General features: G+C 47.2%; 50 protein-coding genes, 1 tRNA gene, 1 other RNA gene and 1 pseudogene (2 of these 53 only partly in view). 44 read left to right on the top strand and 9 right to left on the bottom strand.

Going from position 1 to position 57,671, the window contains the following annotated elements:
• From KDC22_RS00870 to KDC22_RS00880, 3 genes are all read left to right on the top strand, one after another.
• Positions 1–742, top strand: partial view of an SIMPL domain-containing protein gene (locus tag KDC22_RS00870; RefSeq protein ID WP_211721760.1) — the 3' portion only. Its footprint begins 11 nt before the window's first position; 742 of the gene's 753 nt are visible here — the last part of the coding sequence; its start codon lies off the left edge, out of view; its stop codon occupies positions 740–742.
• A gap of 239 nt (positions 743–981) precedes the next feature.
• A complete protein-coding gene (locus KDC22_RS00875) occupies positions 982–2,088 on the top strand; it encodes a PdaC/SigV domain-containing protein (RefSeq protein WP_211721761.1) in 1,107 nt (368 codons plus the stop codon).
• 169 nt (positions 2,089–2,257) lie between these two features.
• Positions 2,258–2,896 (top strand): GDSL-type esterase/lipase family protein, encoded by a 639-nt coding sequence (locus KDC22_RS00880; RefSeq protein WP_211721762.1) that lies wholly within the window; start codon positions 2,258–2,260, stop codon positions 2,894–2,896.
• A gap of 89 nt (positions 2,897–2,985) precedes the next feature.
• Here KDC22_RS00880 and clpP read toward each other — a convergent pair whose 3' ends face one another.
• Both clpP and KDC22_RS00890 read right to left on the bottom strand, forming a co-directional pair.
• Positions 2,986–3,582, bottom strand: a complete 597-nt coding sequence (gene clpP / locus KDC22_RS00885; protein ID WP_042132753.1) for an ATP-dependent Clp endopeptidase proteolytic subunit ClpP — start codon at positions 3,580–3,582, stop codon at positions 2,986–2,988.
• Positions 3,583–3,776: 194 nt separating this feature from the next.
• Positions 3,777–3,851: transfer RNA gene (locus KDC22_RS00890), tRNA-Arg, on the bottom strand.
• 291 nt (positions 3,852–4,142) lie between these two features.
• On the opposite strand from KDC22_RS00890, the gene KDC22_RS00895 reads away from it, so the two are divergent.
• From KDC22_RS00895 to KDC22_RS01010, 24 genes and pseudogenes are all read left to right on the top strand, one after another.
• The gene (locus tag KDC22_RS00895; RefSeq protein ID WP_211721763.1) at positions 4,143–5,195 is read left to right on the top strand and encodes a sugar-binding transcriptional regulator; all 1,053 of its coding nucleotides are present in this window, start codon (positions 4,143–4,145) and stop codon (positions 5,193–5,195) included.
• Between the two features lie 116 nt (positions 5,196–5,311).
• A complete protein-coding gene (gene gap, locus KDC22_RS00900; protein WP_036690087.1) occupies positions 5,312–6,322 on the top strand; it encodes a type I glyceraldehyde-3-phosphate dehydrogenase in 1,011 nt (336 codons plus the stop codon).
• A 217-nt stretch (positions 6,323–6,539) separates the two neighbouring features.
• Complete coding sequence (locus KDC22_RS00905; RefSeq protein WP_211721764.1) at positions 6,540–7,721, top strand: phosphoglycerate kinase; 1,182 nt, start codon at positions 6,540–6,542, stop codon at positions 7,719–7,721.
• Positions 7,722–7,748: 27 nt separating this feature from the next.
• On the top strand, positions 7,749–8,504 hold the full coding sequence (gene tpiA, locus KDC22_RS00910; RefSeq protein ID WP_173135643.1) for a triose-phosphate isomerase: 756 nt from the start codon (positions 7,749–7,751) through the stop codon (positions 8,502–8,504).
• A gap of 2 nt (positions 8,505–8,506) precedes the next feature.
• On the top strand, positions 8,507–10,051 hold the full coding sequence (gene gpmI / locus KDC22_RS00915; protein ID WP_211721765.1) for a 2,3-bisphosphoglycerate-independent phosphoglycerate mutase: 1,545 nt from the start codon (positions 8,507–8,509) through the stop codon (positions 10,049–10,051).
• A 62-nt stretch (positions 10,052–10,113) separates the two neighbouring features.
• Positions 10,114–11,400 carry a phosphopyruvate hydratase gene (gene eno, locus KDC22_RS00920; protein ID WP_173135636.1) on the top strand — a complete coding sequence of 429 codons (1,287 nt, stop codon included), beginning with the start codon at positions 10,114–10,116 and terminating at the stop codon, positions 11,398–11,400.
• 147 nt (positions 11,401–11,547) lie between these two features.
• On the top strand, positions 11,548–11,811 hold the full coding sequence (locus tag KDC22_RS33930) for a YesK family protein (RefSeq protein ID WP_211721766.1): 264 nt from the start codon (positions 11,548–11,550) through the stop codon (positions 11,809–11,811).
• A gap of 154 nt (positions 11,812–11,965) precedes the next feature.
• On the top strand, positions 11,966–12,199 hold the full coding sequence (secG, locus tag KDC22_RS00930; RefSeq protein WP_211721767.1) for a preprotein translocase subunit SecG: 234 nt from the start codon (positions 11,966–11,968) through the stop codon (positions 12,197–12,199).
• 232 nt (positions 12,200–12,431) lie between these two features.
• Positions 12,432–15,479 carry a ribonuclease R gene (rnr, locus tag KDC22_RS00935; RefSeq protein ID WP_211723846.1) on the top strand — a complete coding sequence of 1,016 codons (3,048 nt, stop codon included), beginning with the start codon at positions 12,432–12,434 and terminating at the stop codon, positions 15,477–15,479.
• Positions 15,480–15,745: 266 nt separating this feature from the next.
• Positions 15,746–16,225: an SsrA-binding protein SmpB gene (smpB, locus tag KDC22_RS00940; RefSeq protein ID WP_039296783.1), complete on the top strand. Its 480-nt coding sequence runs from the start codon at positions 15,746–15,748 to the stop codon at positions 16,223–16,225.
• A 200-nt stretch (positions 16,226–16,425) separates the two neighbouring features.
• Positions 16,426–16,790, top strand: a transfer-messenger RNA (tmRNA) gene (gene ssrA / locus KDC22_RS00945).
• Between the two features lie 315 nt (positions 16,791–17,105).
• Positions 17,106–17,681 (top strand): hypothetical protein, encoded by a 576-nt coding sequence (locus tag KDC22_RS00950; protein WP_211721768.1) that lies wholly within the window; start codon positions 17,106–17,108, stop codon positions 17,679–17,681.
• Positions 17,682–18,162: 481 nt separating this feature from the next.
• Positions 18,163–18,279 carry a recombinase family protein gene (locus KDC22_RS33685; protein ID WP_281425104.1) on the top strand — a complete coding sequence of 39 codons (117 nt, stop codon included), beginning with the start codon at positions 18,163–18,165 and terminating at the stop codon, positions 18,277–18,279.
• Between the two features lie 28 nt (positions 18,280–18,307).
• Positions 18,308–18,418 (top strand): recombinase family protein, encoded by a 111-nt coding sequence (locus KDC22_RS33690; protein ID WP_281425105.1) that lies wholly within the window; start codon positions 18,308–18,310, stop codon positions 18,416–18,418.
• A 180-nt stretch (positions 18,419–18,598) separates the two neighbouring features.
• Positions 18,599–19,117 carry a hypothetical protein gene (locus tag KDC22_RS00965; protein WP_211721771.1) on the top strand — a complete coding sequence of 173 codons (519 nt, stop codon included), beginning with the start codon at positions 18,599–18,601 and terminating at the stop codon, positions 19,115–19,117.
• A gap of 804 nt (positions 19,118–19,921) precedes the next feature.
• Complete coding sequence (locus KDC22_RS00970) at positions 19,922–21,790, top strand: DEAD/DEAH box helicase family protein (RefSeq protein WP_211721772.1); 1,869 nt, start codon at positions 19,922–19,924, stop codon at positions 21,788–21,790.
• 4 nt (positions 21,791–21,794) lie between these two features.
• On the top strand, positions 21,795–22,106 hold the full coding sequence (locus KDC22_RS00975) for a hypothetical protein (protein WP_211721773.1): 312 nt from the start codon (positions 21,795–21,797) through the stop codon (positions 22,104–22,106).
• Between the two features lie 62 nt (positions 22,107–22,168).
• Positions 22,169–23,422 (top strand): HEPN/Toprim-associated domain-containing protein, encoded by a 1,254-nt coding sequence (locus KDC22_RS00980; RefSeq protein ID WP_211721774.1) that lies wholly within the window; start codon positions 22,169–22,171, stop codon positions 23,420–23,422.
• A 128-nt stretch (positions 23,423–23,550) separates the two neighbouring features.
• A complete protein-coding gene (locus KDC22_RS00985) occupies positions 23,551–25,692 on the top strand; it encodes a hypothetical protein (RefSeq protein WP_211721775.1) in 2,142 nt (713 codons plus the stop codon).
• A gap of 338 nt (positions 25,693–26,030) precedes the next feature.
• Positions 26,031–26,842: pseudogene (locus tag KDC22_RS00990) on the top strand (Rpn family recombination-promoting nuclease/putative transposase).
• Between the two features lie 119 nt (positions 26,843–26,961).
• Positions 26,962–27,363, top strand: a complete 402-nt coding sequence (locus KDC22_RS00995) for a hypothetical protein (RefSeq protein ID WP_211721776.1) — start codon at positions 26,962–26,964, stop codon at positions 27,361–27,363.
• A gap of 539 nt (positions 27,364–27,902) precedes the next feature.
• On the top strand, positions 27,903–28,550 hold the full coding sequence (locus tag KDC22_RS01000) for a 2OG-Fe(II) oxygenase (protein ID WP_211721777.1): 648 nt from the start codon (positions 27,903–27,905) through the stop codon (positions 28,548–28,550).
• A 223-nt stretch (positions 28,551–28,773) separates the two neighbouring features.
• A complete protein-coding gene (locus KDC22_RS01005) occupies positions 28,774–29,067 on the top strand; it encodes an AbrB/MazE/SpoVT family DNA-binding domain-containing protein (RefSeq protein WP_173135566.1) in 294 nt (97 codons plus the stop codon).
• A gap of 1 nt (position 29,068) precedes the next feature.
• A complete protein-coding gene (locus tag KDC22_RS01010) occupies positions 29,069–29,461 on the top strand; it encodes a type II toxin-antitoxin system death-on-curing family toxin (protein ID WP_173135562.1) in 393 nt (130 codons plus the stop codon).
• Between the two features lie 36 nt (positions 29,462–29,497).
• Here KDC22_RS01010 and KDC22_RS01015 read toward each other — a convergent pair whose 3' ends face one another.
• Complete coding sequence (locus tag KDC22_RS01015; RefSeq protein ID WP_211721778.1) at positions 29,498–31,909, bottom strand: TOTE conflict system archaeo-eukaryotic primase domain-containing protein; 2,412 nt, start codon at positions 31,907–31,909, stop codon at positions 29,498–29,500.
• Positions 31,910–32,243: 334 nt separating this feature from the next.
• Here KDC22_RS01015 and KDC22_RS01020 point away from each other — a divergent pair, with 334 nt between their 5' ends.
• The 3 genes from KDC22_RS01020 (at position 32,244) to KDC22_RS01030 (ending at position 34,191) form a co-directional block, all read left to right on the top strand.
• Complete coding sequence (locus tag KDC22_RS01020; RefSeq protein ID WP_211721779.1) at positions 32,244–32,744, top strand: GyrI-like domain-containing protein; 501 nt, start codon at positions 32,244–32,246, stop codon at positions 32,742–32,744.
• Positions 32,745–32,758: 14 nt separating this feature from the next.
• Entirely contained in the window at positions 32,759–33,616 is an 858-nt protein-coding gene (locus KDC22_RS01025) for an AraC family transcriptional regulator (RefSeq protein WP_211721780.1), read from the top strand.
• Between the two features lie 131 nt (positions 33,617–33,747).
• Positions 33,748–34,191, top strand: coding sequence for a hypothetical protein (locus tag KDC22_RS01030; protein WP_246553208.1), 444 nt, complete (start codon positions 33,748–33,750; stop codon positions 34,189–34,191).
• Between the two features lie 77 nt (positions 34,192–34,268).
• On the opposite strand, the gene KDC22_RS01035 is transcribed toward KDC22_RS01030, so the two are convergent.
• The 4 genes from KDC22_RS01035 to KDC22_RS01050 all read right to left on the bottom strand — a co-directional run bounded on the left by KDC22_RS01035 (position 34,269) and on the right by KDC22_RS01050 (position 37,193).
• Positions 34,269–34,502, bottom strand: a complete 234-nt coding sequence (locus KDC22_RS01035; RefSeq protein WP_173135550.1) for a KGG domain-containing protein — start codon at positions 34,500–34,502, stop codon at positions 34,269–34,271.
• Positions 34,503–34,621: 119 nt separating this feature from the next.
• Positions 34,622–35,155 carry a GNAT family N-acetyltransferase gene (locus KDC22_RS01040; RefSeq protein WP_173135547.1) on the bottom strand — a complete coding sequence of 178 codons (534 nt, stop codon included), beginning with the start codon at positions 35,153–35,155 and terminating at the stop codon, positions 34,622–34,624.
• Between the two features lie 12 nt (positions 35,156–35,167).
• Entirely contained in the window at positions 35,168–36,448 is a 1,281-nt protein-coding gene (locus KDC22_RS01045; protein WP_211721781.1) for a sensor histidine kinase, read from the bottom strand.
• Positions 36,449–36,494: 46 nt separating this feature from the next.
• Positions 36,495–37,193 (bottom strand): response regulator transcription factor, encoded by a 699-nt coding sequence (locus KDC22_RS01050; protein ID WP_173135541.1) that lies wholly within the window; start codon positions 37,191–37,193, stop codon positions 36,495–36,497.
• A 167-nt stretch (positions 37,194–37,360) separates the two neighbouring features.
• Here KDC22_RS01050 and KDC22_RS01055 point away from each other — a divergent pair, with 167 nt between their 5' ends.
• Positions 37,361–38,038 (top strand): TVP38/TMEM64 family protein, encoded by a 678-nt coding sequence (locus KDC22_RS01055; RefSeq protein ID WP_211721782.1) that lies wholly within the window; start codon positions 37,361–37,363, stop codon positions 38,036–38,038.
• Here the strand turns inward: KDC22_RS01055 and KDC22_RS01060 are convergent.
• Positions 38,030–40,357, bottom strand: a complete 2,328-nt coding sequence (locus tag KDC22_RS01060) for a helix-turn-helix transcriptional regulator (protein ID WP_211721783.1) — start codon at positions 40,355–40,357, stop codon at positions 38,030–38,032. The two genes, KDC22_RS01055 and KDC22_RS01060, sit on opposite strands and share 9 nt — an antisense overlap.
• Before the next feature lie 251 nt (positions 40,358–40,608).
• Here KDC22_RS01060 and KDC22_RS01065 point away from each other — a divergent pair, with 251 nt between their 5' ends.
• From KDC22_RS01065 to KDC22_RS33935, 10 genes are all read left to right on the top strand, one after another.
• Positions 40,609–41,547 (top strand): ABC transporter permease, encoded by a 939-nt coding sequence (locus tag KDC22_RS01065; protein ID WP_173135532.1) that lies wholly within the window; start codon positions 40,609–40,611, stop codon positions 41,545–41,547.
• A 10-nt stretch (positions 41,548–41,557) separates the two neighbouring features.
• Positions 41,558–42,442 (top strand): carbohydrate ABC transporter permease, encoded by an 885-nt coding sequence (locus KDC22_RS01070; protein ID WP_173135529.1) that lies wholly within the window; start codon positions 41,558–41,560, stop codon positions 42,440–42,442.
• A gap of 40 nt (positions 42,443–42,482) precedes the next feature.
• A complete protein-coding gene (locus tag KDC22_RS01075; protein WP_211721784.1) occupies positions 42,483–44,015 on the top strand; it encodes a DUF3502 domain-containing protein in 1,533 nt (510 codons plus the stop codon).
• A 32-nt stretch (positions 44,016–44,047) separates the two neighbouring features.
• On the top strand, positions 44,048–45,094 hold the full coding sequence (locus KDC22_RS01080; RefSeq protein WP_173135510.1) for a glycoside hydrolase family 130 protein: 1,047 nt from the start codon (positions 44,048–44,050) through the stop codon (positions 45,092–45,094).
• Positions 45,095–45,245: 151 nt separating this feature from the next.
• Positions 45,246–49,718 (top strand): polysaccharide lyase family 8 super-sandwich domain-containing protein, encoded by a 4,473-nt coding sequence (locus KDC22_RS01085; RefSeq protein WP_246553626.1) that lies wholly within the window; start codon positions 45,246–45,248, stop codon positions 49,716–49,718.
• 270 nt (positions 49,719–49,988) lie between these two features.
• A complete protein-coding gene (locus tag KDC22_RS01090) occupies positions 49,989–50,483 on the top strand; it encodes an RNA polymerase sigma factor (RefSeq protein ID WP_211721786.1) in 495 nt (164 codons plus the stop codon).
• Positions 50,480–51,145 carry a zf-HC2 domain-containing protein gene (locus tag KDC22_RS01095; RefSeq protein WP_173135501.1) on the top strand — a complete coding sequence of 222 codons (666 nt, stop codon included), beginning with the start codon at positions 50,480–50,482 and terminating at the stop codon, positions 51,143–51,145. The genes KDC22_RS01090 and KDC22_RS01095 overlap by 4 nt, the downstream gene beginning before the upstream one ends.
• A gap of 96 nt (positions 51,146–51,241) precedes the next feature.
• Positions 51,242–52,159 (top strand): VOC family protein, encoded by a 918-nt coding sequence (locus tag KDC22_RS01100; protein ID WP_246553210.1) that lies wholly within the window; start codon positions 51,242–51,244, stop codon positions 52,157–52,159.
• 313 nt (positions 52,160–52,472) lie between these two features.
• Complete coding sequence (locus KDC22_RS01105; protein ID WP_173141375.1) at positions 52,473–52,805, top strand: transposase; 333 nt, start codon at positions 52,473–52,475, stop codon at positions 52,803–52,805.
• Positions 52,802–53,665 (top strand): IS3 family transposase, encoded by an 864-nt coding sequence (locus tag KDC22_RS33935; RefSeq protein ID WP_211722503.1) that lies wholly within the window; start codon positions 52,802–52,804, stop codon positions 53,663–53,665. The genes KDC22_RS01105 and KDC22_RS33935 overlap by 4 nt, the downstream gene beginning before the upstream one ends.
• Positions 53,666–53,974: 309 nt before the next feature.
• Here the strand turns inward: KDC22_RS33935 and KDC22_RS01115 are convergent, their stop codons facing one another.
• Positions 53,975–54,592, bottom strand: a complete 618-nt coding sequence (locus tag KDC22_RS01115; RefSeq protein ID WP_246553212.1) for an Ltp family lipoprotein — start codon at positions 54,590–54,592, stop codon at positions 53,975–53,977.
• A gap of 625 nt (positions 54,593–55,217) precedes the next feature.
• On the opposite strand from KDC22_RS01115, the gene KDC22_RS01120 reads away from it, so the two are divergent.
• The 3 genes from KDC22_RS01120 to ltrA all read left to right on the top strand — a co-directional run.
• A complete protein-coding gene (locus tag KDC22_RS01120; RefSeq protein WP_211721788.1) occupies positions 55,218–55,571 on the top strand; it encodes a nitrous oxide-stimulated promoter family protein in 354 nt (117 codons plus the stop codon).
• Positions 55,572–55,674: 103 nt separating this feature from the next.
• Positions 55,675–56,070: a DUF948 domain-containing protein gene (locus KDC22_RS01125; RefSeq protein WP_211721789.1), complete on the top strand. Its 396-nt coding sequence runs from the start codon at positions 55,675–55,677 to the stop codon at positions 56,068–56,070.
• 586 nt (positions 56,071–56,656) lie between these two features.
• A protein-coding gene (gene ltrA / locus KDC22_RS01130; protein WP_211720874.1) for a group II intron reverse transcriptase/maturase crosses the window boundary here: on the top strand, positions 56,657–57,671 show its 5' portion. The gene runs 278 nt beyond the window's last position; only the first 1,015 of its 1,293 coding nucleotides appear in the window; its start codon is at positions 56,657–56,659; the stop codon falls past the right edge of the window.

The following is a 57,671-nucleotide window of genomic DNA, read 5'->3' on the forward strand; positions in this document are numbered from 1 at the left end:
GGGTAAATCTATTGGAGCGGTATTGCTGGCAGGAAGCCTGATGATTGGGGGAATGGGATTGAGCGAAGGGTTCAAGGGGCCTCAGACGGCTTACGCCGACGAAGTGCAGAAGAATATTGTGAATGTGGTAGGCAAAGGCGAGCTTTCGATCAAACCGGACATCGCTTATCTCTCCATCGGGGTGAGTACGACAGCTGATACTGCGCAAGAGGCGCAAAAAGGCACAGCGGGCAAGATTGCGAAGCTGACGGCACTGTTCAAGACCACTTGGGGCGTTGCGGACAAAGACATTCAGAGTACCCAGTTCAACGTACAGCCTAACTACACTTATACGGAGAAGGACGGCCAGAAGGTGAAGGGATATAATGCCCAGCACACCCTTCAGGTATCCTACCGTGATCTGACGAAGGTCGGACAATTGCTGGATGCCGCTTCTACGGCAGGAGCGAACAACATCGGCAATGTGCGTTTTGCCATTGAAGATCCATCGGCGTTTGAAGCACAGGTCATTGACAAAGCAATGCAGAATGCAGATGTAAAAGCAGCAGCGATTGCCAAAGCAGCCAAACGCGGACTCGGCCAGGTCGTCACGGTCATTCAGAACGATGACGGGAACCACCCGGTGGTCTACGCTGAAGCGGCCATGCAAAAAGCATCAATGGATAGCGCGGCCGGCAGCTCCGTTGAACCCGGAGAAGTGAAGGTTACCACTCTACTGAACGTAACTTATGAATTGAAATAAAAGGTTCCGCAAGAGGCGCTTGCTCTGCTGATTATGGCAGGGGAGGCGCCTTTTTTACAGGATGCAAAGCCGTTTCAACTGGATAGAAGTAACAGTATCTTAAGAAAGACTCTTCAAAATTAAAGAAACTGTAAGGTGCATTGTAACATCCGGTGCTCTTACCTTTACTATAATAGGTAGAGTGAAGCTGAGGTAATACATCAGGTTAAATCATCACACAGCGGAAGGGGAACCAAACAATGAATAATAAGATGCTTAAGACACAGGCCCGTAGATGGGGCGCAGGGATTCTCGCAACAGGAATGCTGCTAGGCGGCACAGGGATATTCCCTGCAGGTATTACTCAGGCTGCTCCGGCGGCCGCACAGGTCAAGGCCAACTCCTCTTCAGTAGTATTGAAGGTGAACGGTAAGGCTGCAACGCAGACCGGAATTGTTCAGGATGGAAAAGTATGGATTCCGGTAACCTTTATGCGCGATGCGCTGGGAATGCCGCTATCCTATGATAAAGCGGAGAAGACTTACTCCATAGGAACAGGTACTGGGCAATTGAAGCTGGCGAACATGGATTACGGCATTATGATCAGTGTGAACAACTATTATATCGGCGAATATCAGGGCAAACAACTGAATAACCGGCTCTATGTGCCCTTCGAACTGTTAAGTGATTACATGGGCTATAAAGGGGACTGGAGCGCAGCTACAGGACGGCTGAATGTAGTGAAAAAAACACAGAATGCCATAACGATCAAGACAGCGAGCTATACGAAGGACTATAAGGATGCGCCAATCAAGCTGGATTATCCGCAGGTTAGCGGTCTGGCGAACGCCGGGGCTGAGAAGGCGATCAATGATCTGATCAAGCAGACTGTTCTGAACTATGCGAAGGATGCTGAAGATCAAATCTCCAAGCGGTCGAAGGATGACCGGCCGTATGAATTCGAAGGCGGTTATGTGATCACGTATAACCAGGATGGCGTGCTCAGCCTGATCACTAATCAATATGGGTATACCGGCGGTGCTCATGGGATGACTTACCGCAATGCATTCACCTTCTCGCTCAAAGACGGGAAACGTCTGCTGCTGGGTGACCTGTTCGGTGCTAACCCCAATTACAAAAAACAGCTTAACGCTAAGCTATCCAAAGAGATCAAAGCTAACGGAGGATATCTGGGCGGGTTCAACGGCCTGAATACCGAGAAGTACTTCTATCTAAAAGACGGCAAAGCGGTTCTCTTCTTCCAGTTATACGAATACACTGCATATGCCGCAGGCTTCCCGGAATTCACCTTCGGCTTCAAGGAATTGCTGCCGGATGGAAGCAGTCCGTTCGCAGCGCTGAAATAATAAATTCGATGGTCCAGGATGCCCTTGCCTCTCCTCCGGGAGACGCAAGGGCATCCTTCTATTTACGGTCCTTCACCCACGGCCTAATAAGACTGCCCCGCCGTTACCACCTCACCCGGATAGTCATATGCTAAATAAGGCAAGCAGCTAATATCGGGGAGGGAAGGTTATGGTCTATCAATATACAGCGATTGGAGATTCATTGACAACCGGATTCGGGGCGCTCCCCGGAAGCGGCTTCGTACCGGTCTATCGCCGGATGGCGGAGGGGAGGCTGCGTTCTCCGGTGGTATCGACGAATCTTGGCATCAACGGTCTGACCACGGAAGGATTGAAGCAGCGGCTGAAGAACTCTGCCGTCTTTCGTTCTGCGGTTAAGGATGCGGAGATTATTACCGTGTCGATCGGCGGTAATGATCTGATTAAGGCTGCCCGGGCAGCCGGGCCCAGACCGTGGGAATTCCAAGCAATACTGCAAAAGGCTCTCCGGGATTGTAAACGTAACTTCAGCGAAATTATGGGCATACTGTCACAGCTAAAGGCAGGCACACGCAGTCCCTATATTATTCGGATTGTAGGTCTCTATAATCCATATCCGCAGGTGGATGTAGCTACAGAGTGGGTGCAGCAGTTCAACCGCTATGCAGCGGGCTATAGCAGCAATGTCACCCGGTTTGCTTCGATTTATTATGAATTTGCCGGCAATGAGCGGGGCCTGCTGTTCCTGGATCATATTCATCCGAACGGCAGAGGCTACCGGGTAATCGCCGTCAAGCTGGATGCCTTGGGATATGGGAACCTGAGGTAAGCTTAAGCTGTACAGGCATAATAAAGAGGCTGCCACGGACCGGATGGTCTGTAGCAGCCTCTTTGTTTATTGATGGAGTACGAGTAGAATTATACGCCTGTAGGTAATGTCTTCTCGATTACTTTATCAACAATGCCATATTCAGCAGCATCTGCAGCGCTCATGAAGTAATCGCGGTCGGTATCCTTCTCGATCTTCTCAATCGGCTGGCCCGTACGTTCGGACAGAATACGATTCAGCTTCTCACGCAGCTTGATGATGCGGCGGGCACGGATTTCGATATCCGAAGCCTGGCCCTGGGCACCGCCGAGCGGCTGGTGAATCATGATTTCGCTGTTCGGCAAAGCGAAGCGTTTGCCTTTGGCGCCGGCGTTCAGCAGGAAGGCTCCCATGGAAGCGGCCATGCCTACACAGATGGTGGAGACATCCGGCTTGATGTACTGCATTGTATCAAATATAGCCATACCCGCTGTGATGGAACCGCCGGGGCTGTTCACATACAGGTGAATATCCTTATCCGGGTCCTCGGCAGCCAGGAAGAGCATTTGTGCGATGATGGAATTGGCTACCACGTCATTAACCTCCGTTCCAAGGAAAATGATGCGGTCCTTCAGCAGGCGGGAATAGATGTCATAAGCGCGCTCACCGCGGTTGCTCTGTTCTACTACCATAGGAATATAACTCACGTGGAAAACCTCCTTGAAATTGGTGCTTCAAATGTGTTCATTTTTTACTGTTACCGTATTAACCACATGATAAACAAATTCAAACAAAAAGTCAAAGAAAGTCAAACTTACTTTCAAAAAAAAGAGCCCGAAAAGGGCTCTTTGGTTAAATATATTGTATCGGTTGCTAAATTATGTACAAAAAAAGAAAATAATGGCGCGCCCGCCAAGAATCGAACTTGGATCTCAGGCTTCGGAGGCCTACGTCATATCCATTGGACCACGGGCGCAACAGAAATTATTATAATATACTTATCGGATAAAAGCAATGTGTAAAAGACATCTGCCCAAAATAGTTTTTCACTTCCTCCATAAACAGACCGGGAAGAACGCCTCCATCCTGCTAAGAGATGGACAAGCAGATGCATAAGATGAAACGCGCAAGAGAATTATAGTCTCGGAACACTTGCACTTGGCGTCAGTTTTGGGTAGAATATGGGTGGGACTTAAAAAGTTAACCCGGGACATTTTGAGACCACGAACAAGGGAAAAGAGAAAGACGAAGTTGCAGGAGTGAAAGCATGCGTAATCTATTGGAAATCCAAAAGCAGCTTCTGCCTGATCTCATGGAAACCCTTAAGAGACGGTATACGATTCTACATCAGATCATGCTGTCCGATATTATTGGGCGCAGGACGTTAGCCGCATCGCTTGATATGACCGAGCGGGTACTGCGCGCCGAGACGGATCTTCTGAAATCGCAAGGGCTCATTGAGATCGAGAGCGTCGGTATGCGCATTAGCGATGCCGGTCGCAGACTGCTTGACCTGCTGGAGCCGGTCGCCAAGAGCCTTTTCGGCCTGGATGATCTGGAAGAGAAAATTCGTACAACGTACGGTCTCGCCAAAGTTGTGGTAGTACCAGGTGACTGTGAGACATCACCCTTCACCAAACGTGAATTGGGGCGCGCAGGCTCCAAGGCATTGCTCAGCGTCCTGCGCAGTGACGATACGATTGCCGTCACCGGCGGATCAACACTGGCCGAGATGGCCGATCAGCTGAACCCGCCGTTATCCCATTCCTATAAGAACGCCTGGGTAGTTCCGGCGCGCGGAGGACTGGGAGAAAGCATGGAAATACAGGCGAACACTATTGCCTCAACTATGGCTAAGCGGATTGGCGCCAATTACCGTCTGCTGCATGTGCCCGACCTGCTTAGCGGCGATGCCTATCAGTCGCTTGCACTGGACTCCAATATTGGAGAGATTGTACAAATCATCCGCAGATCGCGTATCATTGTACATGGAATCGGCGATGCCATTGAGATGACCCACAGGCGCAAGCTGGACTCAAGCACCATTTCAGAGATTCAGAGCGAAGGGGCCGTAGCCGAGTCCTTCGGGTACTATTTCAATGAGAATGGCGAAGTGGTTCATACGATGCTGACCATGGGGCTGCGCCTGGAAGACATTATCCGTACGGAGGTCGTTATCGGTATTGCCGGAGGCAAACGCAAGGCTAAGGCCATTCATGCGATGCTGCGGTTCGGGCAAGAGGATATTCTCGTAATTGACGAGGCGGCTGCTGTCGAAATCGGCAAAGAAATCGACAAACAGTTGCATGAAGTCCTATAGATTCCATTAAATGGGACGCGCACAGACTTATTATGCATTATACTTAACCTTGTTGTCTTGACGAGCCTCACGGCCTGTCTTGAATAAATAAAACGAAATCTAGGAGGAACTATTCAATGAGTGTAAAAGTTGGTATTAACGGTTTTGGACGTATTGGACGCCTTGCATTCCGCCGTATTCAAAATGTAGAAGGTATCGAAGTGGTAGCGATCAATGACTTGACTGACGCTAAGATGCTTGCTCATTTGCTTAAATATGATACAACTCAAGGTAAATTCCAAGGCGATGTTGAAGTGCATGACGGCTTCTTCAAAGTTAACGGCAAAGATGTTAAGGTACTGGCTAACCGCAACCCTGAAGAACTTCCTTGGGGAGAGCTTGGCGTAGATATCGTTCTGGAATGTACTGGTTTCTTCACAACTAAAGAAGCTGCTGAGAAACACCTTAAAGGCGGAGCCAAGAAGGTTGTTATCTCCGCTCCAGCTACAGGCGACATGAAGACTGTTGTTTACAACGTTAACGATGACATCCTTGACGGTTCCGAAACAGTAATCTCCGGCGCATCTTGCACAACGAACTGCCTGGCTCCAATGGCTAAGGTTCTGAACGACAAATTCGGTATCATCGAAGGCCTGATGACTACGATCCACGCTTACACAGGTGACCAGAATACTCTTGATGCTCCACACGCAAAAGGCGACTTCAGACGCGCCCGCGCTGCTGCTGAGAACATCATCCCTAACACTACCGGTGCTGCAAAAGCAATCGGCCTGGTTATTCCAGAACTGAAGGGCAAACTTGACGGTGCAGCACAACGTGTGCCTGTAGCTACTGGTTCCCTGACTGAGCTGGTTACTGTTCTGGATAAGAGCGTAACTGTTGAAGAAATCAATGCAGCCATGAAGGAAGCTTCCGATCCTGAAACTTACGGCTACACTGAAGATGAAATCGTATCTTCCGACATCAAGGGTATGACTTTCGGTTCCCTGTTCGATGCTACGCAGACTAAAGTTCTGACTGTTGGCGACAAACAACTGGTTAAAACCGTTGCTTGGTATGACAATGAAATGTCCTACACTGCACAGCTCGTTCGTACTTTGGAGAAATTCGCTAAGCTGGCTAAGTAAGACCGACTTCATATAAGCAGGACAATCGAGCGGAAACAAGGAAAGTCTGTTTCCGCTCTTTCTAAAAATATAAGACTTTATAGCCTTGTCGCTATAAAGTATCCTTCTATTTCTCGCTGAAACGGTACCGTCCTTAATGGGACGGCACAATCGCTTCTGCTTGATGAAATGCGGATTCGTGAATGAACCAATTTTGGGTGTGGAGGAAATGTAAATCATGAACAAAAAAAGTGTCCGTGATGTAGAAGTAAAAGGCAAACGCGTATTCGTGCGTGTAGATTTCAACGTGCCAGTGGAAGACGGCAAGATCACTGATGATACCCGTATCCGCGAAACCCTTCCAACAATTAAATACCTGATCGAGAACGGTGCAAAGGTCATTCTGGCCAGCCATATGGGCCGTCCCAAAGGTGAATTCGTCGATTCCATGCGGTTGACTTCCGCAGCAGCCCGTCTGTCCGAATTGCTCGGCAAACCGGTAGCCAAAGCTGATGAAGCGATTGGCGAAGCGGTAAAAGCACAAATTGCTGAACTGAATGAGGGCGATGTGCTTGTGCTTGAGAATGTCCGTTTCTATAAAGGTGAAGAAAAAAATGATCCTGAACTGGCTAAGCAGTTTGCTGAACTGGCTGACCTGTTCGTCAATGATGCCTTTGGCGCAGCTCACCGTGCCCATGCATCGACCGAAGGGATCGCTCACTTGCTGCCTGCAGTATCCGGTCTTCTGATGGAGAAGGAATTGTCGGTTCTCGGCAAAGCCCTGACTAACCCGGAACGTCCGTTCACTGCCATCATCGGCGGTTCCAAGGTTAAAGACAAAATTGACGTCATCGACAACCTGCTGACCCTGGCTGACAATGTACTGATTGGCGGCGGCCTTTCTTACACGTTCACCAAGGCTCTGGGTTACGAAATCGGCAAATCCCTGGTAGACAACGACAAGATCGATGCAGCACTTGGTTTCATCGAGAAAGCCAAAGCACTGGGCAAAAACTTTGTGCTTCCGGTTGACGTAGTGGTTGCTGACAAATTCGGTGCGGATGCCAACACCAAAATTGTAGATGTAACAGATATTCCTGCAGATTGGGAAGGCCTGGACATCGGTCCTAAGACTCGTGAAATCTATGCCGATATCATCAAAAACTCCAAGCTGGTTGTATGGAATGGACCGATGGGCGTATTTGAAATCGACAAATTTGCTGAAGGTACCATTGCCGTAGCTCAGGCTTGCGCAACTACCGAAGGTTATACAGTCATTGGCGGCGGTGATTCCGCAGCGGCTGCTGAGAAATTCCACCTCGCAGACCAGATGGATCATATCTCCACTGGCGGCGGCGCATCGCTCGAGTTCATGGAAGGCAAGGCGCTTCCGGGTGTAGAGGCACTGAACGACAAGTAATACCGAAGAGGGAGGCAATTCATTACTATGAGTAGAACACCTATTATTGCAGGCAACTGGAAAATGTTCAAAACCGTTCCGGAAGCCGAAGGCTTCATCGCTGAAATCAAAGGCCAGGCGGAAGTGGCAGGCGTAGAGACTGTAATCTGCGCGCCGTTCACTAACCTGCCTGCACTGGTTGCAGCGGTACAAGGCACCAGCATCAAAATTGGTGCACAGAACCTGCACTTTGAAGATAACGGCGCTTATACAGGCGAGATCAGCGGTGTAATGCTGAAGGACCTCGGCGTTGAGTATGTTATCATCGGTCACTCCGAACGCCGCGCTTATTTCGGCGAAACGGACGAAATCGTCAACAAAAAGATGCATGCGGCATTCCGCCACGGCATCACTCCAATTGTCTGTGTCGGCGAAAAGCTCGAAGAGCGTGAAGCAGACCAGACTAAAGATGTATGTAAAGTTCAGACTGAAGCGGCATTTGCCGGTCTTAGCGCAGAACAGGCAGCAAGCGTAGTTATCGCTTATGAGCCGATCTGGGCGATTGGCACAGGTAAATCCTCCACTTCCCAGGATGCCAACGAAGTCATTGCTTACATCCGTACCCTTGTCAAAGGCCTGTACGATGAAGCAACGGCTGAAGCGGTCCGTATCCAATACGGCGGCAGCGTGAAGCCTGAGAATGTAACGGAGTACATGAGTCAAAGCGACATCGACGGCGCTCTAGTCGGCGGTGCCAGCCTGCAGCCTGCTTCCTTCGTTTCACTCGTTGAGGGGGCGAAGTAAGAATGTCAGCTCCAAGACCTGTAGCTCTAATCATCATGGACGGCTTCGGACTGCGTAACACGGATGAAGGCAATGCCGTGGCCCAAGCCAACAAACCGAACTACGACCGTTACCTGAAGCAATATCCGAATACTACGCTAACCGCTTGCGGCGAGGCTGTAGGTCTGCCGGAAGGCCAAATGGGTAACTCTGAAGTAGGGCATCTTAACATCGGTGCCGGCCGGATTGTATACCAGGACCTGACCCGTATCGACAAGTCGATCCGTGATGGAGAATTCTTCGACAACGAAACGCTGGTAGCTGCGGTAAGAAACGCTAAATCTACCGGCAAAAAGCTTCACCTCTATGCGCTGGTATCCGACGGCGGCGTACACAGTCACATCAATCACTTGTTCGCCATGCTCGATCTGGCCAAAAAAGAAGATCTGCATGAAGTATACATTCATGCCTTCATGGATGGCCGCGATGTGCCGCCTGACAGTGGACAGAAGTTCATTCAGGATCTGGTAGCCAAGATCGAAGAAGTTGGCGTAGGTACGATTGCTACGGTATCCGGACGTTATTTCGCCATGGACCGTGACAAACGCTGGGAACGTGTGGAGAAAGCTTACCGTGCAATGGTGTATGGCGAAGGCCCTAAATATACCGATGCTCTTCAGGCGATCACTGCATCCTACCAGAATTCTGTATATGATGAATTCGTGGAGCCAAGCGTAATTGTGGACAGTCTGAACAACCCGGTTGCGACAGTGGAGAACGGCGATTCCGTCATTTTCCTTAATTTCCGTCCTGACCGTGCGATTCAGCTGTCTCAAGTGTTCACGAACTCGGACTTCCGCGGCTTCGACCGTGGTCCTAAGTTCCCGCAGGGTCTGCACTTCGTATGTCTGACTACCTTCAGCGAGACGGTTCAAGGCTTCGTGGCTTACTCCCCGAAGAATCTGGATAACACGCTTGGTGAAGTACTGGTTCAGCAGAACAAGAAGCAGCTGCGTATCGCGGAGACTGAGAAGTATCCGCACGTGACCTTCTTCTTCAGCGGCGGACGCGATGAAGAGCTTCCCGGCGAGACCCGTATCCTGATTAATTCGCCTAAAGTGGCAACCTATGATCTGCAGCCTGAGATGAGCGCATACGAAGTGGCGGCGGCCTGCGTAGCGGAGATCGAAGCAGACAGACAGGATGCCATTATCCTGAACTTTGCTAACCCTGATATGGTTGGACACTCCGGTATGCTGGAGCCTACCATCAAGGCAGTTGAAGTAACGGACGAATGCGTAGGCAAAGTCGTGGATGCTGTGGTTGCCAAAGGCGGAGTTGCCATTATCATTGCCGATCACGGTAATGCTGATATGGTATTCGATGAGAACGGCCGACCGTTCACAGCCCATACCACCAACCCGGTTCCGTTCATCGTGACCACTGAAGATGTAGTTCTGCGCGAATCCGGTATTCTCGCAGATGTGGCACCGACCATCCTGGATCTCATGGGACTTCCGCAGCCTGCGGAGATGACCGGACAATCCATGATTGCCAGCCGTAAATAAGCAAGATCCGAAGAGTTCCACTGCAACACCCAAAACCAAAGTTAAAAGGAGATTAAACTTACATGACTATTATTTCTGATGTGTATGCTCGCGAAGTCCTTGACTCCCGCGGTAACCCTACTGTAGAGGTTGACGTATATCTGGAATCCGGCGCTAAGGGCCGCGCTATCGTTCCTTCCGGTGCTTCCACTGGCGCTCATGAAGCTGTAGAGCTTCGTGATGGCGACAAATCCCGTTACATGGGCAAAGGCGTTCTGAAAGCTGTTGAGAACGTAAACGACATTATCGCTCCAGAAGTTATCGGTATGGACGCTCTTGACCAAGTGGGCATCGACAAATTGATGATCACTTTGGACGGAACTCCTAACAAAGGCAAGCTGGGCGCTAACGCAATCCTGGCAGTATCCATGGCCGTAGCCCGCGCTGCTGCAACAGCACTGGATATTCCTTTGTACGTATACCTGGGCGGATTCAACGCCAAAACTCTTCCAGTACCAATGATGAACATCATCAACGGTGGTGAGCATGCCGACAACAACATCGACGTTCAAGAGTTCATGGTTCTTCCTGTAGGCGCTCCAAGCTTCAAAGAAGCTCTTCGTACAGGTGCTGAAATCTTCCACAACCTGAAGTCCGTACTGCAATCCAAAGGCCTGAACACAGCTGTTGGTGACGAAGGCGGTTTCGCACCGAACCTTGGTTCCAATGAAGAAGCAATCACTACCATTATCGAAGCGATCGAAAAAGCCGGTTACAAACCAGGCGTTGACGTATTCCTCGGTATGGACGTTGCCTCCACTGAGTTCTACAAAGACGGTAAATACACACTTGCAGGCGAAGGTAAATCTTACACTTCTGCTGAATATGTTGACCTTCTTGCTTCATGGGTTGAGAAGTACCCAATCATTACCATCGAAGACGGTATGTCCGAAGACGACTGGGATGGCTGGAAATTGCTTACTGAAAAATTGGGCGACAAAGTCCAATTGGTTGGTGACGACCTGTTCGTTACGAACACTGAGCGTCTGGCAACAGGTATTGAAAAAGGTATCGGTAACTCCATCCTGGTTAAGGTTAACCAGATTGGTACACTGACTGAAACCTTCGATGCTATCGAAATGGCTAAACGCGCTGGTTACACAGCCGTTATCTCCCACCGTTCCGGTGAATCCGAAGACAGCACAATCGCTGACATCGCTGTAGCGACTAACGCTGGCCAGATCAAAACGGGTGCTCCTTCCCGTACAGACCGTGTGGCTAAATACAACCAGTTGCTTCGCATCGAAGATGAACTGGGTGAATTGGCTCAATACAACGGCCTGAAATCCTTCTACAACCTCAAAAGATAATTTCTTTTGACCTATATTGAAGACCTGCCGAACTTCGGCAGGTCTTTTTTGGATGTAAATCCGAAAGGGCAATGCCCTATGCGAGATTGCCTCTGATACTTCTAGTGGGTTATTCTTTAATTGTAGGTAACTGGAAGGAGTGAAGGCATGGACGCTATTGTTGCCGGTATTGGTGTGGGGATATTGCTAATTCTCCTCAGTTGGGTGCTATCACGGACCGGGCGTGTGCGGAGCAGAGCTGTTTTTTATCCGGGGATCACTGGTTTACTGGGGAGTATATTATTGGTAGTTCTAAGTTTCACGGTAATTGGAGGCTGGGAGGGGATTGCGTATGCCTACTTCGCTGTACCTGTATTCGTTATCTCTGGCCTGCTGTTGCTCGCTCTTGTCTCCTATAGAAGACAAACCTGAGGAAATTAATAGAGATATATAGAGATATCAGGTAGAATACGGTTTGTTAGGTTGTATTCAATCTATGGCTATGATAAAATAAGAATGCTGTTTATGAAACGGAAATTCCAATTTAGCATAGATAGTGATGCTTGGACGTAGGAGGTGGAAGTGAATGGATATCTTTTTGAAAGTGGTGCTTCTGATTTTTGCCGTAGGTCTGATTGCGGTCGTTCTTCTGCAAAAAGGGAAAAGTGCAGGTCTTTCCGGTGCCATCTCCGGCGGTGCTGAGCATCTCTTCGGTAAAACAAAAGCACGCGGTATGGAGCTTGTGCTGCAGCGTGTAACGGTTGCTCTGGCAGCTGGATTCTTCATCATGTCAATCGTAGTAGCCGTTGTTGTTGACTAATTGGTCTACAGTAAGCCTTCGCTCTGTTCTGAATGGAATAGGCGGGGGCTTTTTTGTATGCAAATTTGACCGTCTGAACATCATAACAGGGATGCCCGGGATTGATTTCGTGTATACTAGGGTATGAAGTATGTAAAGGTAAATTTTACTTGAATTCTAAGCTGTGCAATAGGACAAGACATACATATATGCCAGCGGCATGTGTATGCTGCGGGAGGCCGAGGTGACGAACATGATAACACAGGAAATCTTACTTGATTTCATGCGGGAGACCGCTTATAAACCACTGACTTATGAAGAACTGGTGAGCCATTTCGCAATTGAGGATAGTGCACAGTTCAAAGCCTTCGAGGGCTTGCTGATAGAACTGGAAAAGGACGGCCGGATCATTCTGACCCGGAACAGCCGCTATGGCGTACCTGAGCGGATGGATTTGTTGCGCGGACGGCTACAGGCTCATGCGAAGGGTTTTGCTTTTCTGATTCCCGATGACAAAGAGCACCCGGATGTATATATCCACGCCAATGATCTAAAAGGCGCAATGAATGGCGATATCGTATTGATCCGCATTACCTCGAAAAGCCCGTCCGGCGGGCGTATGGAAGGTGAAGTGGAACGGATACTGATCAGAGGCGTGTCGCAGACGGTGGGCGTCTTCCAGAGTATGGAGACCTATGGCTTCGTGCTGCCTGATGATAAGCGGATTAACCGGGATATTTTCATTCCCAAGGAATCTTTCAAGGGTGCAGTGGACGGGGAAAAGGTTGTTGTCCGCATTGTGAACTATCCGGAAGGCCGCTCTGCGGCTGAGGGTGAGATCATTGAGATCCTTGGTCATAAGGATGACCCGGGTGTGGATATTCTGTCGGTCATCCGCAAGCATCAGCTGCCGGAGGCTTTTCCGGCTGAGGTGATGACGGAAGCGGAGCAGGCACCGGATTCCATCACAGATGAAGAGATTATCCAGCAGGGCCGCCGTGATCTGCGCGGACTTAATATCGTAACGATTGACGGGGCGGATGCGAAGGATCTGGATGATGCGGTGAACGTTGAGCGCCTGGAGAATGGTCATTATAAGCTGGGTGTTCATATCGCCGATGTTGGCTATTATGTGCGCGAGGGCTCAGAGCTGGACAAGGAAGCCTATGACCGGGGATGCAGCGTATATCTGGTTGACCGGGTCATTCCGATGCTTCCGCACCGGCTGTCGAACGGCATTTGCAGCTTGAATCCGCAGGTAGACCGTCTGACGATGTCCTGTGAGATGGAATTCGACGAGCAGATGAAGGTCGTGAAGCATGATGTGTTCACCAGTGTAATCCGTACCAAGGAGAGAATGACCTATTCGGATGTACGCAAGATTGTCGAGGATGAAGATCCTGAGCTGCTGGAGCGTTATGCTCCGCTGATCGGTGATTTCCGGCTGATGAAGGAGATCGCGATGAAGCTGCGCGATGCCCGGATGCGGCGCGGGGCGGTTGACTTCGACTTTGAAGAAAGCAAGATCATCGTAGATGAGACCGGTAAGGCTATCGACATTGTGAAACGTGAGCGTTCTGTGGCAGAGCAGATTATCGAGGAGTTCATGCTTGCGGCGAATGAGACGGTGGCTGAACACTTCCACTGGCTAAAGGTACCGTTCCTGTACCGGATTCATGAAGATCCAGACCCGGAGAAGCTGCAGAATTTCATGGCTTTTGCCGCTAATTTCGGCCATCACGTGAAGGGACGGGGGAATTCTGTCCATCCGCGCGCCTTGCAGGATCTGCTGGAGCAGATTCAGGGTACCAAGGAGCAGACGGTGATCAGCACGATGATGCTTCGCTCCATGAAGCAGGCGAAATATGATGCCGAGAGCACTGGACATTTCGGGCTGGCGGCAGAATTCTATTCCCACTTCACCTCCCCTATCCGCCGTTATCCTGACTTGGTCATTCACCGCGTCATGCGTGAGGTACTGGAGAACGGCGGGGCGCTGACGGAGAAACGCCATGAATACCTGGCATCCCGGATGCCGGATATCGCCCAGCAGTCATCGGAGCGTGAGCGTGTGGCCGTAGAGGCTGAGCGCGATACCGAGCAGCTGAAAAAAGCAGAATTCATGCAAGACAAGGTTGGCGAGGAATTCGACGCCATGATCAGCAGTGTGACCAGCTTCGGGATGTTCATTGAGCTGGACAACACCGTCGAAGGTCTGATCCGACTCAGTGCGCTGAGCGATGATTACTACCATTTCGACGAAGCCCATATGGCACTCATTGGTGAGCGTACCTCTAAGGTGTTCCGCATCGGCGACGAGGTGAAGATCCGTGTAGCCAAGGTGAATATGGATGACCACACCATCGACTTCGAGCTGGTCGATATGAAGCCGCGTGCGGCGGGAGACCACCGCAATTACGGTGGGCGGGGCGGCAAAGGCGGCCGTCCGGGCGCCGGAGGCCTCAGCAAGCCGTTCTCAGGCAAAGCCGGAGGCGGCAAGGGCCGCGGTAAAGGCAAGCCCGGCAGCGCTGCTGCCGGTGCTAAGAGCGGCGCTGCCAAGGGCAAGAATGGCAGCGCGGGCAAAGGTGGCATCTTCGGCGGTGCCGGGAAGGGCAAGAACGGCACCGGGGCCGGTAAAGGCGGCATTTTTGGCGGTGCCGCTAAGGGCAAGAACGATGCCGGAGCCGATACAGGCGGCATCTTCGGTAGTGCAGGCAAGAGCAGCGGCGCTGACGCTGGCGCCGGAGAAGGGCCGCGCGCAGATGCAGCGCCGGCTGGGGACAGCGGCGGCGCAGCAGGCAGCGGCCGCAAGCGCGGACGCGGGCCGGAAGCTGCGGCGCGGCGTGCACTTGCCGCCGCGTCAGCAGCGGGCGGCGCGGCGAAGGCAGACCGCCGGGGCGAAGCCGGCGGGGGTCATGCTCCGCGCGAGCGCGGCAGAGGCCGCGGCGCAGAGGCCGGTGGCGGTGCCGGGGGACGCGGTATAGCCTTCGGCTTCGGCTCCGGCAAGGGCGGCTACGGCGCGCCGGGCGGTGGCGGGTCCGAGCAGGCGGGCGGTGAGCTGCGCGGCGTAGACGCGAGCACACGGTTCCGCAGCCGCGAGGATCTCGGGGCCGACGGCCGCGGCGCAGCGCCGGAGGATAAGGGACGCCGCAAGAAGAAGAAAGGCGGCGTCTTCATCGGTACTTCGGTAACTCCAGGTAACGTGGAGACTACCAATCCGGCAGCGGCAGGCGCTGGCGATCAGAGCGGCAACCCGGAGGGCGGCGGCCGCAAGAAGCGGAAGAAGAAGCCACAAGAGTAGGCTTGTATATATGGCACTGTTCCTTACGGGGACAGTGCTTTTTTAAACAGATAAGAGAATAGACGGCGCTGCCGTTTCTACTTGTTAAAATTATAATTCATATGGTTCCACACGAGCGCTTCCTGACACCCGTATGTCAAAATGTTACTATGGATTACTATGCTATAGGGTGATCCTTCCTTGCACTGCCTGCTTGACTTTTGATACAATATAGACCTGATGTCCGTTCATGACGGGCCGGGAATTCGATTCAAGGAGTGACTTTCATGGGTAAAAAAGCAGACGGGAAAGTGCTTGCCCAGAACAAAAAAGCTTCCCATGATTATTTCATTGAGGATACTTATGAGGCAGGTTTGGTTCTGACAGGTACAGAAATCAAATCGCTGCGTAACGGCCGCGCTAACATTGGCGATGCTTTTGCTACCATTCGGAACGGCGAGATTCATATTCACAATATGCATATCAGCCCTTTTGAACAAGGGAACCGCGCTAATCCTACCGATCCGACGCGTACACGGAAGCTGCTCATGCATAAGGAGCAGATCCACAAGCTGCTCGGCTCATCCAAACGCGATGGCTTCACCATTGTGCCGCTGAAGATTTATGTACGCAATGGCTATGCCAAGCTCCTGATAGGTCTTGGTAAAGGAAAGAAGGAATACGATAAACGGGATTCCGCCGCGAAGCGTGATGCTCAGCGTGATATCCAGCGTGTCCTGCGTGACAAGCAGAAGATCGCCCGCTAGGCTATTAACCACCCAACACCCAATTGTTCCAGATTCGACCTTCAATTCCTTTAACCCACGTGTTAAAGTGTTGATAAATGTGCTATACTGTGTAAGTAACTTATTGCTTCTGAACAGCCATCTTGATCAAGATCGCTGTGAACCGGATCAGCATTTATGCTTGTGATTGATCCGTTAATCCGAAGCGCCCTTTCTAATGAGGGGCCGTTCTTGGATTCGACGGGGATAGTTCGAGCATGAGTAGCGAGTAGTGGGGACGCGTCCGCTTCATCAACGCTAAAGCCTATTAAACGGCAAACAACAAAACAACTACGCTTTCGCAGCCTAAGAAACTGTGTGCGTGCTTCTACCCTGCATCGCCCATGTGACAGGGATAGGGGCTAACAAGTAGTGGGATACGCTGTCTCATCTCCGCCTGCGGTGAGCTGAAGAAGATAATCAGGCTGACCCGAAGGGGACCCGGTTACGGGGGGCTTCTAGGGTGACATCAAAACTGTAACTACACTCGTAGAAGCTTATGTGCCGTTATCTTCGGACAGGGGTTCGACTCCCCTCGGCTCCATATGGAGTATCAGTAAAAGACACCTTAATCGGTGTCTTTTATGTTTTCAGGAGATAATCAGGGTTACAGTGTGGTAGAAAATCCTTGATAACACTGGGTTTTCGGACAGCGCTGGCCATGAATTGCATGAGTCTCTTTCATAAAGTTTATTCTGTGCTTCGTGAACAGCCATGAATACAAGAAGGTACAGCCAGTTCATGGAGGAGTTTTTTCATAATTGCAGGAAAATAAAATGTCTTACTGGATGTCTGTTTTTAATGAGTAACATGTTAGAAAAGGCAGTTTGAAGAATTAAAATAGATTTAGGGGTGCTTCTATATGGGGATTTTTGAAGAATTTAAGGTAAGAAAAGATTCTGGCGAAGTGTTACTTCTTAATGAATTAACATCAGAACAGCTAAAAACAATATTTATAGATGAGGGAAAAACAGACAAAATGATTTCACAGCTGTTTGAAGTAAAGGAATCACAAATCACCTATAGACGAAAGAAGTTTGGAATCACTATTAGAGGTTCTATTCTTGATGATTTTCTAATGGCTACTTCAGAAGATGCAAAAGAAATGAATGAAAAGATTAAACATCAATTACTTGATGAGAAAAATTTGACAATGATCTCAAAGGCGGTTACACATTTCGCTTTCAGGAACGGTCCTATTGAAGATATGCATGCAACACCCAACAATCAGCTTTCTGAAGAAGATATGAAAACTTTGAATAAATTTATGGTAAATAGATTGGCTTATATTTTCAAGTTAGTGATTGAAGAACGTTGGATGGAATTCGATTTTTTAATAAAAAGTACCGATCGTTTATATGGTCATTCATGGGACGAAGCTGAACCAGATGATGGGGAGACAAGAAAGATAATTGAGATGTTGTTAAAGAAAGGTTAAGAACGTAGTATAGAAGATATTTACAGATATACTATAATGCTCGTTATTGATAAGCAAGAGGTGCCTAAGATTCGATGGGATGAAGTTCAGGAGCATTTTCTTAATGTTGAAACTGTATAGTGAATTACATCAGGAAGACCCTTACAGGGAGTATTGTTTCTTTCATATTTCCCGTCCTGAGGTTGTAGCGTGAGAACGATATCTTGGTACCATAGGACTCAGATGAATATAACAATGTTTGGAAGAATGATTGGTCAGTGTTGGAGCTTTTTAGGCTCAGAAAGTTCGAATAAGAAGACCAATCGAATAGCTATCCCAAGTAGGTATGCCGCATTGACGGTGTACCTGCTTTTTTTGTGGCCAAATAATCCCACACAAGGGGCTTCGTGAAGAAATTGATATTATCCGTTAGGTATTTAATCAGTAGGCTTTTGAAAACAAAGGCTATCATAAAATCGCATCCGAATTGAATCAACAGCAGGTGCCTACGCAAAAAGGCGGAACATGGTCGGCCAGTACCGTCCGTGCAATCATTTTTAATGAATCATATATCGGAAGTAAAGTGTGGAATAAGCAAGACTTATCAAACCAAGGGTAAAAAGTGGAGAGATCGCTCCGAATGGATCATCACCGAGAACGCTCACCCAGCGTTGATTACGAAGGAGCTTTTTGAACAGTGCCAGGCTGCCGCCAAGCGACGCAACAATGGTGGAGGTGAACTCATAAGCCTTTGGTAACAAGACCGCCTCGCCCTTCTGGCTACGTGATATTATGGTCTGCGATAAATGCGGATCGCGAATGGTTGGTAACTCTGCATCCACACGCGTAAGAGTGGCGGACAGCGATACTACACTTGTGGCGGATGTCTGAGAAAAGGAAAGGGATTCTGCTCTTATGTCGGCTGGAGAAAGGTGCGTGTGGAAGAGGTTGTGACTAATAAGCTCAGAACAACGCTGATGCGGTTGTCGATGGATAACCAGTTGGAGGAAGAGATTCGCATGTACCATAACGAGAAGAACAAGCATGTCATTGCTCAAGTATCGAGCCTTGCGGCCGAGATCGCATTTTTGGAGAAACGTGTAGATGCGGTTGTAGGTGATATGAACGCAGGGAAAGGGAAGTCGTTTCATCAGGAGATGCTGGATGAGATGAAGATGGAGTTGATGGAGAAGAAGTCAGAGCATGTAGCATTATCGGCAGGGCTGCGAGAGGTTGATGTTCCAGAGGAATACAGCGCGTCCGCGAAATATGATATTCAGACGTTGATCGGACTGCTGGATGCAGAGTTGCAGAATCCACAGATGTTACATCAGATCGTGAATAAGTTTGTGTCGCGGGTGGTCGTGCAGAGGGAGACGAAAAATGTGTATGTGACGGTGCAGTTTGTGAATGCGGATGAGGTTTTGTATGAGAAGAAGATAGTAGTAGGACTGTAATGAAGTGTTTTTATCTATGATAAGTGTGGGTGAAGAATGGTTGGCAATTCAACCTACAAGACGATGAAGTGCGAGGGTCGAAATTATAGGTGCGTTACTGCGGCTTACATTCGACAATTCATTGGAGGAAGAGATTCGTAAATATCATGATGATGCTAACCGTCACCAGATTGTATCCGCAGCAAACATGGAGGCCGAGATTAATTTCTTGTAGAAACGGATTGAACAGATGCAGCAGGAAGTACAATCTGGCAGCGGTAAGGCGTATTACGCAGAGATGATTGCCGAAATGTCTTCAGAATTGACGGAGAAGCGAAGAGAGCATAATTAGCCAATCAAGTATTTAATGTATCGCAGGAGAGCTTACAGACGCTTCAGCAAGACATTAAGACGATGATTGCATTGTTGGATGAGGAAACACCGAGTCCGCAGGTGATGAATGAGTGGGTGAAGAGGTTTGTCTCGAATGTGAAGGTTCATAGGGAGACGGAGGAGCTTTATCTAACGTTAAGACTCATCAATATTGAGCAGGTGATATATGAAAAGATGCTAGTGATAAGCTATAAAAACATATATATTATCAGCCGACAAATGCTTTGACAGTGTATTCATGGTATGAGACTATGTGTATATAGTATCCATTATCTTGAATCTTCTGTATACAATTGTCGGTTGAATTGTTTTGTTATAAGAATGAATTCATGAAAATGTTCGCCAGTTGTATGTGTGCCGTATAAATCAAACATAATTTAATTGGCCTTATGATGATGAATTTCTAATATTACATTATTGGGGGATCATGCATTGAGCAAAGAGGAGTCTTATTTTAAATCGGTAAATGCATTTATTGAAGGGAACATTGCTTTACGAGATCCACAAAGGGCTGCACATAGGCGTTTGAAAGAGAGCCTTTTACGAGATCCAGACACTCATAAGATTGTTGTACTTCCGACAGGCACAGGAAAAACAGGTACTATGGGATTGATTCCCTATGAGATAAGCGATGGTAAAGTTTTAATTATCACCCCTGGAGTAGTAATTCGTGAAGGTGTCTCAGATGAATTTGATACAAGAACACCTTTGAATTTTTGGACAAAAAGAAATGTCATCTTAGATGATACCAAATTGCCTCAGGTTTACCGTTATGCGGGATTTCAAACGGCTCCTGATAAGAAAAGAGTCATGGGTTACTTGGAAAAGGCTGATATCATTATAGCTAATATTCATAAGGTATATAATGCGAAGTCTAAAAAGGCATTGGTAAACATTCTGGATTCCAATTATTTTGATATGATTATCATTGACGAAGCACATCATTCCGCTGCGGACTCTTGGCTAAATACCCTTAAACATTTTGATGCAAAAAAGGTGGTTAAGTTAACAGCTACACCAATCAGAGGGGATTATAAAGAAATCGATGGTGAATTAATCTATGAATATGAGCTCGCTGATGCCATTAAAGAGAAGCTGGTTAAAAATATCGTAGCTGAAGATTACACAACAGAAAAACTAGAATTTTTAGTCGATGGTCAGCCTGTAGATAAAGCAGCAGCGTTGGAAGCTATGGATGAGAAATGGGTCACACGCTCAGTTGCTTACTCACCTGCATGTAATAGGACAATAGTAGAGATGAGTATTAAAAGACTAACTGAAAAGAGAAGTCAGGGTAAAGCTCATCATCAGATTATTGCGGTTGCATGCGATATCGATCATGCAAAAGATGTAAGGGATTTGTATGCAGAGTATGGTTTAACTGCTGCTGTGGTTTCAAGTGACGATCCAGAGGCTGCTGAAGATGTCATTATTGAATATAAGAAGGGGCAGATAGATGTAGTTGTTAACGTCAATATGTTGGGTGAAGGTTTTGATCATCCCAACATCAGTGTAGCAGCTATATTCAGACCATTCAGGACGTTAGCTCCCTATGCTCAATTCATTGGAAGAGCGTTAAGGAAAATTCCTGTAGGCAACGATACAATAGATAATGTTGCACATGTTGTGTATCATACTGAGTTGGGACTTGATCAACTTTGGGCATTTTATACTGGTCAGAAGATTAAGTCTGAGAGAAAAAAAGTGATAGAGTTCGAGTACCATCGCGACTATAAACAAAACCGAGCTGTTGGTGATGTGAATTCAGAAGGTAATGTGGTAACTACTACCAGGGAGTTTCTGAGTGATGGTGTAGCTAGCTTGTATCGAGAGCAAATCCAAGATAACATTCGGAAAGAAGAATTGAAAATTGAAAACGTTGCAAATATAATGAGGGAACAAGGACATACCGAGGTTGAAATAGACGAGTATAAAACATCGCAAAAACGCAGGGTAGATGGCGAAATCACTGAAAAGAGAAATAAATTACGTGAAGAACTGATCCGTGAAGAATTGCATAAAATTCATAAAGAAGATGTTATTAATCAGGTTGAAATCCTCTTTGCTGAAACGGGGGCTGATCCAAAGGGAAAAGAACTACCAAGTAATACGACTAGTCAGTTCTTAAAGTCTGCTGATACTAACATCGCTTATGCGATGAAGTATATTAATCAATCATTAAAGAATAAAGTTAAGCGTGGAATTGATGAATGGGAATCGTATGATTTTGAACAAGCTAGAATACTGTTGCCGCAAATTATTGATGCCATTCGAGTGAAAATTTTAATTTTGGAGGAATAAACGAATGGATAATATTGAAAAAGTAACGAAATTATTAATGTATAGTGGGCCTAGTGCTATTGAGTTAATTGAGAAAGCTGTTGAAAGTGATAATCAATTTACAATTGCGACTAGTGATAAGCTGACTATCTTAACGATTCATTCCGTTATGGCATATGCTCTAAAAGTGACAGATGTCTTTACTTACAATGAGCAAGGACATTTGATAAAACAGATGTTAATAATGAATGGAAAAGAGAAAATTATCTTTGATAAATTTAAAGAAGCATCAGATATTCTGGGGAATATATCAAAAAAGAAACAATTGGTTTCTTAAATAATTCACAAAAGGCCGTTATATGTTTAACGGTCTTTTTATTGTCATTGGAGTGAACTTACATGGGTAGTTATGCGTCATTAAAAGTTGCAGAGTTTGAGCTAATTTCATGTAAAAATTTTGTTGATGCCAAGTTAATGACAACATTTAGGGAGTCTGATAAGCAACAATACAATTATCTGGATGAAGATAGTGAGATGCGAACTGTAGCTAAATATTCAAATCGTGTAGAAATAATAAAGTTAAGATTAGGCATCATGGGGTTTAATTTAGAGTCAACAAAAAAAGAATTTTTGCTTAATAATAACGAGCATTATTCTATTGAACAAATTGGAATTGATGGGGAATGGGAACAGGTTCTTATCGAAGGTTATACATTTGATAATTGGATGAGTGAAATGAAATGGATAATAAAGTCGGGCCAATATAGTTTTGAACTAATTAAATACATTGAAAGTCTTGATAAGCCTGTCCTTTATAATATGCTATATGAACAAGAAAATGGTGATTCATTATATGGTTTTGAGTGTTCAGATATTAGATATATTTTTAGGGCCATAATAGAACTATTTGAAGATACGGATGAGTTTTATTTAGATTATAGCGACTTGGTCGATGGTGGTTACTGTTCAGAAGAAGATAAAATATGTGAACTATCTTTACAAAGTCTTGCGGAGAATTATGCCGCAAACGAAAAGACTATTATCATCACTGAGGGTTCATCGGACATCGCAATAATTAAGAGAAGCATAGCGTTTCTTTATCCGGATGTTATTGATTATTATTCCTTTATGGATTTTGAACAATCTAATGCCCAGGGGAGTGCTTCTTCACTTGTAGGTTACCTAAAAGCTTTCATTGGATCAGGATTAAGAACGAGAGTAATTGCTTTGTTTGATAATGATACTGCTGCTCAAGAGGCAATCATAACGTTAAATAAGATCAAGGTGCCTTCAAATATTAAGGTGCTGACATATCCGTATCTAAAGTACGCAGAAGAATATCCGACAATAGGGCCTCATGGAATAGCCTTTATGAATATTAACGGACTTGCCGGTAGTATTGAACTGTATCTAGGCTGCGATATACTTAGTAATACGGGGCAAGAGTATCCTACTAAGTACATACCTGTTCAATGGAAGGGCTATAGCAAAGCCTTGAAGAAATATCAAGGGGAGATATTAAATAAAGAAATTATATTAAAAACATATTTCTCCTTCTTAGATCAATTAAGTATTACGGATGAAATAAAGATTGATCATGATTGGGATGGTATGGAATTAATTATGCAGACTATTTTTAGAGCTTTTGATTAATATAGGCTTATTGTGAGAGCGTTGGCCTCACTCCAGCTAAAATATGGGGGAAAGCTTCCGTTGGCTCAGATCATTTTTGGGGCTGGTGAGTTGTTGTGGTTAGCGGCGGTGCTTAATACAGTAGTTGTGTGAATAAAGTGATTAAAAGAGAGGTTGTTCATATGCAATCAAGTGACAAGCTGGCTGAACTCAACAATAAAATGTTGCTTAATTATTACGTTGTATTTAAGTCGAACAATAATGATCCATTGAACTTTAATCCAATTGTACATCTTGCAGATGTTGGCATGCAGTATAAAGAAACAATGCATATGCTAGATCCTGATTTAATAAATATCATGCCAGCTTTACACTATGCTATGCATTTACCTCGTATTGGTTTTGATGTTTTAGATCTGGATGAAGAAACACTACTGCAAAGTTATGATCAGCCTAATAATATCATTCCTATACCTTCTGATTTTGTTAATATGATAAACGATTTTTCTATGCCACTCCCTACATTAATTATTTATGAGGAGGGCTGTACGGAAAGTGCTAAAACTCTTGAAAAGAAACTAGGATCAAGGCTTGGAATAATTGGATTTGATAATCTTTCTACAGAAAGTCTAAAAAAACATTGGAGAATGATTTGGGAAACTATAAATGAGAGTGATGATAAAAATGTTGTGAATTATGAGAGCTTACAGCTGTACGACGCTAATGAAATAGATATATTACCATTAGTTTTTTTCTCGAATCAGTTTGGAAGATTAAAAAAAGTTATAAATGTTGTAAAGTCATCAGAGTACGCATTTGGTGATATTGCTTTAATTCAATTTGAATCACATGCTATATTGGCGACATGGAAAGAAATGCTGGATGAGGCACGTAAAAATTCTCGAAATATTGACAAATCAAGCTTTCATAAATTATTGAGTAAAAATCGCGGCAGAGCTCAAGTTCCTGTTGTTATTACAATGCCTGGTATAGCTATACCACAAGTTAGTCGCTATGGTCGCTCTGATAAGTTGCCAGATGTTGAAAAACAAATGATTAAATTATTAGGTACACATAGAGCTATTGCAAGAAATGCTATCTACATCGAATTGGATAATATGCCGAGAGAATTATTCTATGAGCTTAATCAGTTGGAAATTAACTGTAAGCATGAGCGTGGAACGAATAATAGATATATATGGAGAACATTAAAAAAATTAGGAAAAATTCTTTCCAACCACCTGACGGGGGATCAAAAAGATATTATTTTGAGAGCCAGTCACATAACTGTTTTTTCTGATTTTCCGATAGGGTTGGCTATATTTGAAGAAGTTTCTGCCCCATTATGTTGTTACAAGTCAATTTCATATAGACCGCTAACTCCTTTAACAAGAGCTTTACAGTTTGAAGTTCCAAAGATGCCTTATTACTATATTGGAAAAAGATTAAAAGTTATTGTCGCAGAATGTTTAGAAAAAAATGATCATATCAGGAAATATTCAAATGCTATGTGTTCTACGCTCCAAGAACTTAGTGCTAAATATGAAACTCTTGATGTAGTCTATAAAGAAGTTGCGACCATTCAAGAATTGAAACGGTTTTTGTACGACCATAGGGATGCTGGTTGTTTAGTCTTGTCTGCTCATGGGAAATACGATACTAAGAGAAATATGGCGGGTTTATGCATAGGTGGCGATGTATGGATGGCTGAGGAGAATGATTTTATAGTACCGCCAATAGTATTACTGAGTTCGTGCCATGTCAGTCCAAGGGGAGCTGGAGCAGTATCTGTTGCGGACTTATTTCTTCGTAGTGGTGCTGTAGCTGTTTTGGGAACGTTCATTCCCGTAGATGTTCGTAGAAACAGTTTACTGATGGTTAGGTTATTTTTGTACATCGCTGAAACCCAAATAGGTAATCATTCATTCAAAACACTAGATGAAATCTGGTCATTTATAATTTCATCAAACGCAATAAATGAAATTATGGATTCTAATCCACCTTTGAAACGTTGGGGGATGGATGTGAAGCAAGATGGAAGTTTTCCCTTGAAAGATTTCCAACATATAAGAAGCGTCGGAAGACTGAGACATTCTCATATATATGAGGATACAATGCAAGTATTAAGAGAAATGTTAAGAGAAGAAAAGCTGATTACTTATTTTGAAGAAATCAAACATTCAGATAATTTCTTCCCTGAATCTTTGTTCTATCAGTTGATCGGATATCCAGAGAATATTTTTATACGAAATGAAGTTTTTGAAGAGGCTAGCATATCTAATAACCTGTGAACTAGCTTCTACTCTGCATCGTCCATGTGACAGGGCTAGAGGCTAACAAATAGTGGAATACGCTGTCTCATCTCCGCCTGCGGTGAGCTGAAGAAGACAATCAGGCTGACCCAACGTATAGCCGGTTACGGGGGGCTTCTAGGGTGACATCAAAACTGTAACTACACTCGTAGAAGCTTATGTGCCGTTATCTTCGGACAGGGGTTCGACTCCCCTCGGCTCCATATGGAGTATCAGTGATAGACACCTTTAGGGGTGTCTTTTTCATTTTTGTTATTTCCTTCAAAGCTCATTTTCTTTGAGAGATGATATCATAACAATGAATGGAGTTGATGCCGATGGATTTACTTGACCCGCGTGTGGATTTCGTATTCAAACGGATATTTGCAGTGAAAACAATAAGGATGTGCTGCTGGCTTTTCTCAACCGTATTTTTACGGAAGCGGGTAAGCGGCCGCTGACTGAGATCATCCTGATGAAACCCTATACGGATAAAGATGATCCACTCGACAAACAATCCATTTTTGATGTTTATGCCAAGACCTCTGAAGGTAAACTGATTGATATAGAGATGCAACTGTTTAATAAGTACGATATAGAGAAGAGAACGTTGTTTTACTGGAGCGAGCGATACGCTTGCCAGCTTCAGGAAGGCGAGAAGTATCAGGAGCTAAGGAAGTGCGTTACTATCAACATTTTAAACTATGCTTTCTTGCCAAATGATGAATACCATAATATATTTCATCTCCGAGAAGACCGGACGCTGATACCACTGAATGACGATATCGAAGTGCATTTTCTGGAGCTGCCAAAGCTGGATGATGTGATTCCCTCGAACGGCGGATTGGAAAACTGGCTGCTGTTCCTCAAAGGCGTAGATATATCACATTGGGAGGTGCTGAAAATGAACGAACCTGGATTGGAGAAGGCGATGGATACCTTGTAATACTTGAGTCAGGATTCAGAAGCCAGACGGTTATATGAGGCTAGACAGAAGTATTTGCATGATGAGGCTTCTATGCTGGGAAGTGCAGAGATGGCTGGAATCAAAAGAGTGGCTAAAAATATGCTTGAAATGGATATGGACATAATTACCATTGTTAAGGCCACTGGATTAACAGAGCAGGAGATCAATGCTTTGAGAAAGTAAAGAATAAGGGAGTATCCTATAGGGATGCTCCCTTTCTTTTGCGCAATAGTCACTGTTGTTGTTTTAAATCTAGCAAATAGGAAATACTAGTATTGTAGATTTGAAAGGGGGAATAGAGAATGGGAGCTTATCGTATATCAATGGTAAGGATGGACACAATGGGAAAGCATTTTGCGAAGAACAGAGAAACGTTGTCTGAATATGCAGCACTAGAGAACGCCTATCTTGATGGAATGAGAGAAATACTGAGTGAGGTGGCTGCCAGAAAACATCTTGAGATATGGGGGATGCAATCTAACAATCCTCACATCAGGAAGGCTAACGAAGAGTCTTCTTATGCAATCGGTCGCCTACATAGTAGCTTAAATGAGACTCAACGTGAATTGTACGGATTCATGGAGGAGACTATGAACACAGAACAGGGTCTCGAAGAAGAGGAAGCTTTTGTAATCGGATTTCTGGAGGGATACCGCTTTATAAAAGAGCTCCAAAGATCGGGCGGTGGTCTGACTCTGGTTTAGAAGATACTACCCAATATGCTATAACAATAGTAACTATTTAACCGGAGGTGTTCAAGATGCGATGGGATGAAGGGCCAAGATGAACATAACGGAAATCTACGGGCTTCCCTATGTAAGCATAACAAGGATTTTCAAGTGGAGATCGGGAATATGGATTATGGCATGGAAATTGACGGCATTTTTGGTTTTAATTTCTTGAAACAAGCAGGTGCTGTGATTGACACAAGAGAATTGCAACTGAAAACTAACGTTGTCTAAACGGCTATCTCATACAGTTCCAGCAGCCCCCGCCGAATTGTGGCTCTGCAAGTCCACGCCACGCCTCCACATGGAGTATCAGTGAAAAACACCCTTAGGGGTGTTTTTTTATGCCTTTGTCATGATTTACTAAAGAAATTAGAATGCATGCTAATGGTTATGTACATTTTTCGATCTCCCTAATAGAGTCTTTGAAGTTTCTGAAGTAATGTGAGCAAATAATTCCATTTTACGGTATATTACTTTTGTAATGTATGCACTACTGTGGGAGCTGTGTAAATATGGCAGGGGATACAACAGACAAAGAACAGACGATATTTGAACATGCTGGAAATACGATTAAGACAGAAGACCGGGAGATTCGAATTCTTGCCAAGTATGAGGAACCACTAGTTGTCTTACTAGGAAATGTACTTAGCGATGAGGAATGCGATGAGCTAATAGAACATTCTAGGGAACGATTGAAACGTTCAAAGATCGGTGAAGATCATGTGGTCAATCAGATTAGGACGAGCAGCGGTGTGTTCTGCGAGGAGAATGAGACGGTTACAAGAATCGAGAAACGAATCTCTCAAATTATGAATATTCCTATCGGGCATGGCGATGGTCTGCAAGTTTTGCTCTATACCCCTGGTCAAGAGTATCTACCTCATTTTGATTTCTTTGCACAAACGAGTAGAGCTAGTAACAACAATCGAATTAGTACTCTCCTGTTGTATTTGAACGATGTGGAGGAGGGCGGACAAACGGATTTCCCGATGCTTAATTTATCTGTGTTTCCCAACAAAGGAATGGCGGTCTACTTTGAATATTTTTACGATAATCATGAATTAAACGAGTTCACCTTGCATGCAGGTACACCAGTAATTAAAGGTGAAAAATGGGTTGCAACAATGTGGATGAGAAGACAAGCCCATCGTCTCTCCTAATGGTATGAATACGTAGTGCGTGTTTTAGAATCAATGGTAAGTCAGGAATTATAATTTCTAGTAATCAGCTGGAGAATTAAAGCTGGAGATATGCAAAAGAGATCATCTGAGAAGATGGTCTTTTTTATGTGGTTCTGATAAAATGTACATACGTTATAACTTTTATTACTGTTATAAGTTATAACTTGAAGTGAATGAGCATACTATAGGAGGAAGAAATAAAATGAATGGTGTGGTCAATGTGAAAAAGGACAAATCGAAGGTGATTCGCTATTCCCGCAAAATAGGACGAATGGGGAATAGCTTAGGAGTAAGCTTGCCAAAAGCCCTGGCAGATAAGTTGAATGTCTCGCAAGGGGATGAAATCGAGTTTATTGAAAATGAACGTGGAGAAGTAATATTAAGAAAAAACCGAATCGGCCATTTGCCCAATCAGGTTCGGCCTGAGGTGCTGGAGGCGTTTTACGATGTGTTTGAAGAGGATTTGGGTATCCTTGAAGACCTAAGGGATCGTTGATATGACTAACTTTCTTACAAAGGAAGAGGTTATTTCAGCACACTATTTTATAATGAAAAGAATGAACGACGCAGATCAAGCAGGAGTGAAAGATCACGGCCTGTTGGAATCTGCGGTACATAGGCCGCAGCAAAGTGTTTTTGGCGAGGATGCGTACCCCACTTTATTTGATAAGGCGGCTGCTTTACTGGAATCGCTGATCAAAAACCACTGCTTTCATAATGGAAATAAGCGTACTGCTTATCTGGTTACGAAGTCGTTTTTAATCATGAATGGCTACCATTTAAGCATGGAACGGGAGTTTGCAGTTGAGTTTATAGTGAATATTGCAAAAGGTCTACCTACATTAGAAATGACCGCTCATATTCTAAAAGAACACTCTAAAGAAAGATAACCTATGGATGCTTCAACACTATTTTTATAAGCTTTGTTACAACTCCGCACCCCTATACCCCATCTTCCGATAGCCCTTCACTCTTTTCTTGAACATCGCCATCAGCATAGGGACCTGAAGGTCGATATAATCATATATTTTCACTTCTTCTTTATTCGCATGACTCCGGTGCAGGCGGCCTGCATATTGCTGCAAGGTACCTGACCAGGAGATCGGATGGACGAGAAACAAGGTGTCCAGTCTGGCATCATCGAAGCCTTCACCGATTAGCTTACCCGTAGCGATAACTACACGTTCTTGATCATCGGGAATAGAAGCGATTTGGGCACGGAGAGCCTCCCTCTGCTTTTTTCCCATTCCGCCTCTTAGCATAATTACGTTTTTGGCAAAAGGCTGCAATCGCTCTGCAAAATATTCAGCATGTGCGGTCCCTTCAACCAGCAGCAGCGGAGAGCGGCCTTCATCCAGACAGGTAAGTAAATCGTCAAAAATAAGCGTGTTACGTTCCTCGTTATCTACAAGCTGCTGATAGATCTCCTGAATGCCTGCAGCCTGCTCCCCTGGCTTGAGCTGAAGATGTGTATACCGGGGAACGACGCTTAACGAAAATCCTCTAGAACTGCTTAAAGTCTTGGCATCCACTTTCAATAGCACAGGTCCAAGCTGGAACCGTACGATGGCTTCTTGTCCATCCTGGCGTTTAGGAGTGGCAGTTAAGCCGAATACATACTTTCCTTTGACTTCCCGCAGAACCTGTTCGAAGCTGTAGGCGGATACGTGGTGGCACTCATCCACAATGACCTGGCCGTATTCACTAACGAAAGGTTTAACCTCCCCTTTATAGTTGAGGCTCTGAATGACAGCAATGTCGATCATGCCGGTCCGCTTGTTTTTGCCGCCGCCGATCAATCCGATCGCCTGTTTTGGCACGTTAAGAAAGGTTTGCAAGCGTTCCTGCCATTGCTCTATAAGCTCCCGGCGATGCACCAGAATAAGGGTATTTGTCTTTCTTGAAGCGATGATGCTGGCGGCTACGACCGTTTTGCCAAATGCGGTTGCCGCTGATAGAACGCCTATGTCCCGGCTTAGAATCGCTCTGGCGGCTGTATCCTGAAGAGTGGTCAGTGTACCGGTGAACTTTGCCTCGATAGAAGTTCCAGACGAACGTTGATCCTTAAGCGATACCTTGACCTGATTAAGCTCGAAAAAAGATAACACATCTTGCAAACATCCCCTCGGAAGAATCACGTAATCCTCCTGGTCCTCTGCGCATGAGATCACCCGGGGTTTACCGTAGGTGGAGAGCCGCATCGCTTGTGTTTTATAAAAATCCGGGTTGGAGAAGGAGGCTATTTTGATCAGAGCATGAATTGCACTTGAAGGAAGTCCAGACTTGGGGATGTACAGACGATCCGATTGCAGAATCTGTATTTCAGCAGGCATAGGTTCAATCAAGACCTCTCCGGTCTGACCCATAATCTCATGTAACAAGGTTAATTTATCTGTTTCGTGGTCTAACCCCGCTGTAAGACGGTCATTGTTAAAAAGTCCGCGCTCCCCGTGCTTATATATAAATTGCTTCACCATGTCTTCGTCCAGCTTGCCAAGCTCGGATAATATACCCCATTGATCGGCATAGGGCTCAAAGCGTTCATCCACAAAGACACTGTTCCCCTGTTTACGCGGCCCGCCTTGAAGAGGAAGGGCAATGAGGTTACCGAATCCGCCCTTGGGCAGTGTATCCTGATTGGGAAACATACGGTCATAGGATTCCATGCCGATCTGATATCTTTTGTTCATGGTCAAACTCAGCAGAGTCATTCCCAATCTTCTGACTGTAGCTGCCTCTATATTTTGACTGAAGAAAATCCAGACATGCCCCCCGTTGCCGGAACGTGAGCGCTCTAAGAGCGCAGGAATTCCATGAATTTTACATACCTCCATTAAGGAGGTGACATCCTGTTTCCAATCGTTTTTATCAAAATCTATGGCCAAAAACCAGCAGGTCTCATCCGGCAGCATGGGATAAATCCCAACCGTTCGGTCTTGCCGTGCGTCTAAATGAGCGGATAGCACTTCGCTTGTAAGGGGCATGAAGCTCTGGTGTTTGCAGACCGAACACTTCACCCGGGGTTTCTCGCAGACGGAAGTCCACTCATTGGCGCAGGCGGGCGAATATCCGGACTTGCCTTGCTTGTTGCTCCAGCGAATCGGGTATACATCTTCTCTGCCGCGAAAATAACTTTGATATAGGGCGAGCTTGTCCTCTACGGTAGAGTACTGGTGAACGTTAGTTGCCGGTGAGGTGGGGGCATCTGTTATTTGTGCATTAGTACTTGTGGTATGGTCATTCTGAAGCTCCAACAGACTTCTCAATCGGGTGACTTCCTGCTTAAGTTCCTCAATATGCGCCAGAGCCGCATTATATTTGGCCTCTATATTGTCCATTGCTTGGTCCTCGCATTTTATTTATATTATACCTTGTAAGCTAACAGAGTAATAACTATGGCAATTATAACCTAATTAGGGAGATCGGAAAAATGCTAAATTTAAAGAAAACAACCCTTAAAAAGCAGCTTCAAGAGTGGAACAGGTTTGCCGAGATGAATAATATAGAAGTACTAACACTGAGACACCTTTAGGGGTGTCTTCTTTTGTCATACCTACTATAGGGACCTTGTCGCATAACTTAACCCGTGCAGACGAATTTGGTAAGAAACATCAAAAAAGAGTCGGCTCGATCAGTTATACTCCGGTTATTAACCAAGACAGGGGCGATTGCATGGTAAATGTTAGAATAGAATGTAAATCAGAATTCAGAATTTATGGACGTAGGACTTGGGTAGAACAGGATAATGAAATGTTTGGTCAGTTCTGGGAAAAATGCAGACAGGAGGGTTTGACGGAGTTGTTCCGTAATAGCCTTAATAATCTTGAGGATACAGTTACGAATAGTTATGCCATAGGTGTCTCGCGCGTTGAAAAAGATCCGGCCAATCGAAGCTTTTGGTTTTATGTCGCTACGGAAAGTGAACAGGCCCCGGAGGGCTGGGGGTTGGAGGAATACACTGTGCCAGCTTCGATGTGGGCAATCTTTGACAATTACGGAGAAACTGTTGACGCCTTAATTGAGGCTGAACTGTATGCGTTTGAAGAATGGCTCCCTAATTCTCCATATGTTCATGCAAATGTACCAGAAATAGAAGCCTACCCGCCCTCTAAAATAGATGAAGTAAATTGTTATGAGTTTTGGCTGCCGATCAAAGAAAATTTCAATGATTAGAACTGGATGATGAGATGAATTATTACGATAAGGTTCAACAGACAATTGATTATATTGAACTACATCTAACTGAAGATTTAAGTCCGGCTATTATTGCAGAGCAGATCTTTTTTTCATTGACTCATTTTTATCGGATTTTTCGGGGGTTGGTTGGAGAATCTGTGAAGGAATATATTCGTAAACGGAGATTAAGTCAGAGTGCCATTGAATTGCTTGCTGGTGAGAAGCGAATCATTGAAATCGCCATGGAGTATGGCTTTGAATCACAAGAAACCTTTAGCCGTGCTTTTACGAAACAGTTCGGAATTACACCAGGCAGGTACAGAAGAGACAAGAATGTTATTGTTCTATATGAGAAGGCTAACATAGGCCAGAGGTTAAACATACAACGAGCCATCCAGTCTTCTGGATCAGTTCATACCAAGATTGTATACAAGAAAGCATTTCAAGTTATTGGTCTCCAAGCGATGGTAAGGCCAGGGTCTGGCACGATAGCAGAACTGTGGACTGCTTTTAATGCTAAGTGGCCGGAGATGGAAGGCTTGTCCTTGTCCCAAGCCCGTTTAGGAATATGCGAATATTATCCGGATATCACAGATGAAAGTGATTTCTCCTATATCGCCTGCAAAGAAGCTGCTCAACCTGAGCGGGTTCCTTCAGGGATGATAAGTAGAAGAATTCCAAGCTCAAAATATGCGGTTTTCTCACATGATGATTCCATCTATCACTTAAAAGACACGTACCAGTTCATATACGGAGTATGGTTGCCTGAATCAGGTTATGAGTTGGCTGAACTGGATACCATCGAGTATTATGAGCCCAATGTGGAGCATTCTGACTATGAGTTGGCAATATATATCCCCATTCAATAGCACCCTCGGCCCTTAAACATTCAATAAACAGTAACATTTTTCAGTAAAATTCACTGGAGTTGCTTAAAATTTTAGATTAAACTGATTCTATACTTTGGGATAAGGCAGGGGATTGCAAGCTGGAAGATGAATTGTTTAATCAGACGGTCGCTGAGCTGTTAGCCCTTTCTGACAGCAAGGTGAAGGTAACCGTCGAGCCCAGGTTCCGGAAGAATCGGCTGGTTGGCGGCAAATATCATTTGGGCAGTCATACTATTTATCTATATAAAGAAGAGATTGTGAGGCAATGCTGTGAGCTGTTCGGTTCACCTTGCCGGCTGAAGGAATACATTGCGGTTATATTGGCCCATGAGCTAGGGCATTCCGAGGATCTGGAGCTGGAGCAGCTAGCCGCTGCTCTGGATGGCCCCCTGACCGGAAGGCAAGAAGCCGAAATCCGGCTGAGGATTGAGGAGAATGCGTGGGCGTATGCGAGCTCCTTACTGACTGAAGCAGACCCTTCGTTTATGCATATTATTAGGGAAGAGTCTCTCTTCAGTTACCGTGATCAACTAGACCGGTTCCATATTGCTTAGAACTAGTGAAAAGGCCAGGTTCTCTTTCGAGAACCTGGCCTTTATCTTTATATTGCTCTATAGGGTTGATGCCTTATTTAATTGTCACGTTGACGCGCCCTAGCTTCGCCGCCTTTGCGCCCTGCTTCTTCACGGCTCATCTTGCCGTCGTCTCCATTGCCGCCTGAATTGCTGTTGCTGCGGGCTTCTCCGCCTTTTTCGCCAATTTCCTGGTAAAATTCACGGTCATGGTTTCTTGCCGTGGCTTCGCCACCCTTACGTCCCGCTTCTTCGCGGCTCATCTTTTGATCATTCTGGTTGTTCTGTGCCATTCGAAATCGCTCCTTTTCGGGTATTGAGTATTTTTTGTTGCACTTTTAATTTACCCGCACCTCTGGGTATGAAACATAGATTTAGAGAATTTCTCCCAGATATAATCGTAGAGTGATAGTCACTGCTGCAACCATTCCCGCTTCAATATGGCGAATTGCTGAGTGTTCTCGTATTTGGGGGTGCCGTCGGCGTTGGTGGTGAACGAGATGAATTCCATGAAGCAGCCCTCTCTGCGCATCCCCAGCTTCTCACACAGCTTTTGCGATTTGGAGTTGTCATCCTCAACGTACGCATAGATTCTTCTGGCTTCTTGTGTGATGAACAGGTATTGCAACAGTGCACGGGCGCTTTCGCTTGCATACCCGCTGCCTTCATACTTAGGATTCAAATGCCATCCTACACTGTAGGTATCCGGTTCTTCTTTCATGCAGAATAATTCGCCAATGATAGAGCCGGTATCCTTCAGGCAGACCGCAAGATGGGAGTCGTCCTGACTCTTGGTATTCGCGGTGGCCACGGCTTCGTCCAAGGTTGAGATTCGTTCGCTGAGGAAGCAGTTAACCCTTGGATTAGCCAGATACTCCAGCATCCCCGGGGCGTCGGTCTCCCGGAAGTTTCTGATGATTAACCGGTCGGTGATTATTTCTTGCATGATACATCCTCCTTAAGTGTGGGTGAGAGCCGTGTTTACAAGCAAACGAAGATTAACTGAATACTGGTTCCCATTCCTTGTAAAAGCGATTTCGCCTCTATGCTGCCCGATGATTTTTTGGCAGGTTTTCAGCCCGATCCCTGTACTATGGACCTCCTGGGCTTCTGTTTTGATAGTATTTTGAATATGGATCATTAACCAGCGGTCTGTAATTCCATACTGGATGCTGACAGTGTCGGCCGTATCGGCGTACTTAATGATATTGGAGAAAATGTTATCAAACACGCGCCGGAACGAAATCAGATGAAGCTCCATGCGGAAGGGGATACTGCCGGGTTCCCATTCCACCTGGAATCCATTGTTCTCCAGCAACATGAACTGCTCATCCATTAATTGGTCCATTAATTGAATTCCATCGTAGGTTTCGAACTCCAGATCGTTGTCCTCCGTGTTAAATACAGTAAAGTACTCGAATAGCTTGTCCGATAGATGTTTGATTTGGTAGGCTTTTTCCCTGCTGCTATGGATGTATTTCGTTAGTGCCTCATTATTCTGATATTTCTTGTATTCGATAATGTCCAAATAGCCGACCAATGCCGTAAGCGGTGTCCGTAGATCATGAGACATGGCGGTAACCAGCTCGCTGTTGGCGACTCTGGCTTGCTCTTCGCTCTCCAAGCGCTCAATAAAAGACTTCCTCATCTCATTAATGCTCTCCGCGAGGGAAGACAGCTCGTCGTTGCCCTTCATAGTAATGGGATAGGTCAGGTTTCCTCCCTCCAGAATTTTGATTTCGTTCTCCAGCACCCCAATGTAGGAGGTTTTCCGGTTGATGAAGAACAGGACAAGAACGATGAAGAATAGAAATGACAGAATCACACCAAGAATAGTGATAATATGGTAATACTTGTATTCAAAGAAATATTCCATATAGACTTGAGCAGTCGTGTCGGCAAATTCAATATTGGATAAGAGCGGATCATGGGTTAAGCTGGGCTGTAACATTACTTTCTGATTCTCGGCCGTTGAAGTATACCCGTCGGTGGAGTAGAGCAGCTTGTGGTTTGAATAGATATACAGGCTGATATACTTCGCGTCCCTAACCCAGGCAGTGATTTGATCGTGATCCTTAAGCGAAAGATGGTGCTCGGAGACATACGTTTTGAATTTGGGAATGGCTGATTTTTCTTGCTTTTCAATGAATGTGCTTTTGGTCAGATAATGCTCCAATAGCCCTTCGCCTGTGGCTTGCAGCCACAAGAACAGAGCTGCCGACAGAAGAAAGGAAACCATAAGGCACAAGATTAATTTTAATTTCAGCCTGCTCCAGCGAAGCTTGTTATTCAATCCGGTACCCCTTTCCCCATACGGTTTTGATGAGCTTGGGATTCTGGGGGTCTTTTTCCAGCTTCATTCTGAGATTCCGGATATGAACCATGACTGTATTGTTGCAGCTGTAGAAATAAGGCTCCTCCCAGACGCTTTCGTACAGATTTTGTGCGGAGAAAATCTTGTTTCTGTTACTGGACATCAGGGCCAGCAGCTTATATTCAATTTCGGTCAGGGTAAGCTCTTTCTCATTCCTCCTTACGTCGTTGACCGTAGTATTCACGGTTAGTTCGTTGAAGGTAATAACGTCTGGGGGCGCTGGGGTATCTTTACCTTTATATACATAATATCTTCGGAGCAGGGCCTTCACCCGTGACACTAGTTCGGTATAGGAGAAGGGCTTGGACAGGTAGTCATCGCTTCCCGCAGAGAAGGCCAGATATTTGTCAGAGTCTTGCGTTTTGGCCGTCAAAAATAGAATCGGAGCACTTGTCTTCTCCCGAATCTCTACACAGGCCTTGAATCCCGACTTTCTGGGCATCATGATATCCAGGATGATCAAGTCTATGGTATCGTCTACTTTATTCACAGCGTCTTCGCCGTCTACTGCCTCTGTCACGTTGTATTGTTCGCTCTCCAGCAGCACCCGGACAATCTCTCTGATCTCATTGTTGTCGTCAGCTATGAGTATCTTCTTGGTATGATTCATCCATCCCCCTCCTCTGCGCCGTGCCGTGCTTCCATTATAGATTGTACCTGTCCCGTTAACCACAGCCTGGAGGCGACTTAAGAATTCTTAAGAATTATAATGCCCCAATCTTAAGAAGATTCCCCTATGCTGGGTACATCGTAAGCCAGTGAAGAGAGGGATTCATTATGGAATGGTTATCGCACAAAAAGCGGGCCGGCAAAATTGTTCTCGCTTGCTTGGGAATGGTACTTACTATTCTTTTTCTCCAATACTTACCGCAATTACTTAAGCTGACCGTGTCGCTGGAGAGCTTTCGGGAATACATCCTCTCTACGGGCAAGCTGGGGCCGATGATCCTTGTGTTTTTTCAGGTGCTCCAGACGGTTATTGCACCCATACCAGGGGAGGTCATTCAGATTGCCGGGGGATATATTTATGGGACAACCTTAGGAGCGCTCTTCGTTACCGGGGGGATGCTGCTAGGGGCGGTTATGGCGTTCTACTTCACCAGGCTTCTGGGCGGAGCTTTCATTGAAGGTCTGCTGACCAAAGATAAATTCAAGTGGATGGCGGCGATGATGGACAGCAGCAAGTTCTCGGTCTTCCTGTTCATTATCTTTATCATCCCCGGACTCCCCAAGGATGTATTCATTTATGCAGCAGGACTGACGACGATCAAGCCGTTAAGATTCTTTGCAATTCTAGTGATCGCCAGGCTTCCGTGGCTTCTGGCCTCTGTGAGCATTGGTGCTAACATCTATCACAAGAATTATGGCTCAACCATCGTCATATCCGCTATCTCTGTCGTAGCCTTTGTCCTGGGGTTAATCTATAAAGATAAGATTATGAATCGGTTAAGATGAGTGGGTATTGTCCTCTCTATGCTTCCTCCGGTACTGGGCCGGTGTCATGCCATATACCTTTTTGAAGATGGAATAGAAGGTGTTCAGCGACGAGAAGCCGGAATTCTGGACGATGGGCTCAATGGGCGAGTCGGAGGCCAGTAGCTCCTGACAGATGAAGTTCAGGCGCTTCTCCGAGATCTTGTCCGTGACGGACTGGGTGGTCTCCGCTTTATACAAACTGCGGAAATAATTCACGGATAATCCCAGATGATCGGCCAGCATGGTTGCAGACAGGTTCGGATCGGTTAGTTGTTCATCAATGAACCGGTCCGCCTGCTCGATCAGCGCCGCGTTCTTGGACAGGCTGCGGGCAGTTACGATATCTTCGAGTGTCTTGGTTACCAGGGCTTCCATCCATGGCACTACGTTGCCCATCGTCTCCTGCTGGTTAATCTGCTTTTCGATCGAGGTCAGACCCCATGAACTGGGCAGCGGCTGGACGGAGTGCTCCTGCATGAGACGGCGTATATCCATAAATAAGGTAATCAGCGACATTTTACATTCAAAATAGGGCATTTCCCGCAGCTTGACTACGGCAGAACGTATCACTTCCAGCACCGTCTCTGCGTTCCCCTTGGGTAGAGCCTGAGCGATCTGCCGCTCCTTGTTCACAGGCAGGTGATACAGCTCTCCGGCTGCACCGGGCAGCCACGCTTGTACGATGAGTGCTCTGTGTCCGAAGCGGAACCGTTCCTGCGTCAGCTCATACGTCTCCATATATACCTCATGCATATCGGTCAGGACGGGCAGCATTCTGCCCCAGGCAACAGTTGTTCCAACGGACAAATACTGCTCTATTAACTGTTGCGATCCTTGCAGCTTCTTCACATATTCCTCGGTCAAGGGGGCGGATAGGACAACGGCTACGTGATCGTCACCCATATCCACCGTTTGCAGCTTATGCCTGGACGATTGCAGCGACTCTTGAATAATATTGGACATGGCGAACCGGAGCAGACGCCGGTCCTTCTCCGGATAGGTCTCCGAGAATTCCGAGAAGTGGTCAATCCGGAAGATGGCCACCGACAGCTGATCTACCGGCAGGTCAATACTCCACTCCAGAAATTGCGAACCAATCTCCTCTGCAGAATGGTAAGTCTCCCCCAGGAAATCCCGTAGAAACCTCTCTCTGCCCAAAAATTTATGAACCCGCGATTGCTCAGTCAGTTCGTTAATCTGATTATGCTGCGCTATAAACACACTCGATAAGTAGTCTAGCTCATTGGTGCTGTATCCCAGACCGGGCTTTTCCGCTTGATGCTGCTGCATGACTCTGGTAATCAGTTCTTGAATGGGCGAATACACCCGTTTGGAGATCAGCACGATAACGGTCCATGAGGCCGCGAACAGGGCAATGAACAAGATCAGGCTGGTGTTGCGCAGAACTGTAATTTTCTCCAAAATGACAGACTTGGGTACCGTTTCGATAAAGGTCCAATCCTGGATTCCCTTAATGGAGATATCCGCGTATACCATTAGCTGCTCTCCCTGAGTTTGGGGATGAAAGAGCTTCCATCCGCTTTCGCCCTTAATCACGTGGTGCCTGAGCTCCGCAGTTTGTTCCTGATTCAAAGAAGTGCTGCTAAACACCGTCTCCTCCCGGTCATTCAGAACTGCAACTGATCTGTCGGCATACTTCGAATTGTTCTGAAGCAGGGTCATGAGATTATCTGTATCTACATTCATAACGAAAGCGGAGATGGAACTGCCTCTTTCGTAAAATCTGATGATGGTCATCACCTCTTTGGGTGTATTCCCGGTAAGAGGGAGAGACAGGGTCCTTGGGATAAGCACGCTGTGGTTCGCGGTATCCGGGTCTCGTAAACGCTTAATAATGTCCTGGTCGTAGAAAGTTTCCGCATCATTCAATCCAAGTCTGGAATCAACAACCGTATTCGTGTAATCGTTAATGAGGTATACCGAATCGATAGACGGATTGGCGTTCTTAATGTCCATAAGCCGGCTCCATACCTCGAAGGTTTCAAAATCGCTGTACTGATCTGAAAGGGCATATACCTTGAGAGCGCTGTCATCACTGGAAGAGAAGCTGAATTCCAGCGCCCATTCCATCAGCCGCGCGGTGTTCTGGGCGCTGTTCACCAGCAGAGATTCGGAATGATCGCCGATCTCCTCCAGAAGCGTCTTGGAGGACTGCCAATAGAGCAGTGCAAAGGATACACCCAGCACCAGAACGTTTGCGCTGACGAAATAAAAAATAAGCTTCATATAAGTAGGATGCTGTTTCAGCGATGCGAGGAGCGGACGTCTGAATTTCATTGCTGGAACCTCCGTAATCTTAACTGCCGGGCATAAATTGTAGATTTATTATAGCATACCGGGCATATTCGTCTTCAGAATCGTTCATTTCCGAAGTAGTGTTGTTTTTGGGAAGTTCGTAAATCTGCGCTTGCAGGAGTTATCGGAGCTTTTCAGAATTGCCGTTGCCGCAAGGGCTTGATAAGGTGACGGCAGAGATAACGGGACGCTCTTGGGGCGATTGCCGGTCTTGAGAAAGGGGGGATGTAAAAATGAACTACCAGCTTAACGCAGGTAAACGTTCAAAATGGAGGCATATCGTGCAGAATCCTTTTCTGTATGTGATGGCTGTACCGGGGCTGTTGTTTTTTCTCGTGTTCAGTTATTTGCCCATATACGGGATTATGATTGCCTTCAAAGACTATGATTTTGCCAAGGGGATCACGGGGAGTGACTGGGTAGGGTTTAGAAATTTTGATTACTTTTTTACATCAGATGACTTCTGGATTATTCTGCGGAACACACTGATGCTCAACGTGCTGTTTATTGTGTTTACGACAGCGGCTGCCGTTCTGATTGCGCTCATGTTCAATGAGATCCGCAATAAGTATTTCAAACGGATCTCGCAGTCGCTTATTTTCCTTCCTTATTTCATGTCCTGGATTGTGATCGGAATGATTGTGCAATCCTTGTTCGGCGGGGAAGAGCCCATGATTAATGTCTGGCTGCACAATATCGGCATGGAACCGGTCAACTGGATGTTTGAGTCGAAGCTTTGGCCGTATATACTGACTGTAATCCGTGTGTGGCAAGGTGCTGGTTATCTTTCGATAATTTTCCTGGCTTCCATTACGGGAATACCGGAGGATCTGTACGAGGCTGCCCGGATTGACGGAGCATCCAAGCTGCAGATTGTAACCCGCATTACATTGCCGCTGCTGGTGCCGACGATTATGATTATGACGCTGCTGGCCGTAGGCAAAATTTTCAATGGTGACTTTGCGATGATCTATGCCATCATTGGAGACAACTCCATGCTGTATCCGACTACGGACGTTATTGATACCTTTGTCTTCCGCTCGATGAGACAGCTGCACGATTTCGGCATGTCTTCGGCTGTAGGCCTGTTCCAGTCCATTATGGGTCTGATCTTCGTCATTGCCGCCAACTGGGTAACCCGGAGGGTATCTAAAGAATCTGCTTTATTCTAGGAGAGTAACTATGAAACAGAAACATAGCGCTGCGGATCGCACCTTTACGGCATTCGCCCATACGTTCATTTTGCTGTTCACTATATTTTGTCTGTTTCCTTTTCTGCTGATGATTGCCGGCTCGTTTACGGATGAGGAGGAGCTGATTGCACACGGCTACACCTTATTTCCGCAAAAATTATCGCTGGCCGCTTATAAGGCGGTTCTGCAATCCGATGTATTGTTCAACGGCTATGGCGTCACCGTGTTTATTACGGTTGTCGGGGCCTTAAGCGCCCTGTGCATTTCGGCCATGCTTGGCTATTCACTGGCGAATAAACGGAATGTTCTGCAAACGCCTTTTCTGTTGTTCTGCTACTTGCCTATGCTTTTCTCGGGAGGTATCATTCCGTTCTATATTGTGGTCAGCCAGTGGCTGCATTTGCAGAATACGATCTGGGTACTGATTCTAACCATGCTGTGCCAGCCATTCCTCGTCTTCCTGCTGGTCAGCTTCTTCCGCACCATTCCTGAGGAGCTGGAGGAAGCCGCCAGAATAGACGGAGCCAATGAGATGAGAGTGTTCTTCCAGATTATGATTCCGATCTCGAAGCCGATTCTGGCTTCTGTCGGGCTCTTCTATGCGCTGAGCTTCTGGAATGACTGGTTCATGGGACTAATGTTCATCGATAATGAGAAATTATTCCCGCTGCAGTTAATTCTGCGCCGGATGGTCTCCAATATGGAGGCGGCCAAGAATCTGATTCCTTCCGGTGCGGCGATTGCAGTGACACCACCGACTTATGGGGTGCGGATGGCGACCACAGTACTGACCATCGGCCCGATTGTACTGCTGTATCCGATGCTTCAGAAATATTTTGTCAAAGGTCTAACGGTAGGAGCGGTAAAAGGGTAAGCCATTCAGATTGTGTCCATAGATATGGGAGGGTTATGAGATGAGGTTAAAAAGATGGTTTGGCACGGCAACAACAGCGGTATTGGTATCGTCACTGGTGCTCGCGGGCTGCGGGGGAAATGCGAAAAATGAAGGCAATGCAGCGAATTCTCCGTCCAGTACAGACAGTGCAGCTCCTGCTGCCAAAGACATTGTGACGCTAAAGGCTTATTTCCCGGGAGATAAACCTGCGGGGTTCGATACTGTGCTGCAGGCGGTTAACGACAAGCTGAAAGCGGATAATATCGGAGCCGCCCTGAATGTCAATTTCATGCCATGGTCCGATTACGGGAATGCGGTATCCGTGAAGATGTCTGCCGGGGAAGAGTTCGATATGTATCTGGATGCTCCTTGGATATCCATGAACCAGATGATTGAGAGTAAATCTCTGATGGAGCTGGATGCGGCAGTGGCTGCACGGCCCGAGCTGAAGGCGTCCATTCCGGAGGAAATGTGGGAGTACAACAAGTTCGGCGGCAAAATTATGGGTGTTCCGCTCGGCACCACCCAAGGCCAGCTTTATGGCCTGCTGATCCGCAAGGACTTACGCGAGAAATACGGGCTTCCCGAGCTGAAAACGCTGGGTGACCTGGAGAAATTCCTGTATGCGGTCAAGGAAAATGAGAAAGACGTCAAGCCGTTTGTCATTAACGGAATTAAGGCGGATAAGCTGCCATTCATTCTGAGTGACTCTGCGAATCTGGCAAAGGATGAAGTGCTGGAGATTGGGGTCAACATGTTCTCGTATTCGATCAAGGATAAGAAGGTCATTGGCCAATGGGTGAGTCCGACGATTGCCGATGCCTATGAACGTGTCACCAAATACTATAAGGATGGGATTATCTCCAAAAATATTGCCCAGGAGCAGAATGCAGAGACGCTGTTCAAGCAAGGTAAATATGCAGCAACCTACTATGCAGCAGATGGTGTAGAGGGACTGAAATATTCGGAAATGCTGAAGGATGGCAGCGACAAGCTGGAGATTTTCATTCCGAACGGGGAGCAGGCCAAGCCTTATACGGCTTATCAGCAATGGAACTTCCTCTGTATACCGACGACTTCCAAGCATTCGGATACAGTTATGGATGTAATGAACTGGCTGTCGATTAAGGAGAACCATGATCTGATGGAATACGGCATTCAAGGGAAAGACTGGGAGCCTGTCGGCGATTCGAGCTATAAGGTACTGTCCAGCTATACCTTCCCTGGTTATGTGCTGACCTGGCGGCCGACGCTGAACCGTACACCTGACAACATGATGCCGGATGACAAGAAGTGGTTCGATTTCTCGACCAAGACATCCAACTTCACGCTGAGTCCTATTGCAGGCTTCAACTTCAACGCCGAGAAGGTAAAGACGGAATATGCCAAAATCACGCCGCTTCATGATTCGATCTTCCTGCCGCTCAGCCAAGGCCTGATCCCTGCAGAGGAAGGAAAGAAAACGATGGAGGACAAAATGGCCAGTCTCGGCGGGCAAAAAGTGGTCGCTGAAATCCAGGCCCAGATTGACGCCGTCACCGCAGGGAAATAACAGCATTTCAAACACAGAAAGAGGTTACTCCAATGAAAATAAACCGCAGCGCGCACAATCCGCTGATTGAGGCCGGGGATGTTGCTCCCTCCCGTCCCGATTTCCAGGTGCTGGGCGCGTTCAATGCAGGCGTTGCGCAGTTACAGGATGAGACGATCCTCTTACTGCGCGTTGCCGAAGCGCCAATACCGGACCGGGCGGACGAGGTACTCGTTCCCCGGCTGAATGAGGCAGGGACGGAGGTGCAGGTTGAGCGTTACGACAAGAACGATCCGGGCTATGATTTCGCCGACTCGCGCTTTGTAGCCAAGGATGGACAGACGGTGATGCTCACCTCCTTGTCCCATCTCCGGGTAGCGCGGAGCCGGGACGGCATTCATTTCGAGGTGGAGCCGCAGCCGGCCCTGTTCCCGGAGCATCCCCTGGAAGCATGGGGGATTGAAGATCCGCGTGTGACCCAGATCGGGGACACTTATTACATCACTTACAGCGCTGCTTCCGCGCGCGGAGTCGGCGTAGGGCTGGCGGAAACCAGCGACTTCCGGACATTCAAACGGCGGGGGATTATGCTGCCTCCCGAGAATAAGGATGTTATGATTTTCCCCGAGAAAATTGGCGGCAAATACTACGCTCTGCATCGTCCGGTGCCGAAGTCATTCGGCGCTCCCGAGATGTGGATCGCCGAATCACCCGATCTCGACCATTGGGGGAACCACCGCTTCCTGATGGGACTCGGCGAGCAGGGCTGGGACTCTGCCCGCATGGGTGGCGGAGCGGTTCCGATTCGAACCGAACGCGGCTGGCTGGCGCTGTACCATGGCGCGGACAGCAGCCACCGCTATTGCATGGGGGCGGTTCTGCTGGATCTGGAGGACCCGTCACGGGTCATTGCGAGATCGCGTGTCCCTGTGCTGGAGCCGGAAGCTGCCTATGAGGTGAATGGATTCTTCGGCAAGGTCGTATTCTCGTGCGGAGCCTTGCTGCTGGATCAGACGGTCCGCATGTATTACGGTGCCGCGGACGAAGTGATGGCAGTGGCGGACATCCCGCTAGAGGATATATATAATACGCTAGTGTAGAAGGCTGAGGGCAGTGCAAGCTGCCTTCTTTCATCCGCTAAAAGGAAAGCGCTGTCAAAATAATGGCCCCAGATAACAAAGGAGCGTGTACATGACTGTTAATACGCAAAGCAGGATCAAGAGATGGATATGTTTCGTTATGGTTGGTTTGATGATCTCGACCCTCGGGTTCCAATATCCTGTGTCGGCAGATGGCTCATCGCAAGAGCTGGCTGAAATGAAGCTGATGAAACAGCGGGTGGTAGACTTCTATATCTCCAAAGATATCATTAACGACGGAACGAACGGCCGGGTCGAATGGACCTTCAAATCACAGGCCGGGGCCTACTTATCTAGTCAAAAGGCGAATGGAAGCTGGGGCGATGTAGATTATACCAGTACGGCCTCCAGTGCCAACGGGCGGGCATGGTCGCCTTACCTTGCGCTGGACCGGATGCAGTCGATGGCGCAGGCCTTTGCTGACCCGAAGAGTCCCTACTATCATAATGAAGCCCTGCTGAAAGGTATTCAGAACGGGCTCGACTATTGGTTCACGGTAAAACCGACTTCAACCAACTGGTGGGAGACCGGCATCGGCAAACAACTGCGGCTTAGCAAAATTGCGCTGCTGTGTGAAGGCTATCTGACTACAGAACAGGCTGCCAATATTGTTGGTACGTTAGACAGCAAACCGAATACGATCGATGGGGCCAATTCGTCCTGGTACAATCAGAATTATATGATCCGCGGCTTATTGCTGGAGGATGCCCAGAATGTCCGTAGCGCTGTAGAGGCGTTTAACGTGCTCTCGGCGGTGACGGAGACGCTAACGGGAATCCAGTCTGACATGTCCTTTTTCATGCATGGGAAAACGAATTATACCACGGGTTACGGAAGAAGCTTCGCCAGAGATATGTCCTTCTGGGCCTATGTAGTCTCGGGCACAAGCTTCGCCTACAGCCAGGCGGCGATTGACTCGTTGTCCTCTTATGTGCTGGATGGGACCAGATACCTGGTGAGAGGCGATGTTGCCGATCTGGGCATGGGGATGAACGGACCGGAGTGGCCGGATTATGAGAGCTCAGCGCTGACCTTCTATGAAGATCCGCTGGAGTGGATGCAGGCGGCTAATCCGAAGCGGGCGGATGAATTCGCCGTATTCCTGAATAATATCCGGGGTATTGGCACAGTCACAGGCAATGGACTGGATGCGAACAATATGACGCAATGGCAGACCCTGGTCTCCTCTCATATGCGGAAGGATTACGGAATTACAGTCAAGATGTCCTCCAGCACGGTCAAGGGCGGCGAATGGAGAACGATTAATCCAAGCGGATACAACCTGCTCTACTGGACTTCGCAAGGCGCCACGGCCATCCAGAGAACCGGGGATGAGTACAGGACCGTGTACCCGCTGATGGACTGGGCTCATGTTCCAGGGACAACAGCTCCCTACGTATTCACCAAGGAGAATAATTTCAACAACCCGAAGACCTTTGTAGGCGGTGTGACCAATGAGCGTTATGGAGCGACTGCGTTTGATTTCAACAAGCTGAGTACCAGCGGTAAAAAAGGCTATTTCTTTTTCGATGATGAAATGGTAGCGCTGGGCGCAGGCATCACTTCAACGAACGCTGCACCAGTCCATACCACGCTGAACCAGAGTCTGGCAGCAGGCGATGTGCTTGTAGACGGCAAAGCCGTTGACGACGGAACCTCGCAGGTTAAAGGGCGCTGGGCGTATAACGATCATACCGGGTATATTTTCCCGGACAAGACGGATTTCCAAGTGAAGCAGGAGACGAAGACCGGGAAATGGAGTGATGTGGTTACTGGCAGTTCAACGGAGCCAATCACTAAACCAGTGTTCTCAATGTGGCTGGATCACGGCGTGAAGCCGGTCAATGCCTCCTATCAATACATTGTGCTGCCGGGTAAAACTGCCGGAGAGGTTGGCAGCTACGCAGAAGCAAGCCCGATAAGTATTCTCGCGAATACAGCTTCCGTGCAGGCAGTCCGGCACCGTTCGCTGGGCATTTCGGAATTGCTATTCTATCAGCCGGGTACGGTGACGCTAAGAGAAGGACTGACCGTTACCGTAGACAAACCTTCGATGGTGGTCGTCGATGAATCCGCGGACCCTGTCCGCATCTCGGTGGCTAATCCTGAAACCCCGGGAATTACAGTGAACGTGACGCTGAACCGGAATGGGGACAAAACGACAACCACCTATAGACTCGGCAAAGATACGTTCACCGGCCGCAGCGTGACCCTGAACGAGGGAACCTCGCTCGACGACAGAGGATTCGATCTCGCTTACAGTAAAGGAGCGACTGCTTCCTCCAGCGAGAGCAAGCAATTTGCCTCGAATGCTACGGATCTGTACAGAAGCTCCTATTGGAGCTCCAGTGCTTCGGACAACGAGTGGATCTATGTCGATCTGCAGGATCAATATACGATCAATAAAGTTAGGCTAAATTGGCAAAAGGCCTATGGGAAAAGCTATAAAATTCAAGTATCGGACGATGCGGTCACCTGGAAGGATGTTTACACAACCTCGATGGGTGACGGCGGAATCGACGAGCTGTCCTTCGGTAAGGTCAGTGCCAGGTTCGTCCGGATGCAGGGCGTTCAGCAGGGCACCGGAGACGGCTATTCACTGGCTGAATTTAACGTATTTGAAGCGGTGGCGCCTAATCTCGCTGAAGGTATGCAGGTAAAGGCAAGCTCATCCAAAGCCGCCGACGTGGCAGTGGAGAATGCGGTAGACGGCTCATTGACGACCCGCTGGGGGTCCAACTATGCCGACCCGCAGTGGATTTACGTCGATCTTGGCGCTAGCCAGCTCATTTCCAAGGTTATGCTGCACTGGGAAAGCTCCTATGGGAAGGAATACCGGATTGAAGTCTCCGATACCATGGAGGACTGGAAGACTGTATACAGTACCGCGAATGGAGACGGTGAAATTGACGAGATCTCCGTAGGTCCGGTGAATGCCAGATATGTCCGGATGTATGGAACTCAGAGAGCATCCAAGTACGGATACTCGCTCTGGGAATTCAAAGTGTTCGGACCAGAGACGCAGCAAAGCGTTCCTGCCCGGATGGAGCTTGAGGCAACGCCATCCGTAACAGTGGGAGGCCGCATGTCCGTTACGGGAACCGTGTACGGCGACGGCGAACTTCCGGTTCCGGGTGTAGAGGTTGAGCTCACAGCCGCCGCAGGGAGCCTTGAACCTGCAAAAGTAACTACAGATGTGTACGGCCGGTTCAGCACCGTCTTTACCGCACCGTCTGTCCCTGGAGATGTCTCCATTGCAGCCGTCCTGCCGGCTAGTCCATCCGTGGCAGGGGCGATCACCGTGTCTGTAGAAAAAGAGGATGTACCTGTATCTGCCCGGATTGAACTGGAGGCCACGCCGTCCTCCGTATCCGCTGGAGGCAAAATTTCCGTTACAGGAACTGTCTATGACGGCGAAGAGCTTCCGTTAGCGGGCGCTGGGGTCGAGATTATGGCAGCCTCAGGCAGCTTCGAGCCTGCTTTTGCCGTAACGGATGAGCACGGCCGATTCAGCACGGTCTTTACGGCACCGTCCGCAGCCGGAGATGTGGTAATTACGGCTGTACTGACTGGCAGTCCTTCCGTGACGAATACGATTACCGTTACGGTAAGCAAGGCCATACCAGTCCCTGTGCTCATTGAACTTCAGGCGACACCGTCTGCCGTGAATACCGGAGATAACGTATCCATTGGGGGGATCGTCTACGATGGCGACAATCTTCCGGTCTCCGGCCTGGAGGTCGAACTCGCGGCTTCCTCGGGCAGCCTTGAACCTGCTCATGCCGTAACAGACGCGAACGGCCGGTTCAGCGCGATCTTTACGGCACCGTCCACACCTGGAGAAGTGGCGGTTACGGCGGTCTTGAGCGCGTATCCGTCCATTACGGGCAGAATTAACGTTTCGGTAAACGAGCGTTCGGGCGGCGGAAATGGCGGCGATCCCGGAGGAGAAGCGCCAGTGACTCCGTCAGTACCCGTACCGCCGGTTATTGTTGGGACGCCTAATAAGCCAGACGCTGGCACGCAAGCCCCGGCTACTCCGGTGCCCGGTCCATCCTTCACCGATATTGCCGGACATTGGGCCGAGTCCAGTATCCGCGAAGCCGTCAAGCAGGGCATCATTACAGGTTATCCGAACGGCTCTTTCCAGCCTAACCGTAACGTGACCCGTGCAGAATTCACGGTGATGCTGGCGAAGGCGCTGAAGCTTCAGAACCCAGAAGCAGCGTTGTCCTTCAAGGACAGTGACCGGATCGGTTCGTGGGCCAAGGCATCCGTTGCACAGGCGGTAGCTCTGGGAATCATCCAAGGGGATAACAACAGCAACTTCCGCCCGGATGCGCCTGTAACCAGAGCGGAAATGGCTGTTATGCTGGCGAGAGCACTACAACTGGCTCCTGTTGCCCGCTCCGCTGGATTCACGGATGACCGTGACATCCCAGTGTGGGCACTTGGAGCGGCAGCCGAGATGAAGAAGTCAGGACTGATGCAAGGCAAAGGCAACAACAGCTTCTTCCCGAAAGATGCCGCAACGCGGGCAGAGACGGTTACGGTTCTGCTGCGGATGTTGGAGGCTAAGAAGTAGGCAGAAAGGACCGTCCCGTAAGTGAATTATTGAATCCTAAACCTTGCCAACGTATAATTGGAAACAGTAAAATACAGCAAAGCAGCGATTCCGGTATTAAGGGGTCGCTGCTTTGTATTTTTAGTTATGTGCGGCTTGCTTCAGCAGGTTGCGGACAACTCTAAGTATGCGTCAAAGATGACGTGATGTTTTTCTTTTTTGTACAAAAAATCAAAATTATTGTAACGTTTTTATGTTTAGTTAGTCGTATGGATAGAAGGTGGTGAACTCTTGGATGGTTTAGATAAATTAGAAGGAGTCTATAATCAACATTTCCGCGACGTGTACCTGTTTGTGCTGTCTTTGAGCAGAGACGAGCAGATTGCCGAGGAAATCACACAGGAGACCTTTTTTAAAGCGCTAAAGCAAATTGATCAATTTAGAGGGGAGTGCAAAATGAGTGTTTGGCTGTGCCAGATTGCGAAAAACACGTATTTCTCCTATATGGATGCGCAGCGCAGGTTCGTACGGATGGCTGTCCAGGAAAAAGAAAATGGCGTTAATCTGGAGCAAAGTCTTATTGATCAGACTGAATCTCTGCGCATTCATAAAGTCCTGCACAGTTTAAGTGAGCCGTATAAGGAGGTTTTTATGCTCAGGTTATTTGGAGAATTGTCCTTTGACCACATTAGTCAAATTTTTGGGCGAACGGAAAGCTGGGCAAGAGTGACCTATCACCGGGCCCGGGCAAGGATACAGAATCTGTTGAAGGAGGATAATGGATGACCAGAATCCCATGTGATGTTATTCAAGATCTCCTCCCCTTGTATTATGATGAAATTTGCAGTGAAAGCACCAAGCAGCTGGTGGAAGAACACCTTGCTGTCTGTGCAGACTGCCGTTCCGCTCTGGAGCAAATGCAATCCAGCCTGAACTTGACCCTTCAAGAGAAGGAACTAAATACACTGGAGGGAAGCGGGTTGCAAAACATTAAAAAATGGTGGAGCCGTACCCGGTGGATCGCTTTTATCAGAGGTATGATTGTGGCTGCATCCTTATGCGGAATACTAATTATTGGATACTGGGTTCTGTTCCGCTGGAATATCCAACCGGTGTCGTCTGACCAAATTAAGATTTTTGATATAAGAGCCAGATCAAATGGAGAGATTGCTTTTCAGATTCAAATCAGGGGTGGTTATGCTCAAGTGAAGAACACTCTTAAGGATGATGGCAGTTACTATATAACCCCCGTTCATCCTCTTATCGTATCCAAAAGGGATAAGACAAACACTCCAGTCATTAGTGGGATGTACGTTAATCCGCTAAATCTAAGGGCCTATTATAAGAATCATGGTAAAGATACGGAAATTACGTCCATCTACTACGGCTCACCGGATCAGCCGATTCTAATCTGGAAAAAGGGAATGGCGCTGCCGGCAGGGGACTGAAGATCATGAAGGTACTATTTTCATTACTCATTGTTTTAAAACTAGCAGATGGGATACACTCTTATTATAAATTTGCCAGCAATGGAGGAATGGTTTGTGACAAGTAAAAACCAGATCATCGTCCCACATATTTGGTATGACAAGGATGCGGTAGCCGCAGCCCATTTTTACGCCTCGGTATTCCCGGACTCCCGGGTTACGAGTGTAACAACTATTCGTGACACGCCATCTGGCGACTGCGATCAGGTTTTTTTTGAGATTTGGGGGCAGAAGTTCATGGCGATCAGTGCAGGCCCGTATTTCAAGCTGAATCCGTCCGTATCGTTCTTCGTTAATTTTGACCCGTCACGCGACAAGGATGCAGTAGAGAAAATGGATGAGATATGGGACAAGTTATCCGAGGGGGGCACAGCATTAATGCCTCTTGGAGAGTACCCTTTCAGTAAGCGGTTTGGCTGGATTCAGGATAAGTATGGTGTGTCCTGGCAGCTAATGCTTATGGATGCTGAAGATGAGGAACGGCCTGCTATAGTGCCGTCATTTTTGTTTGTCGGTGAGAACTGCGGCAAGGCGGAAGAGGCGATGTCCTTCTATTTATCCGTATTCAATTCCTCCCGGCAAGGACTTATGACCCGTTACCCTGCAGGAATGGAGCCTGATCAGGAGGGAACGATTATGTTCGCTGACTTCATGCTGGAGAATCAGTGGTTCACCGTCATGGATAGTGCGCATAATCATGAATTCGCTTTCAATGAGGCTATCTCCTTCATGGTGAAATGCGAGTCGCAAGCGGAAATTGATTACTTCTGGGAGAAGCTGTCTGCGGTCCCTGAAGCCGAGCAATGCGGCTGGTTGAAAGATAAGTACGGGATATCCTGGCAGATCGTGCCCGGCGGAATGGACAAGATGATGAAGAAGGGTACACCAGAGCAGCGTGCGCGTGTGACGAAGGCTTTTCTTAAGATGAAGAAGTTCAACCTTGCTGCATTGCGCCAGGCCTATGAGGGAGAGTAAGAGCACCGCCCCTTAAGCTCTGCCAGATAAAACAATTATAATAAAAGCAAAAGCGATGAGAAACCCTCACCGCTTTTTTGACATGCGTTGCAACTAGTAGAGTAACAGAATTAATTCTTTGAATAGGGCTGATTCCCGGAGGTTCCAACCACGGAACTACACCGCCCGGCCGAGTTTGCTCCTAACGGACCTGAGGGACCCTATTCCCCGGAAAACGCCACGTTTTGCGGTTTAACGGACGGAGTGCGACTAGAATAGACTGTGGACAACCGTTAACGTACGGACCGATAATAGAAGTAACGGAGGTGTTCACATGGGAGAACAGCGTCAGCGATATAACGAAGAGTTTAAAAGGGAAACTGTGAAATTTATTCAAGAACAGACGAAGAGCTTCAGTGAATTAGCGGAAGAGCTAGACATCCCGAAAAGCACACTGCATCAGTGGATGGGGCAATATCGAGAGCTTAAGAATGAACCGGTAGCGAGTGTGGATCGGGTGAGGGAGCTCGAAGCAGAGCTGAAGGAAGCACGGCGTCAGCTCAAGGAACACCAAGATCAACTTGCCGACCGGGATGAAGAATTGGCTATCATAAAAAAAGCAGTGCACATCTTCAGCAGACCAAGGAACTCCGATTCCAGTTCATGAAGGACCATCGCTCCGAGTATCGCTTGGAGAAGATGTGCATAACCCTACAAGTATCCAGGAGCGGGTATTACAAGTGGCTGAGCGCCAAACCCAGTCCACAAGAACTCCACAAGGCTGCGGTGAAGGAGCGAATCCGGTACCATTTTGCCGACCACAAAATGCGGTATGGGAGTCCGAAAATCACCCGGTTGCTGCACCAGGAAGGCTATACCGTCACGGAACGTACCGTGAGTGTGTATATGCGGCAAATGAAGCTACGCTCGGTGGTATCTAAACCCTACCGCGTACAGACCACCGATTCTAAGCATAGCAATCCCATTGCACCGAACACGCTGAACCAAGAGTTTAAAGTACTGAAACCGAATACGGTATGGGTGACTGACATTACGTATATCCCTTGCCGGGGAGGTCGCTTGTACCTGGCCAGTGTCATGGATCTATGCACGCGTGAAATCGTAGGCTGGCGGTTGTATAACCACATGGAGACTAGCCTGGTTCTGGACGCCCTGCAGGCGGCCTATACAGCCAAACGGCCTGGTGCGGGACTCTTACACCACTCGGACCGAGGGTCTCAGTATACTTCTACTGAATACACCCAGCAGCTAAAGACATACCAGATGGAATCGAGCATGAGCCGCAAAGGAAACTGTTACGATAACGCCTGCATTGAGTCTTGGCACAGTATCTTAAAGAAGGAACTCATATACTGTAACCCCCGTTTTAAAACGCCTGAGCAGGCTTACCAAGCCATTTACCAGTACATTGAATTTTACTATAACCGTAAGCGAATGCACGGCGCGCTAGGGTATCTTTCACCCATCCGTTTTGCTAAGCAATGTACTGAAAAATCCGTTGCGTGAGCGTCTACTTTCTTGACAAAGGTCCAGAGTGGACCTTATCGTCTCTCTACGAGAGGTTTAAGAGTAGAAATTCCAAAAATAAGCTCCATGGGGTCCGTTCCTTTGCCCAAGGGGTGACTTTTATCCGGAATAAGTGCGCCTCAGTCCGTTACGCCTTGCCAAACGCCCGAATGAACAACTCCCATCTTCATCTGGGAATGCCACTTGAAGGGGGGACCTCTTTATAGAGCTCCATCCACTAATTTAAATCTGACGCTGTACTAGAATTGAGGGGGCTTTGCCCCTTATGGGCTTTTATTAGTTTTTATACTATTTTAAATTATCTATTGCATATTGCGCCTCTTGCTTAGTGAATCTTTCTCCATATTCTGAAATCAACTGATTGTAAATTTCCTTATCTGACATGTTCATTTCTGCATATGATTGTGCTGATAGTAGTGCATTCTCTTTCCAATCATATACAATGTTATCAATTGCATATTTAGCAGCTTCTTTAGGGAAATTCTCTCCATATTCAGAAGTCAACTGCTCGTAAATGCCTGCCTTAGACATATGCATAGACTCTGCATATGACTGTGCTGATCCTAACGCCGCTTTATATTCTCTAGGAATACTCGCCTCTTTTGCAGCGGCTTCGGCCTCAGCTTTTTCTTTAGCTTCAGCCTCGATTTTAGCTTTGGCTTCTGCTTCTTCTTTTTCTTTTTTCTCTGCTTCAGCCTTTATAGCTGCTTCCTCTGCGGCTTTCTTTTCTTCTTCAGTCAATACAGACGGGGCTGCTGTAGGAGCTATAGTTGCCTCTGCCATTACGGTCTTTGCCGGCTCAGAGGACGCCGCTTTGTCTTTATCGTTACCCATGTTACCAATACCTGCAAAGACAATAATTAGTACAACCCAAAACCACCACTTTTTATATACTGGCTTCTTCACTTATGTTCCCCCTATAATCTATTAATTTTGACATAGGACATTTTACCGATAGTAGGCCAATGTTACTATATCCTTTTTATTATCGGCACCAGAAATACAAAATTTTAGGCTTTTATACTATAAGGGGAAGAAAAATGAGTGATGTGGTCAAAGTAACGAAGGATCAACCTAAGATACCCCATTGTTCTCGAAAGATCGGACGAATGGTCGATGAACATATCTGGTTTATCTTTCTTGCAGAGCAGACGGGCCGGTTTCCTGACTTTTATCCCATCGGATCGTTTACAGTACGTGACAGGGCTGTTGAAGCAGTAGACAAGCTGCCTAATAATAAGAATTATCAACTTTTATGGTTGCCTGTTAATCGGATGTTTCCGTATTATCATAAGAAGAGATCTTGATGAGTAAGTTCAATTATTGTAAATATTCAATCGGAGGTGTTTAAGATGCGATGGGATGAAGTTCAGGAGCGTTTTCCGAATGAATGGGTCGTATAGTGAACTGCACTTGGAAGATCCGCACCTTGAATATTTCTTTTTTCACACCCCCTCCCAAGGTTGTGGCCCTGGAACGACATGTGGGAACCCCCGAGCAGCCCCACCAAAAGTCATGGAGGCCTTATTATATGAGTAGAGCATCAGAGCAGCAGTTGAATGATGGCCCTAAAATCCGCAAAGAACAAGACATTGTCTTCAAAATGATCCGCATCTATTGTAAGAAAAAACATCACGGGGCAGCGCTATGTGAGGAATGTCAGGACTTGAATGAGTACGCCGGGCAAAGACTGTCGCGCTGCAAGTTTGGTGAAGAGAAAACAGCGTGTGCGAAGTGCCCCATCCATTGTTATAAGCCGGTGTACCGCCAAAAAATTAAAGAGGTTATGCGTTATTCCGGTCCGTGGATGCTGCTATATCATCCGGTTGAGTCCATAAGGCACATCCCAATGCCCGATAAGTTAAAAAAATTAATATCCCGATAGCTGATGCACTCCCGCTGCGGCTTGTAAGGTCAGGGGACTTGGCAGAACTAATAGGAATGAGACCTATTCGTTGGACATAGAGTGGTACTACAGGAGGTGTTGCATGGTTATCCAACTTAGTATTGCTTTTGCTGCGATTGCCTTTATCTGTCTGGTTGTGTTTCTGATTCTTACGCTGCGCAAAGGAATGACTACCCTCGCAGAAACCAACAAGACGCTGGGGGATGTGAGGAATGCCATTCACGGGTTAACGGGAGAAGCTACACAGCTTATTCATACCGCGAACCAGGTGACCAGGGATGTGAAGGGTAAAATCAAAACGATAGATCCCATTTTTGAATCTGCGCACAATGTGGGTGAAGTCATTCAGACCGTGACCGAGTCATTCAAGAAGAATGCTTCGGATATAGGTCAAAGCTTAAAACAGGAGCCTGAGAAGCCTGCGGCCTCTGTCAAAAGTAAAAACGGCTCTATTCGTGTCAATACGAAATTTCAGTAACCCAATCTATCATGCTTATCAATGAAGGACACCGCGACCGGTGTCTTTTTTGATAGGCGTGCCCAGAGGCACGCATTATCTAGTTGGTGAAAGTCCAACCAAAGGAGGGACCAAGCTACCTTTGTAGCTAGGATGCTTGCACATGGCGAAATCTGTGTGTAAAAGCGCATCGACAAAAGTACTGGTCAGAGACCGGGCGAGCAACAATTCAGGCCGCAACATCAAGTGAATCCTGCCGCGTCGTCAAAAAGGCCCTGCAAAGGGGAACAGAGGGAGCCGAGTCCCGCTATTATGGACGAAGGCCAAGGAAGCTGTGCAGAACTTGGAACAACAGTGAAGAACCCTCCGGCGTATAGGGAACGGCATGGATTGAAAGATAATGCAGTGAACTGGGGAGACCCTCCCCCACACGGAATTTTTTTTTAGGAACCCGTAAAGAGGCGCTCTATAAGTCCAGAAGACGAAGTGAACCGTCTGTGGGAAGGGAGTCCGAGGGGCTCGTAGTACCGAAGAACCTAAGGACAACATAACCTTAGGGAGGGAAGGAGCCCTGCTTTGTTTACGCTTTTGGAGGAGGTACGAGTGAGTGAATGCCAAACGGCTAACGACACCCAAGGAAAAAGTTCAAGAACTCCAAGAAAAGCTAGGTCATGCGGCCAAGGAGAACAACAAGCGTAAATTCCACGCCTTGTACGACAAAGTCTACCGGTGGGATGTGCTATGCGAAGCCTGGAAACGGGTGAAAGCGAATAAGGGAGCTGCGGGAGTGGATGCCGTAACGCTCGCTGAAATCGAGAAACAAGGAGTGACGAGATTTCTCAAAAGCTGTGAGCAAGAATTGAAAGAAGGCAGCTACCATCCGCAGCCGGTTCGGCGGCACTATATCCCGAAGAAAGATGGGAAGCCAAGACCGCTAGGCATCCCTACCGTACGGGACCGTGTCTTACAAATGGCAACCAAACTGGTGATTGAACCCATCTTTGAAGCCGATTTTAAAGAAGTCTCCTTCGGATTTCGTCCAAAACGAAGTGCCAAAGGAGCGCTGGAGCGAATCCGGAAAGCCTGCAACCGCAAAGGAAATTGGGTAGTCGACGTCGATATCCAAGGTTACTTCGACCATATCAATCAAGAGAAACTCATGAAATTGGTACAGATGCGTATCAATGACAGACGGATTCTGAAGCTCATACGGAAGTGGCTTCATGCGGGAATAATGGAAGAAGGAAAGGTACGGCGCTCCGATCTAGGGACACCCCAAGGTGGTGTCATCTCGCCACTGCTGGCGAATATCTATTTGAACTACTTTGACCGGTTATGGGAAAAACACGGAAGTGGACTGGGAGAACTGACGAGGTATGCAGACGACTTCGTCGTGGTCTGTAAAACCAAAAAGGATGCAGAACATGCGTATGAACTCATCCGCACCATTATGGAACGTCTAGAACTCACGCTGCATCCGACCAAAACCCGCATTGTAGGTCTGTGGACAGGAGACGAAGGCTTCGACTTCTTAGGAATGCACCACCGAAAAACGAAAGCAGAAACTTCTCAAGGGAAGGTGTACTATACCACCCAGCAGTGGCTAACGAAGAAGGCAGAGG

The organism is Paenibacillus tritici, from assembly GCF_018207515.1.
GTDB lineage: Bacteria > Bacillota > Bacilli > Paenibacillales > Paenibacillaceae > Paenibacillus_AQ > Paenibacillus_AQ tritici.

What these genes read in the sequence shown, in the direction of transcription:
- KDC22_RS00875 (WP_211721761.1), top strand. Translation starts at nt 982, where the DNA reads ATGAATAATAAGATGCTTAAGACACAGGCCCGTAGATGGGGCGCAGGG.
- KDC22_RS00880 (WP_211721762.1), top strand. Translation starts at nt 2,258, where the DNA reads ATGGTCTATCAATATACAGCGATTGGAGATTCATTGACAACCGGATTC.
- KDC22_RS00895 (WP_211721763.1), top strand. Translation starts at nt 4,143, where the DNA reads ATGCGTAATCTATTGGAAATCCAAAAGCAGCTTCTGCCTGATCTCATG.
- gap (WP_036690087.1), top strand. Translation starts at nt 5,312, where the DNA reads ATGAGTGTAAAAGTTGGTATTAACGGTTTTGGACGTATTGGACGCCTT.
- KDC22_RS00905 (WP_211721764.1), top strand. Translation starts at nt 6,540, where the DNA reads ATGAACAAAAAAAGTGTCCGTGATGTAGAAGTAAAAGGCAAACGCGTA.
- tpiA (WP_173135643.1), top strand. Translation starts at nt 7,749, where the DNA reads ATGAGTAGAACACCTATTATTGCAGGCAACTGGAAAATGTTCAAAACC.
- gpmI (WP_211721765.1), top strand. Translation starts at nt 8,507, where the DNA reads ATGTCAGCTCCAAGACCTGTAGCTCTAATCATCATGGACGGCTTCGGA.
- eno (WP_173135636.1), top strand. Translation starts at nt 10,114, where the DNA reads ATGACTATTATTTCTGATGTGTATGCTCGCGAAGTCCTTGACTCCCGC.
- KDC22_RS33930 (WP_211721766.1), top strand. Translation starts at nt 11,548, where the DNA reads ATGGACGCTATTGTTGCCGGTATTGGTGTGGGGATATTGCTAATTCTC.
- secG (WP_211721767.1), top strand. Translation starts at nt 11,966, where the DNA reads ATGGATATCTTTTTGAAAGTGGTGCTTCTGATTTTTGCCGTAGGTCTG.
- rnr (WP_211723846.1), top strand. Translation starts at nt 12,432, where the DNA reads ATGATAACACAGGAAATCTTACTTGATTTCATGCGGGAGACCGCTTAT.
- smpB (WP_039296783.1), top strand. Translation starts at nt 15,746, where the DNA reads ATGGGTAAAAAAGCAGACGGGAAAGTGCTTGCCCAGAACAAAAAAGCT.
- KDC22_RS00950 (WP_211721768.1), top strand. Translation starts at nt 17,106, where the DNA reads ATGGGGATTTTTGAAGAATTTAAGGTAAGAAAAGATTCTGGCGAAGTG.
- KDC22_RS00975 (WP_211721773.1), top strand. Translation starts at nt 21,795, where the DNA reads ATGGATAATATTGAAAAAGTAACGAAATTATTAATGTATAGTGGGCCT.
- KDC22_RS00980 (WP_211721774.1), top strand. Translation starts at nt 22,169, where the DNA reads ATGGGTAGTTATGCGTCATTAAAAGTTGCAGAGTTTGAGCTAATTTCA.
- KDC22_RS00995 (WP_211721776.1), top strand. Translation starts at nt 26,962, where the DNA reads ATGGGAGCTTATCGTATATCAATGGTAAGGATGGACACAATGGGAAAG.
- KDC22_RS01000 (WP_211721777.1), top strand. Translation starts at nt 27,903, where the DNA reads ATGGCAGGGGATACAACAGACAAAGAACAGACGATATTTGAACATGCT.
- KDC22_RS01005 (WP_173135566.1), top strand. Translation starts at nt 28,774, where the DNA reads ATGAATGGTGTGGTCAATGTGAAAAAGGACAAATCGAAGGTGATTCGC.
- KDC22_RS01010 (WP_173135562.1), top strand. Translation starts at nt 29,069, where the DNA reads ATGACTAACTTTCTTACAAAGGAAGAGGTTATTTCAGCACACTATTTT.
- KDC22_RS01015 (WP_211721778.1), bottom strand. Translation starts at nt 31,909, where the DNA reads ATGGACAATATAGAGGCCAAATATAATGCGGCTCTGGCGCATATTGAG.
- KDC22_RS01020 (WP_211721779.1), top strand. Translation starts at nt 32,244, where the DNA reads ATGGTAAATGTTAGAATAGAATGTAAATCAGAATTCAGAATTTATGGA.
- KDC22_RS01025 (WP_211721780.1), top strand. Translation starts at nt 32,759, where the DNA reads ATGAATTATTACGATAAGGTTCAACAGACAATTGATTATATTGAACTA.
- KDC22_RS01035 (WP_173135550.1), bottom strand. Translation starts at nt 34,502, where the DNA reads ATGGCACAGAACAACCAGAATGATCAAAAGATGAGCCGCGAAGAAGCG.
- KDC22_RS01040 (WP_173135547.1), bottom strand. Translation starts at nt 35,155, where the DNA reads ATGCAAGAAATAATCACCGACCGGTTAATCATCAGAAACTTCCGGGAG.
- KDC22_RS01045 (WP_211721781.1), bottom strand. Translation starts at nt 36,448, where the DNA reads ATGGTTTCCTTTCTTCTGTCGGCAGCTCTGTTCTTGTGGCTGCAAGCC.
- KDC22_RS01050 (WP_173135541.1), bottom strand. Translation starts at nt 37,193, where the DNA reads ATGAATCATACCAAGAAGATACTCATAGCTGACGACAACAATGAGATC.
- KDC22_RS01055 (WP_211721782.1), top strand. Translation starts at nt 37,361, where the DNA reads ATGGAATGGTTATCGCACAAAAAGCGGGCCGGCAAAATTGTTCTCGCT.
- KDC22_RS01060 (WP_211721783.1), bottom strand. Translation starts at nt 40,357, where the DNA reads ATGAAATTCAGACGTCCGCTCCTCGCATCGCTGAAACAGCATCCTACT.
- KDC22_RS01065 (WP_173135532.1), top strand. Translation starts at nt 40,609, where the DNA reads ATGAACTACCAGCTTAACGCAGGTAAACGTTCAAAATGGAGGCATATC.
- KDC22_RS01070 (WP_173135529.1), top strand. Translation starts at nt 41,558, where the DNA reads ATGAAACAGAAACATAGCGCTGCGGATCGCACCTTTACGGCATTCGCC.
- KDC22_RS01075 (WP_211721784.1), top strand. Translation starts at nt 42,483, where the DNA reads ATGAGGTTAAAAAGATGGTTTGGCACGGCAACAACAGCGGTATTGGTA.
- KDC22_RS01080 (WP_173135510.1), top strand. Translation starts at nt 44,048, where the DNA reads ATGAAAATAAACCGCAGCGCGCACAATCCGCTGATTGAGGCCGGGGAT.
- KDC22_RS01085 (WP_246553626.1), top strand. Translation starts at nt 45,246, where the DNA reads ATGATCTCGACCCTCGGGTTCCAATATCCTGTGTCGGCAGATGGCTCA.
- KDC22_RS01095 (WP_173135501.1), top strand. Translation starts at nt 50,480, where the DNA reads ATGACCAGAATCCCATGTGATGTTATTCAAGATCTCCTCCCCTTGTAT.
- KDC22_RS01105 (WP_173141375.1), top strand. Translation starts at nt 52,473, where the DNA reads ATGGGAGAACAGCGTCAGCGATATAACGAAGAGTTTAAAAGGGAAACT.
- KDC22_RS33935 (WP_211722503.1), top strand. Translation starts at nt 52,802, where the DNA reads ATGAAGGACCATCGCTCCGAGTATCGCTTGGAGAAGATGTGCATAACC.
- KDC22_RS01120 (WP_211721788.1), top strand. Translation starts at nt 55,218, where the DNA reads ATGAGTAGAGCATCAGAGCAGCAGTTGAATGATGGCCCTAAAATCCGC.
- KDC22_RS01125 (WP_211721789.1), top strand. Translation starts at nt 55,675, where the DNA reads ATGGTTATCCAACTTAGTATTGCTTTTGCTGCGATTGCCTTTATCTGT.